We start from the raw sequence: 57,671 nt of genomic DNA, 5'->3' as shown, positions 1-57,671 counted from the left end.
AATACACATATAGTGCCAATGATGCAAGCATTGGTGATCTTGATGGTGATGGGGAATATGAAATTGTCTTAAAATGGGATCCTTCCAATTCAAAAGATAATTCAAAAGCCGGATATACAGGAAACGTTTTTATTGATGCGTATAAATTGGATGGTACCCGTTTATGGAGATTAGACTTAGGCAAAAACATTCGTGCTGGTGCTCATTATACTCAGTTTTTGGTATATGACTTTGACGGAAATGGCAAATCTGAGGTTGTAATGAAAACGGCTGATGGAACAAAAGATGGGAAAGGTACTGTCATTGGAGATCCTCATGCAGATTACCGAAATTCAGGTGGTTATGTCTTAAGTGGTCCTGAATATTTAACCGTTTTTGATGGAGAAACAGGAAAAGCTTTAACAACAATTGACTATGACCCACCTAGAGGAAATGTAAATGATTGGGGAGATGGGTACGGAAATCGAGTTGATCGTTTTCTTGCCGGAGTTGCTTATTTAGATGGAGAAACACCCAGCATAATTATGGCTCGTGGTTATTATACAAGAGCTGTATTAACAGCCTATAACTTTAAAAACGGTGAGCTGACAAAACGATGGAATTTTGATAGCAATACCTCCGGGAATGAAGATTACAGTGGTCAAGGTAATCATAGTATGAGTATTGCTGACGTTGACTTTGATGGTAAGGATGAAATAATCTATGGTGCTGCTGCAATCGATCATGATGGAACCGGTCTACATACAACAGGATGGGGACATGGTGATGCACAGCATGTCAGTGATTTAGATCCAACAAGGCCTGGACTGGAGATTTTCGGAGTACACGAAAGCTCAAATTCACCTTATGGACTATCTTTCCGTGATGGAGAGACAGGTGAAATCATCTGGGGTGTAAAAACAGGAAAAGATACAGGTAGAGGTTTATCAGCTGATGTGGACCCTCGTTATCCTGGTGCGGAAGCTTGGGCTATCGGAGGAGCATGGAATGATCGAACAGGTGGAATGTATACGGCAAAAGGTGAAAAAATTGGTACAAACATTCCGACATCAAACTTTGCAATTTGGTGGGATGGAGACTTACTTCGTGAATTGTTAGACCATAATTTTGATGAAACAGAGGGTAGTCCAACATACGGTCTGGGTGTTGCCAAAATTGATAAATGGAATCCAGAAACAAATAGCCTGGACAATCTAGTAACAGATAATGAAGTCACGTCTAATAACTGGACAAAAGGAACTCCTGCACTTCAAGCAGATCTCTTAGGAGATTGGAGAGAGGAAGCAATTTGGAGATTAAACGACAGCAGTGCACTTCGTGTTTATACAACAACAGATGTGACAGAGCACCGAATACCAACACTCATGCACGATTCACAATACAGGGTTGCAATCGCTTGGCAGAACGTAGGATACAATCAACCACCACATCCGAGTTACTTTTTAGGACATGATATGGACACAGCACCATTCCCGTCTATTCATACGGGTAAAGTAGAACAAGTAGGTGTTCAAATTAACCCTGAAGTTCTTAATGTGAAAAGCAAAGGTGGGAAAAACTCCGTTACGATAAAAGTTGACCTTCCTTCAAAGAATAAAGAAAACGTTAAAGTAGTCAAACTACATGTAAATGGGAAAACAATATTCGGCCAAGTAAATGGAAATGGTAAAAAGGCAACAATCAAAGTGGATCGTCAGGAAATCATAGCTGCTTTTGATAACATAAAAGGTGAGATTGAAGTTACCATAACAGGTTACCTTGAATCAGGTCTAACCTTTACTGGCAGTGATAAATTGACAGTTAAGTAGAATAAGAGAATTAGAGAGTGATAATGATAAACATTATCCCTCTTACTTTTTATAAATGATAACAACACTGTTATCCTGAGGAAATTAACGGTTTTTTATATGTTCATTAACTCACTCACTCCTTATAATGGGCATTAGTTTCTATTTTTTGAAAAGGCTTACAAATAAGTGTGCTACTAAATCTAAAAAAGGGAGGTACTGAACTTTCTAATAAGTCTTTTTTAATAGAGTAATAAGGAGAAAAAGTTACCTAAAGCAATAGGCGACCTACTATCATTCTATCAAATCTAGTTATTCATGTACTAATTGTTCCCCTCAAGCCTTAGTACACTTTTTCTTTGCCGAATAAAAATGCGAAAGGTGATGAAAGAAGCTTGAAAAAACATTCTTTAACAAAAAAATTATTATCCTTATCAATCGCAGCTCCACTATTAATGACAGGTTACCAGAGTAGTGCCATAGCATCTCCGCCAAAAGCAAATCACGGGAATGCAGTTCAACTAGAATATCTTGACAGAGGTCTAGTAGCGGCAAGCACATCGGAAGGAGTCTTTTTAAGCTGGAGGCTGCTCGCAAACGAAGTATCGGGATATTCTGATTCAGGATTAACCGGTGTGAATTTCCATGTTTACCGTGACGGTAAAAAGATTGGAACAGTTAAAGATAGCACAAACTTCTTAGATCAAAATGGGACAGAAAAATCAAAGTACTATGTTTCCACTGTTAAAGACGGAAAAGAAGTGGACCAAAGCAGTGAAGCATCACCTTGGAAAGATACATATTATGATTTGAAACTAAAAAAGCCGGCTGACGGGGTCACTCCAAGTGGTGAAACATATTCTTATAGAGCCAATGATATGAGTGTCGGTGATGTCGATGGTGACGGACAATACGAATTTTTTGTCAAATGGGATCCATCCAACTCAAAAGATGTCTCACAAAAAGGATACACAGGAAATACGTATATCGACTGTTACACTTTTGATGGCACACTGCTTTACAGAATTGATCTGGGAGTAAATATACGCTCCGGTGCTCATTATACACAATTTTTAGTGTATGACTTCGATGGTGACGGAAAAAGTGAATTAATGTTTAAGACAGCTCCAGGAACAAAGGTTATCAACTATGATGAAATTGGACAAGTAACGTCCGAAAAATATATTACCATGCTAAAAGAGGACAAAAAAGCAGGTTATAGTAATCAAGATGACTACCGGATGAGCAGCGAAGATTATTATAACCATGTAGTAGATATGTTTAAAAACTGGCATAAACATGAAGAAGTTATAAATGGAAATTGGCCGTCAACACTTGAAGAGTCCTTTGGAATAGAGAAACAGTATGATTATCCGCTATCAACAAAGGATGCAGAAGCATTGGCTGATTATTTCATTGATGAATATGCGCCAAGCAGAAGTTCCCGTAACGACCTAAGAGATTTTGAAGGATTTATTGTAAAAGGACCTGAGTACTTAACTGTTTTTGAAGGTGAAACAGGAAAAGAACTTGAAACAATACGTTATAAGTATGAGCGCCATGATGATGGCTTGATGTGGGGAGATTACGCAATGTCAAGAATCGAACCCGGCAATCGAGTTGACCGCTTTTTAGCTGGTGTCGCATATTTGGATGGTCAAAAACCTTCAGCTATTTTTTCAAGAGGCTATTATACAAGAGCTACAATGGTTGCTTATACATGGGATGGAAAGCATTTAAGAGAACAGTGGGATGTTGACAGTGGATGGACTCCTATGACAAATCCGTTCAATGACGGACCACATGGTAGATTAGGTACAAGTGAGGAGTATGGGACCCTTACAACTCAGGGTGCACATTCACTAAGTACAGCAGATGTGGATAGTGATGGCAAGCAGGAAATTATATACGGTTCTGCAACAATCGACCATGATGGTTCATTATTATACAGCTCTAGTGATGTGATGCCACCGGAAAGTGCAACTCCGGGTGTAACAGCAGGTTTAGGACATGGCGATGCCTTACATGTTGCGGACATTGATCCGGATCGGGAAGGCCTGGAAATCTTTATGGTTCATGAAGGAGGCGCATATGCTCCTTATGGGTATGCACTTCGTGATGCTGCGACAGGTGAAGTAATTTATGGCGGGTATACAGGAAAAGATACCGGTCGAGGCATGATAGGTGATGTTGACCCTGACCACAAGGGACTGGAAACTTGGGCAGTTGGTCTTTGGACAGCAAATGGAACGAAAATCAATACATCCGGTCCAGGAACAAATATGAATATTAAATGGTCGACTGATATGACCACTCAAATTGTAGACGGAGCAATTGATGCAACACCTACTATAGAAGATTGGAAAAAAGGAACTGTATTAACAGCTGAAAATACTAGAACAAATAACCATACAAAAGGGAATCCGTCCTTAGTTGCTGATATCTTCGGTGATTGGAGAGAAGAATTGCTTGTCCGAACGGAGGACAGTGAGGCTATACGTATCTACTTAAGCTCTGAGGTTACAGATCGGAAACTCTACACATTAATGCATGATGCACAATATCGAACAGGGATTGCATGGCAAAATGTGGGCTATAATCAGCCAGCATATACAAGTTACTATTTTGCTTCAGATACAGATTGGAGTAAAGTGCAAACTCCTAAATTACATATGCCTGGTGAAGTAACTGCACTAAGAAATACACTGGATATGTATGTTGAAAAAGGTGAGGTCAGAGGATCACTTGTACGAAAGCTGGAAAATTCGTTAATGCAGGCTCAGCATCATATTGACAAAGGTTCAAATAAGAAAGGCATTTCATTCTTAGAAAAGTTTATCAAAGAATTAAATGCCAAAAACTCAAAGAAGAATGTCTCTGATAAAGCTAAGTCTATTTTAAACAATCAAGCAGAAACATTAATCGAAAATCTAAAATAAAAAGGTGGGTCAAAGTATTAAGTTTAGTGCTTTGACCCTTTTGGCAGGGTCAATATTTGTCAAATGATAGATTTTTCACGAAAGTTGATAGATTCCCAAGAGCGGATTAATAAAAAAGAGGCAAATAGTCATGCAGGAAAATATTGAAGTATTTTCCTGCATGATTTATAATGAAGTAAAATGTTAACGTGTGCATTTTAATAAGTTCTATACATTTTAATAGGTTCATTATTTAGTATAGAAAAAAATGTTTACGTTTTCAAAATTGATTCAAAGGGGCTGAAGCAATTGAGTACGTTTATGGGAGAAAATTTTTTATTATCAAATGATGTAGCAATTGAACTATATCATCAATATGCAAAAGACTTGCCAATTATTGACTATCACTGTCATCTTAGTCCACAGGAAATTTACGAAGATAAAAAGTTTGCGAACATAACAGAAGCATGGCTATATGGTGACCATTATAAATGGAGAGCAATGAGAGCAAATGGAATTGAAGAGGAATATGTTACTGGTCAAGCAAGTGACTATGATAAATTCCTGGCTTGGGCAAAAACAGTCCCTATGACAATTGGAAACCCGCTATATAATTGGACACATTTAGAACTTCAACGTTTCTTTGGTGTTTATGAAATATTAAATGAAAAAACAGCTCCAATAATATGGGAAAAAGTAAATGAACAATTAAATAAGAAAGAGTTTTCTGTTAGAGAATTAATAAAAAAATCAGATGTTGAAGTTATCTGTACAACAGATGATCCGACTGATACCCTGGAATTCCATCAAAAGCTAAGAGACGATGAGAACTTTAACGTACAGGTTTTACCGAGCTTCCGTCCTGACAAAGGATTGGAGATAAATCGTGATAGCTATTGTGGATGGGTGAGTAAGTTGTCGGAAGTATCAGGTAAAAAGATTACAAGTTATGATGAGTTTTTAACGGCATTGGAAGAGAGAATAGAGTTCTTCCATTCACTTGGCGGCAGAGTTTCAGACCACGCGATTGATACAGCAATGTTTATGAATGCTGATAAGGAAGAAGTTGAAGCAATTTTTACAAAGGCTCTATCAGGAGAAAAAGTAACAATTGAAGAAGAAATGAAATATAAATCATACACACTTGTTTTCATAGGGAAAAAATATGCAAGCTTAGGTTGGGCTATGCAATTACATATTAATGCCCTGCGAAATAATAATACCCGAATGCTTGAGAAATTAGGACCTGATACAGGCTTTGACTGTATGAATGACGATCTTATTGCTAAGCCGTTAGTTCAGCTGCTTAATGCACTGGATAAGGAAGATGCATTACCTAAAACGATTCTATACTCTTTGAATCCTAGAGATAATCAGGTGCTTGCTAGTATTATCGGAAGCTTCCAAGGCGGAGGAATTAAAGGGAAAATTCAATTTGGTACAGCATGGTGGTTTAATGATCATAAGGAAGGAATGCTTGATCAAATGAAGGCGCTTGCCAATGTAGGGCTTTTCAGTCAGTTTATTGGGATGTTAACAGATTCAAGAAGCTTTTTATCTTATACAAGACATGAATATTTTAGAAGACTTGTCTGTATGTTGATCGGAGAATGGGTCGAAAGTGGAGAAGTACCACATGATCAGGAGTTACTTCGTCAAATTGTTCAAGGTATTTCCTATCATAATGCAAAAGAATACTTTCAGTTTGAGGAACTGATGGTACGAGGGTAATGTCTGTGATACCCTAATGGAAAAGGAACCTGAAAGTAGGTATAAAAGTGGGAGTTACAATCAAGGATATTGCAAAAATGGCAAATGTCTCACATACAACCGTGTCAAGAGCACTTAATAATAGTCCGCTAATCAAGGAAAAAACAAAGCAGAAAATCATTCAAATCGCTAATCAATTAAATTATTCGCCTGATGTTCATGCAAGAAGCTTGGTTTTACAAAAATCATATACCATTGGACTGTTTTTTACGAGCATATCAAATGGAACATCATCCAGTTTTCTGTCTGAAACAATTAAAGGTGTGAATACGGTCATTGATGAAAACTATAACTTATTTATAAAGGGAATCCAGGATATTAAGGACTATACAATGATCACCCGTAAACGGTTTGACGGCATTATATTAATGAGTCAAAGTGATATTGACAATGCGTTTATTTATCATGTGATAGAAAAGGAAATACCGCTGGTTGTGCTAAACAGACAAATCGAAGAGCGCTCTGTTGTGAATGTGCTATCAAATGACCAAGAAGGTGTGTATGAGGCAATTCAGTTATTCATCAAGCATGGACATCGTGATATTGCGATTATTGAAGGAACTCCACATTTTAAGTCTGCACAAGAACGAAAAGAAGGCTATTTAAAGGCTTTAATGGAAGAGCAGTTACCAATTCTACCTGAATACATGGTTAAGGGGAATTATAATATGGAAAGCGGTTATGAGGGAATGAAAAAATTATTATCCCTCGACAATTGCCCTACTGCTGTTTTTTGCTCAAATGATGATATGGCCATTGGTGCCATGAAAGCCATTAATGAATCCGGTCTAATGATTCCAGAAGATATATCCATTATAGGGTTTGATGATATTGGATTCTCCGAGTATACTGCACCGGCGCTTACAACTGTAAAAAGGCCGATTGAAGAAATTAGTATAACTGGGGCTGAAAAACTGTTACAAGTAATGGATACTGGTAACAAGGAGAATGGACCAATCTTTCTAACAACGAATGTGGTAAGAAGACATTCGGTTGCAGATGTAAAGTGTAATAGTTGAGCTCACGAAAGTAGCTCAGCTATTTTTCCTGAACACAATGTTAACGTGTGCATAAATTGGGAGGTAGGGAAATGGAGCAGTTATCGAAAAAAATGGATAGTGAGTATACAACATATCCTGAAAAAGTATTGCAGTTCGGGACAGGGAATTTTTTACGTGCATTTACTGATTGGCAAATAGATGTCATGAATAAGAAGGGGATGTTTAATGGCCAGATTGTTGTTGTCCAGTCAACCCCAAAAGGTGCAGTTGATACAATAAACAAACAAGAAGGTCTATATACATTATACTTACAGGGCATCAAAGAAAATCAGCCTGTCAGTGAACATGAAATCATTCGCAGCATAAGCAGAGGTATAAATATTACCAACGAATATGATGAGTATTTGAAGATAGCAGGAAATCCGGATTTACGATTTATTATTTCAAATACGACAGAGGCAGGTATTCAGTTTCATGAAGGAGATCTTTTGACAGATCGTCCCCAAAGCAGCTTTCCAGGCAAATTAACAGCTCTACTATATGAGCGGTATCAGGTCTTTCATGGTGAAAAAGATAAAGGATTTATTATCTTTCCATGTGAGCTAATCGAAGATAACGGAAAAGAACTAAAAAAAATTGTGTTAGCATATGCGGATGCTTGGAAGCTGGAATCCGGTTTCTATGATTGGGTTGAGGAGGCAAACACATTCTGTAATACATTAGTTGACCGCATCGTCCCCGGTTACCCAAAGGATTCGATACAAGATAAAACGGATGAGCTAGGCTATATTGATAAATTGATGGTAGTTGGAGAACAATTTCATCTTTTTGTTATTGAGGGACCGTCTTTCATCAAGGAAGAATTTCCAGCAGCTCAGGCAGGTTTGAATGTACATGTTGTAGATGATTTAAGCTCTTATAGGCTTAAGAAAGTCCGCATCTTAAACGGTGCCCATACTGCGATGACACCTGTTGCTTATTTATGTGGAGTAAATACAGTAAGTGAAGCAGTGACAAGCGATTTAACTAAGCAATTTGTTGAAAAAGTAATATATGATGAGATTATTCCAACCTTACCTTTTCCGAAAGAAGATCTTTCTCAATTTGCGGCTGATGTATTAAATCGATTTAAAAATCCATTTATTCACCACTATTTATCTAGTATTTCGTTAAACTCAGTTTCAAAGTTTAAAGCAAGAATTTTACCAACACTTTCTGAATATGTTGAAAGGTTTAGCCAGTTGCCTGAAGCGACTGTTTTCTCGTTAAGTGCACTGCTTTATTTTTATAAAGGAAAGCGGGGAGATGAGTCGATCACTCTTGTTGATGATGAATCTACACTACACTTATTTAATGATTGTTGGTCTTTATATACTGACAATATGGAAGAGCTTGTATCTACCACTCTCTCAAATGAAAAATTATGGGGTACTGATTTATCAAAAATTCCTCAGTTAACTGAATCAGTTGTCAACCAGTTAAAGAAGATAAATCAATATGGAATGAATGAGGCGTTAACACAATTCTTGCAAAAGACAGGTGAGAAAAATGAAAGCGTTTATTAAGATCAAAGAATCAGATAATGTGGCAGTCGCGATTCAGAAAATTGATCAAGATCAAGTTCTTGAGATTGATGGTGCGACGATCAAATTAAAAGAAACAGTTAATAAAGGCCATAAATTTGCACTAAAGGAAATCCCTCAAGGTGAAAATATTGTGAAGTACGGTTTTCCAATTGGGCATGCTACACAACAGATTGAACCAGGAGAATGGGTTCATACGCATAACACAAAAACAAACTTGTCAGGTGTCGAGGAATATGAATACAAGCCAAAGTTTCAATCAGGACACAAACTAAAAAACACAACAACATTTAAAGGTTTTAAAAGAAAGGATGGGAGGGTTGGAATTCGTAATGAGCTTTGGATTGTTCCGACTGTAGGATGTGTGAATGGAATCGCTGATCAAATGATTCGGGTATTTCAAGAAAAAGTCGGGGATATAGCTCCATTTGAACATATTCAAGTTCTTAAACATAATTACGGTTGTTCTCAGCTTGGTGATGATCATGTAAATACAAGAACCATTTTAGGTAATGCTGTTAAACATCCAAATGCAGGCGGCGTGCTAGTTTTAGGGTTAGGCTGTGAAAACAATGAGATCAATGAATTTAAAGAATCTTTAGGAGATTTTGATACTAATCGAGTAAAGTTTCTAAGTTCACAGGATGTCATGGATGAGGTAGAAGAAGGAGTTAAGCTATTACTTGAAATTTTTGAAAATACAAAAGATGATCGCCGGGAAGACCTTCCATTATCAGAATTAAAAATTGGACTAAAATGTGGTGGTTCAGATGGTTTTTCAGGTATTACTGCCAACCCATTACTAGGGCAGTTTTCAGATTATTTAGTTGCTCAAGGTGGAACAACAGTCTTAACTGAAGTACCGGAAATGTTTGGGGCAGAAGAGATATTAATGGAGAGAGCGAAAGATGAGGAAGTCTTTCAACAAATTGTTGACCTGATTAATGATTTTAAACGATATTTTGAACGTCATGATCAGCCGGTTTATGAAAATCCATCACCAGGAAACAAAGCGGGTGGTATCACAACACTTGAAGATAAATCACTAGGTTGTACACAAAAAGCAGGAACGTCTCAAGTTGTGGATGTATTAAAATATGGAGAAACACTAAAAACGAAGGGACTAAACCTGCTAAGTGCTCCAGGAAATGACTTGGTAGCTTCATCAACCCTAGCTGCAGCTGGTTGTCAATTAGTCCTGTTCACCACGGGAAGAGGAACACCTTTAGGAACATTTGTCCCAACGATTAAGATCTCAACAAACACACAAATATATGAAACTAAGCCACACTGGATTGACTTTAATGCAGGAACATTAATCGATGGTCAATCACAGGAAGAACTCCTAGAAGATTTTATTTCATATGTTATCAAGATCGCGAGTGGGGAAAAAGTGAATAATGAGAAAAATCACTTTAGAGAAATTGGTATTTTTAAAACAGGTGTAACCTTATAGCATAAACGCTTCAATCCTGGCTAGGATTGAAGCGTTTATTTGTATTTCTATTTACTTTTTGAAGATAACCATTCCATAAGAGTAATTGTCTTACCATCAATCGTTTTTTCCACATCATTGTTATAAACATAAATCCATGACCAGTGTCCATGATACTCGTATGGTGTGCCATCCTCTCGTTTGTATAATCCGGAAGTATCAATGACGTTATCAAATAAGGAGAGATGAACATCTTCTGCTCCCGCCTCGATTAACCGGTTATAGGTTGGAACAACAAATTGATTTGCAGGGACTACATCATCTGTTTTTGCATGAACAAACCAGATAGGCAGGTTTTTCATCGTATCAATATCCTCGTCTTTAATGAGCGAGTCATTTAGTGCCTCACAGGTTGGAAAAGCAGCGGCAAAATAATCAGTATAGTCTCGGATCATCAACATGGTCATATATCCACCGTTTGAATCTCCGCCGATGTAAATTCTGTCAGGATCTATGTCTTTGTTTTTCTCTACATACTCTTTGATTAATGACATTAAAGCATCTTGATATTTTGACGTACCATCGCCAAATCCTGTGAATCCATCCATCCAGAAAGTTGGTGTTTGAGGAGCTAAAACATAGGCTCCATCAAAATAGGATTGAATTTCATCTGAGGCAAAGTTAACGGCTTTGTTTCCGGAAATGGCAATTGTCGGGTCTGTCCCACCTTCACCTGCTCCATGTAACCATATAATTAATGGATTTTTTCCTTTATCTTTTGCTGGTGAGTAGTCAGCATAAGTTAGTGTAGTATCTTTATATGTAGCCTCACCGATTGAAAAATCATCGACTAATTCTCTAACGCCACCATTAAATGTATCCACAACTAAACCTGATATGGTTCCTGCCGGTGTTTCAATGGCCTCTTTTTGAGTAACTGTGTAGGTGTTCTCATTCCAGTCATTGTATCCTGAGCCAGCCCAATCGTAGTTAATCGCTGAACCTAAAGAAATCTCCGGACCAATTTGCATTTCCAATACGACATATTTTCCAGTCTTAACAACCGGGTTTCCGTTTTTATCGGCTACATAGGCTTTCGTAACATGACGATACCCCTCTTCTAAGAAAGGTTTTGCTAAACGTCTGTCACTTCTAGATACATGGACATTGAAAGTGTCTGTTGTTACTGAATCCTTCGGGATTGGCTTTCCAATATCAATCATAACCTTCGTAATAGCAGCACCCCAATCTTCAACTTCTGTTATGGTTTTGTAGGATGTTGGTTGGGTTTTCAATTCTTTTGCTTCTCCTTCCGACATAAAAAATAGTGTGGAACTAGCTACTAATGTACTTAACATTGCGGTTTTTGCATGCTTTTTCATAACGTTGAACAACTGAAAAACCTCCTTTGGTTAAGTGTTAAAACGCTTACATTAATAGTTTAATATATTTTCTTTTTGAAGACCTGTCTTTTTCTAGCTTAAACAAGGTCGATTCTTGATTCGATGCGTTGTGTTTTAGTTGTTTTACCCTGTATTCATTTTTCGATATTGACTTGGTGTCATATGATAAACAGACTTAAACACTCTTGTATAGGACTTTTCACTTGGAAAACCATGCTTCAGGGCAATATGAATGACTGGTAAATCAGTATTCATTAAATCCGGATAGGATTTCTCAAGGCGTATTGTCTGAATATAATTGAGTACAGTCATACCGATATGCTTGAAAAAAACCTTGAAAAGTACTCTGAAGATAAATTAAACTGTGCGGCTAGATGATCAATAGCTAGATTTTGATTATAATGTTTCTTTATGTAATTCGTTATCGATGTTAAACGTTCTAAATACTTGTTTGTTTTAATGGAAGGACTATTTTTTTCTCTTCTTTGAAGTCGTTTAGTAATTGATAGATTAATTGGTATGCTAATCCGGTTAAGTTAATGCGTGCAAGGGGGTCATGTTCTTTGTTCAAGTAATGTACAAGAATTTCATTTAATAAGGTTCGAAGCTTTTCAAATTTTTTTATTCTACCAGGATCTTGTTCATGAATAGAATTACAAGTAAGCACAATTTGATCATAATTTTCATAGATCGCTTTCAGGAATTCGTACTTAATAAAGATTGTGACAGCCTTTCGATTTTTCCCTGTTGTCACTGAAAAAGAATGAATAGAGTTTGAATTTATTACTACAATATCTCCTTCACTTGATTCATATTCTTTGCCATCTGCGTAAATTTGATCGATCTTTCCTGCAAGGACATAGGAAATTTCAATATCTTCATGCCAATGTCTTGGAATATATATTTCTTCATCAGAGGTATGAAGGATGACTTTAATAGGCAAATCATCATCGGTTTTTACCAACTCATATTTGTAGTCCATTTTAGAAATCCTCCTAATACGTTACGTTTTTTTTGCTTTGATCATATCCTAATCCTTATAGAAAGAAAAGATAAACATTAGAAGTTTATAAAATAAATGATATTGGATATAAGTCATGAAAGTGATAGGGAGAAGTCAGAATAATGCTAGAAATCAGTCAGTTTTGCAGTAGTAACAAATTTGAAAACGCTTTATAATCAAAATTGTAAGGAAGTATATACAAAAGATTGAAAGGGGAAGGATTAAGATGACTACATCGATTGGACTTAACTTATACTCGGTATTTAGAGAATTAAATGAAGATTATTTTGGAACGTTGGAAAAGGTCGCAGGAATGGGGTATAAAAATTTGGAACTTATTTCTGCAAATTTTTCAACCGGTGAAAGATTTGCAGATACATTTACTTTACAAGCAATAAAAAAGAAATTTGATGAGCTTGGATTACGTGCGTTTGCTGCACATGAAGGTGTGGCACCAGGTATGGCTTTGGTAGATGGAAACTGGGATAAGATAATTGAAGAAAATGCTGAACTAGGCTGTGAGTCAATTGTTATGCCGATGACATTCATTAGTACTCGCGATGAAGCCCTTAAAACAGCGGAGGAACTGAATATCATCGCTGAAAAATGTAAAACAGCCGGATTAGATTTTTACTACCATAACCATGCACATGAGTTTAGGCAAATTGGAGAAAAAACATTATTTGATATTTTAGTAGAAAACACAGATCCTAATGCTGTTAAATTTGAGCTGGATCTTGTTTGGGTAACGAGAGGCGGACAAGACCCTATGAGTGTTCTTGAAAGATTAGGGAATCGCTGTGATATGATTCATCAAAAAGATTTAGGAACTCATGTTAACGCTGTGAATGTATTCTCAGCAGTTAATCAGAATGAACAAAATGAAACAATGAAAATTTATCGTGAAGTTGTACAGCCGACTGATTTCGTTAATCTTGGAACTGGTATTGTCGATTTTGAGAATACATATCAAAAGATTCATGATTTGGGAACAATTCGATATGCGATTGTTGAAAATGAAGGTACAGTTGGTAATAAGTTTGAAAGTATAGCAAGTGATTTAAAGGTGATGGAGAAGTATGTTCAAGAGCTTACAAAAGCTGATTAATAAGGAGTGATTTACATGTCAAACGATACATTAAAAATCGGTATTATTGGTTGTGGTGGGATAGCCAATCAGAAGCATATGCCTGCATTAGCAAAACTAGGCCACCTAGGTGAAATGACAGCTTTCTGTGATGTAGTCGAAGAAAGAGCGATGAAAGCGGCAAAAGAATTTGGAACTGCCGATGCAAAGGTTTACAACGATTATAAAGAGTTGTTAAAGGATGAATCGATTGATGTCATTCATGTACTAACACCAAATCTGCAGCACTCCTTTATCACTGTGGCTGCTCTTGAAGCTGGCAAGCATGTAATGTGTGAAAAGCCGATGGCGATTAACTCCAAGGAAGCTTTAGAGATGGTTGAAGCAGCTAAACGAACAGGGAAAAAGCTGACGATTGGGTACCAAAACCGTTTCCGCGATGATTCACAAGTTCTTCATAAAGCTTCACGGGCAGGTGAGTTCGGCGAAATTTACTTTGCAAAAGCGCATGCGATTCGCAGGAGAGCTGTTCCAACTTGGGGAGTCTTTTTGGATGTGGAACAACAGGGCGGAGGGCCATTAATCGATATTGGGACACATGCTTTAGATTTAACACTTTGGTGCATGGACAACTATCAACCACAATCTGTTACAGGATCGGTCTTTCATAAATTAGCTGATAAACATGAGGGAAATGCATTTGGTCCATGGAATCCTGATACATTTGGTGTGGAGGATTCAGCATTTGGTTTTATTAAAATGCAAGATGGATCAACGATTATTCTTGAATGTTCCTGGGCTTTAAATACAACAGATGTAAGAGAAGCGATGACCTCCCTATGCGGTACAGAGGGTGGCGCTGAAATGAAAGGAAACCCTTCAACAGGTGGAGGAGAGCTTGTCTTTAACGGTACCAAGTATGGGAAGTTAGTCGAAACAAAACCTGCAACAGGTGGTGGCATCGCGTATTTTGATTCAAGCGCAGAAGACCCTGGTGTGATAGAAGCAAGACAGTGGTTAGAGTGTATTATTAACGATACAGAGCCTTTAGTAAAACCAGAACAGGCATTAGTTGTTACGCAAATTCTTGAAGCCATCTATACATCTGCAAGAACTGGGAAAACAGTGGAATTTAATCAAGATACAGTACAAGTACCATTATAATAAATAAAATACCCAAGGGAATTTGAGATCTTTTATAGGTCTCTTTTTTATATTTTTAAAGTGTAATATATTTTTGAACTATTTATTGTGCTTGAAATCTCATCTCTAAGTGTAAGTAATGATCAATCAAAACGTTGCACTAATTTAAAAAGGGAAAGCCCAGAATGAATAGGCTCTCCAGTCTTATGTTTAAATTATTCTTGTAACTTTGTGATAAACTTCAAAGCGTTATCCTTATTTTTAGAATCTACTCGAATAGCGGCAATCCTTTTACTTTCGTTTACCTCTAACCCATCAAATAGAGATTTATCATTGATCACGACCCCATAAATTTGTTCTGTTTCATCTGCTGGGGATTTTCCATACACAAGTTGATCTTCTACTACCTGATCTTTAATAGAAGGATCAATTGGCTGAAATATTTCCAACTGCATGAGCTGTTCGAAGTTTTCCTCGCCGACAATATACACATCTGATTGGTCTGACATGAGGGTGATCACACTCTTTTGTTGGTTCCCCGCATCCATCGTGTCGTTTATTTCTGTTGGTGCATAATTAGAGTTTGTTATGACTCTCTCCCATGAAGGAAAAATAGAAAGAACATTTTCTGAGACAGGGTTCACATCACTTCCAAGTAGAAAATAATCTCCGTAAAGCATAATGCCCAGGTCCTCAGGCGGAAGACTGGCTAACTCTTTTTTCTCTTGATGATTGCTGACAAGCGTTTGGATAATGGATCCAACTAAAATCAGTAAAATGATAGCTCCGGCAATGTGTAATTTATGATAATAAAGAAAGTGCTGCAGCTTATTCTTAAAAGATTTGTTTTCTTCTTCAGGATTGGAACCGTATACATTTACGTGTTTAATAGTATTGTAGGCGTCAGTTATTTGGGTCATATCGAAAGGTTTTTCAGTATTCGGTACACTTTGATATGATCGGTCCCTTTTAATCCAGGTCATATATTGCTTCTCAACCTCATCCATTGTCGAGTCTTCTGGAATTTCCAATAGTTTATAAGCTTCTTTTATATCCAAAACATACACCCCTCTTTTCATGCTCTCTACTATGTTGAAAGAAATGGTAGAAATGGTCGTTACTATAAAGATATCTTAAATTGAAGGTTTTTGCACTACTTACATGAAAAAAGTAGGGAGGAATATTAATAGGGAATCGTTTCATACAATTCTTTTTCAACATTACCCTAACAGTGGTTTATCATAGCAACCAACCTATAAACGATCTACGACCTTTGTCTGAGAAATGAATGGAAAAAATCATCCTTTTACATGAATGGAAATTTTCTCTTTTCATGTATAGTTAAAGATAAGGGGGGATCATATCATGATTAATGTTGCCATTATATCCGGCAATCAACATATTCAAAAAAGTATGAGCTTGCTGGTAAAAACAGATCCTGAACTTAATATAATTAAAACTCAAGAAATCGTTCTTGATAAGAAAGTAGTTTTGCTTGTTGATACAGAAATAGATGATTTGGAGGATTGCCTAAGAAGATTTTCTGAGCATGTTCCAATCATTTTATATAGTCATTCAAAAGATTTTTTAGATTTGAGCTATTTGCTCAATAAATACAAGGTGAACTTCTTTAATGTATATACAAAGCCTGAATGTATTCTTAACATTATTAAAGAACCATTTTGTTGATGGTTGCTATACCAACTTTAATTACTTGAAATAGAGCTTCAATCTCTTACGTTAAGAATGAAGTTTTTCTTTTGCTTCCAATCTTTTTACAAAAGGTGTAGGATGGATAGAAGAAATGGAATGATGAGAGGTGTAATACGCTTTATGCTACATAATCCAACAGGAAAAGAGCGGTTGGCATTAGCTTTTCTATTAAGTTCATTAGGAATATTAGGCCCGCTTAATATCGATATGTATTTGCCTAGTTTTCCGGATATTGCAAATGATCTGGGAGCTCGTGCTTCGCTTGTACAACTTAGTTTAACAACTTGTTTAATTGGTCTTGCCGTTGGTCAAGTAATCGTTGGTCCAATTAGTGATGCAACAGGGAGACGGAAGCCTTTAGTTATATCCCTTTCGTTATTTGCTCTAGCATCACTTTTTTGCGCATTGGCACCAAATATTATTGTATTGGTAATTGCTCGTTTCTTGCAGGGCCTTACAGCTTCTGCAGGTGTTGTTCTTTCACGTGCTGTTGTAAGAGATGTATTTAGTGGAAAAGAGTTAACAAAATTCTTTGCTTTATTAATGGTTATCAATGCAACGGCCCCAATGATGGCGCCAATCGCAGGTGGTGCTATTTTATTATTACCGTTTGCAAGCTGGCATACGATTTTCTATTTTTTAAGTTTACTTGGTATGATCATCGTGACAATCATTTCTTTAAGATTACCAGAAACATTACCAGCCGAGAAACGAATTCCCAGTACTGTAGGTCATTCAATACGTACGATGAAGGATTTAATTAGAGATCGTTCATTTATTGGATACGCCTTAACAGTGGGATTAATTCATGGTGGCAGCTTTGCTTATGTGTCAGGTACACCTTTTGTGTATCAGGGGATATATGGTGTTTCTCCACAGGCATTTAGTATCTTATTTGGGATAAACGGGTTAGCAATTATTTCCGGCAGCTTTATGATCGGACGATTAAGCGGGGTTTTTGATGAAAGACGGTTGCTTCGTGTCGCAGTCATCACCGCTGTAAGTGCAACAACTATACTGTTGACCATGACAATCATTAAAGGACCTCTCGCAACTCTTGTAATCCCGATTTTCATTTATATGACGTCAATGGGCATGATTTTGACAAGCTCCTTTACACTTGCGATGGAAAAACAGGGACATCGAGCGGGAAGTGCCAGTGCTTTGTTAGGCTTGCTGCCACTTTTACTGGGATCATTTGTATCACCTCTGGTAGGTATAAATGAAACAACCGCAGTACCAATGGGAGCGACTTTATTTCTTACCTCATTGATTGGAGGAATTGCGTTTTTTACATTAACAAAACAAAGAGATAAAGTATTAGATCTAAGAGCAGAATCGGGGACATAATGTCTCCGATTTTTTTGTCAAAGCAAGACTCCCTATACTCCTACCGATCCTGCCTGCTGTCATACAGCATCCTATATTCCGTAGGAGTCATTCCTTCCTGTTCTAAAAACCGCTTATTAAAATAGCTAATGCTTGGATACCCCGCTTTTAGGGCAATTTCTTTTATCGTCATTTCCTTTTTGTCCATCAGCCATTGTTTGCTCAATTGCAGGCGGCAAAGTGTGATAAATTGCATGGGTGTCATTTGGGTTGCACGTTTAAATAATCTGCAAAAATAATAGGTACTGACACCTGTTTGCTCGGCCCAGTAATCAAGTTCAAAGGGTTCGCATGCTTTTCTTTGCATACTAGGTAGTAAAGTTTGAATCCGATCATCTAATTCTGGTCGACGGTCGGACGATTTTGGCGATGCATTTGTAATGAATTCCATTAAAAATGTGTACGTAAGAGTGGAGAGCTGTAATAGATGCAAAAAGCTGTTCTGTTCAGCTTCACGTAATAACTGTTCATGCGCTTTTTCAAGAGGTGCTAGTTGTTTGATTGTCCATATTGAATGCTGATCAAATCCTTGTTCAGACAAAAAGGTATTTAAGATACTGCCATAAAAATGGGCCCATCGAATATTCCACGGATCCTCCTTGCTACTATAATATTTTTGCTCCTGCATAGGAAAATATAAAAATGCATCACCACGCTTAAGTGTAAATTGTTTTCCATCAATCTCTACAAACCCGGTTCCTGATAAAACAAAATGAATACTGAAGTTATTTAAGGTACCTACTTTTCGGTCAACCTCATGGTCAGGTTCCTCCCAGTACCAGCCAATTGATTCTGGCAGAATCATAAATTCGTGGTTTTGTAAGGTTGGAAGCAGATATTGTCTTGACATTTGTATCACTCTTTCATCGCAATATTGTTTTATATTGAGGGCAAAAAGTTTCTATTTTTATTTTATGTGTAGTTTCATATAATGACAATATAGTATTAAGCTTTCATGAAGGAGTGAAGAACGTGGAAAAAATACGTTGGGGAATTATTGGTAGTGCAAATATTGCGAAGGGTTCGGTTATTCCGGGGATCAAAGCATCAGAGACTGGTGAGGTTGCAGCCATTGCAAGTAGAGGGATAGAAAAGGCAGAGGAAACAGCTAAACAACTACATATACCGAAAGCGTATGGAAGCTATGAAGAGTTACTGGCAGATCCGGAAATTGAAGCCGTTTACATACCGCTTCCTAATCACTTACATAAAGAATGGACAATACGTGCAGCAGAAGCAGGCAAGCATGTGTTATGTGAAAAACCAGTGGCGATAAATGCAAACGAAGCAGAAGAAATGGCAGAAGCGTGTCAAAAAGCCGGTGTCGTATTTGCTGAAGCATTTATGTATCGTTATCATCCTCGTTATGATCTGATCCGTGATATCATCCAATCAGGTGAAATCGGTGAAGTACGCGGTATCCACGCTACATTTACATTTAATAATGCGAAGGATTCTGAAAATGTCCGTTACAAAAAAGAATGGGGAGGGGGATCCTTATACGATGTCGGTGTTTACCCAATTAGTGCGGCAAGAATGATATTAAATCAAGAGCCACAGGCTGCAACAGTTCACGGTCTCTTCTCTGAGCAGCATGATGATGTTGATATGATGGCTTCCGGACTTCTTGAATTTGAAAATGGTGTGGCATTAACATTTGATTGCGGCATGTGGGCAGCCTTTCGAAATGAACTAGAAATTGTTGGAACAGAGGGCCGTATTGAAGTTCCATCTGCGTTTGTTACAAAGCAAAATGAGCAGGATCATTTTGTTGTTCATACGAATGATGGAAAAAGAGAAGTAGAGGTTCCATACCTTAATCAATACGCTTTACAGGCAGATGCTTTAGGAAGAAGCATTCGAAATGGTGAGGAGTTACCATATCCGGCAACAGATGCTATTTTAAATATGAAAGTTCTTGATGCTTGTTTAACATCAGCAAAAGAGCGTCGTCGCGTTGAATTATAAAATCTAGGAGGGTTTACGGTGAAAACAATTACGATTCCAGGCTTAGAAAAGCAAGTTACTAACTTAATTCAAGGTTCAGATTATTTTAAACCTAGTGTTTATGAGAAAGTGTGTAAGGTTTTAGACCGTTATGTAGCGATCGGTGGAAATACGATTGATACAGCTCATATCTATTGTGGCGGAGAGAGCGAAGTAGCGATTGGTATGTGGTTGAAGGAACGAAACAATCGAGAGGATATGGTGATTCTTACAAAAGGCGCTCATCACGATCAGACAGGTCCTCGCGTTAATGCTGAAGCAATCTCCAAGGATTTATTTGAAAGCTTAGATCGATTACAAACGGATTATGTTGACTTGTATGCTCTACATCGTGATGATCCAACTGTGCCAGTAAGTGAAATAATAGAAATATTAAATGAGCACATTAAAGCCGGCCGAATTAAGGCTATTGGAGGTTCAAACTGGTCTGTACAGAGATTGCAGGAAGCTAATGAATACGCTGCTAATAATGGACTTGTTGGTTTTACCTTTAGCAGTCCAAACCTAAGTTTGGCAAAAGCTAATGAGCCATTCTGGGCAGGGTGTGTGTCAGCTGACTCGTCTGACCTTGCATGGCATAAGGAGCACCAATTTCCACTTATGTCATGGTCATCTCAAGCAAGAGGCTTCTTTACAGGACGTTTCTCACCAGAAGACAAAAGTGACAGTGACATTGTGCGGGTTTTCTATAGTGATGCCAATTGGGAACGCCTGCGTCGTGCAGAACAATTAGCTAATGATAAAGGTGTTACGACAATTCAAATCGCACTTGCATATGTTCTGAATCAACCGTTTCCTGCTTGCGCGTTGATTGGAGCGCAAAATGAACAGGAGTTACAATCTTGTTATGAAGGGTCATTAATTGAACTTACTGAAGAGGAACTAAATTGGTTAGAGAATGTATAAACAATAGTAGTATGTTGCTAGAAATATAAAATTTTATATTCCTTTGGCTTAAATCCTTTTGTATATAGGATTTAAGCCATTTTTTTGTTGGAAATAACTAGAGAAAAATAGCTTTCAAAGAAACACGTTATTGTACATCTTCTTATTTATCTTTAAAATAAAATCAATATGTGAAACCGCTTTTTTTACCTCTGGAGGAATAAACATGATATTGTCTAGTAAAATAAAACATTTCGTAAATAAATACATCCTTGAAAGCATGCAAAGAAAGCTAATGGCTACTCTGCTTCTTATTATGATGGTTCCTCTATTGATTTTTATGTTGGTCTCCACCCATATTTCCAGAGGTGCTGTTGAAACTTCTGAAATCACCTCAAACCTATCCCGAATGGATCTATCAAAAAGCTATATTGAAGAGCAGCTTATCATGTTTGATGATTTTTTGTTTTCGGCGCTAGTGGATGAAAAATTGGTACCTAGTATAACAACTGTTGATGATATTACAACAACAAAATCATTTAATATACAATCATATTTACAGGATAAATTATTTGCTCTGTATAATGCGAATGAAAACATTCTGTCTGTTGCATTAACTTCATATGAGGATAAACGCTTATACAGGGTTGAACAAAGGGAGTTTTTCATAACAAATATGATTGGAACAGCTCTGCAACGAACTGGAAAGGATTCCATGTTTTCCGTAGATTCATCTACAGGTACTTTTACCTTTAGTCGGAATATTTATCGTTTTGAAGATCAAAAACTAGTAGGAAGAATAGATTTAAACGTTTCGTTTGATTTTATTGCACATATTGCAGAAAACCTTCGAAGTAATGAGGAAGAATCGATTATGTTGGTCGATTCAAATGGAAACCTGCTTTTTGCCCTAGATGAAAATAATGTAGCTGCCCCAAAAGATCTTTCTGCTAATTTTAAGCAACAGCATGAAACAAATTATTTTTCTCTTAATCAAGATTACTATTTTTTTCAGAAAATGATGAACGAACAAATTGCGTTAGTAAAGGTTGTTCCAGAAGAGGTGATGCTGATTGGTTCTAAACATATTAGACAAACAGGATTATTGATTCTCATCATTTCAATTTGTGTAACAGTTATTTTATCTATTATCATTTCGAATCAAGTTGCAAAGCCAATTGTGTTGCTTTCTAAGAAAATGGAGCTTGTGGAAGAAACTAATTTTAACGTTAAAATTGATTCAAAACGTACAGATGAAATAGGGATTCTTCAACGAAAATTTAAGGAGATGATTGATCGAATCAGGGATTTAATTGAAAAAGATTATAAACGTGAGATGGAAAATCGAGACGCTCAATTTCTTGCATTACAGTCACAAATAAATCCCCACTTTCTATATAATACTCTTCAAGTAATTTCAGGAATGGCTTTAAAAAAGGGTGCTAGAGAAATATATGAAATGATTCAAAGATTAGGTGGTATGTTCCGGTATATAACGAATAAACGAGGAGATCTTGTTTTTGTATGGGAAGAAGTTCAACATTTACAAAACTATTTGTATATCCAAAAAGTTCGTTTTGGTGAAAATATAACAATCGAATTATTTGTTGATGAGCAAGTAAAGGACGCAATTATTCCTCTATTATCTCTACAGCCAATTATTGAAAATTCTTTTAAACATGGTTTTGAGTCTCAAATTGAAAAAGGGATTTTAAAGATTGAAATACAAAAAGTGTTTGATGAAATTGAAATAATGATTGAGGACAACGGCATGGGGATGTCGGAAGAAGTACTACTACAAGTCAGAAATAAATTATCAACCGATAGTTATTTATATAATCGCAGCATTGGATTGAAAAATGTAGATACCAGAATAAAGCTGTATTTCGGACATGAATATGGAGTTGAAATTTCGAGCCAAAAATCTAAATTTACAAAGGTATTGATAAGATTGCCATTTCAAGAAGGAAGTGACTTTAAAAAATGACGACATTATTAATAGTTGATGACGAAACTTGGACAAGGGAAACGGTCAAAGCATTAATTGATATGACCTCATTGGGAATAACAAAATTAATCGAAGCAACAAATGGAGAAGAAGCTATTAAACAAATTGTCTCGGAGAACCCTGACTTTATTATGACTGATATGAGAATGCCTGGTATAGATGGTATTAGATTGTTAGAAGTTATTGAAAAAGAGTATGCTGACATCCCTACCATTGTTTTAAGCGGTTATCAGGATTTTGTTTATACAAGACAGGCAATTAAGTCAGGAGTAATTGAATATTTGCCTAAGCCGGTAGATGAAAAAGAATTGAACGAAGCGCTGAAAAAAGCTGTATTGGAAAAACAGAGAAAAGAGCAAACGCGGTATCAATTTTTTACAGCAAAACAACCTGAGTTACTAGAAATGATTGAATCCTTCCGACAAACAGTATCATTTTCATTAAAAGAGTTAAATGCAAAACAATTATCAACTTGTTTTCAAGAGTTTCTTGGTAATATTCAGGGTGAATTAATACATGACCCATCGTTTATTATGTACCTTCATCAGGTCTTTCTTGTATTACTTGAAGAAACATTAAAAGCCCACAAAATAAAATTGGAAGAAATAGGGTTGAAGTGGAATGATATTGAGTATAGGGAAAATCAATCATTAGAGAATGAACTTATGACCCAATTGAAAATTGGTGAACTGCTTATTTGTAAAGTAGAAGAAATAAAAAAACAAAAGACTAAAATTAACTTAGAAGAAATTAAGCTATATGTGGACGGAAATTCTATATCACAAAACATATCACTTGAAGTGATTGCCGAGAGATTTTATGTAAGCAAGGAATATTTAACCACTGCTTTTAAAAAGAAATATGGATGCAATGTAACAGAATATATTATTGCTTCTCGTATGGAAAAGGCTAGAGAACTAGTCATGACGACTACATTACAGTACAAAACAATTGCAGAAATGGTCGGATATGAAGATGTTTCATATTTCTACCGAGTGTTCAAAAAATATTATGGATGTTCTCCCGGGACAATTCGGAAAAGTTAAAATAGTCCAAATGTAAGCGTTAATATTTTCGATTTTTATCGTTTACAAAACAGATTATGATAGAAGCAAGAAAGGGGAGTTGAAAATGAAAAGAGCGCTTACAACGATAATCGCAACAGTCTTATTTTTAGGAATTCTAGCTGGTTGTAATGCCGGTGAAAGCAGTTCTTCCGGTGAAGGAGGAAGCTCAGAAAAAGTAGAACTAAAAGTATTTATTGGACAGCCGAGATTTAAAGAACAATATGAAACTTATATCGATCAATTTATTGCGAAACAGAAAGAAGAAAAAGGGCGAGAGGTAACAGTTAAATTAGAGCTTCCAAGTGTAAATGAAGCACCTCAATTATTAAAAACTAGACTTGCTTCTGGAGATAGTCCCGACGTTTTCGGAATTCATGCGATTAATGATCTCCCAGTCTATGATAAAGCAGGTTATTTAGAAGATCTTTCAGGAGAGCCTTTTGTTGAGAAATTATATGATACTGTTAAACCAATGGTATCTAGAGAAGATCGAGTATTGGCAGTACCTTTAGAGACACTACAATGGGGATTTATTTACAATAAGGATATCTTTGAGGAAAATGGTTTAGAAGTTCCTACAACGTTAACAGAAATGAAAGCGGTTATAAAAACTCTTGAGGATAAAGAAATCACACCATTTATTAGAGCTTACAAAGATTCATATATTCCGCAATTATTCCTACCTTTAACAGTAGGTGCACTTGAAAGTACAAGTAATAAAGGATTTTTAGATTCAATGAATGCTGGAGAAGGATCATTTGCAGAATTAAAGGGTATGTTTGACATTATGGACCTGGTACATGCACATGGAACAGATCGTCCATTTGAGGTAGGACAAGATCAAGGAGCAGCTGCATTTGCTAGCGGCCAAGCTGCAATGTGGGTTCAAGGACCTTGGATGGCTGAGTCAATGTTAGCAACGAACGAAAACTTTAACTTTGGTGTTGCTCCTTTACCAATTAATGATGACGAAAGTGCAACACTAATCAACTTAGGTGCTTCTACATCATTAGCGGTTTCTAAAGAAAGTAAAGTGAAGGATGTAGCAAAAGAATTCATTAACTATATCCTTGATGATCAAGATTCCAGTGCTTTCTATGAGAGCTTAGGATTTAATCCACTTTCAACAGTTCACACATTTGAAACATATCCATGGTTGGAAGATTCATCTAAGTATGTTGAGGAAGGGAAAGTATATCAAGATCCAACAATCCCATCTGCTGTAAAATCAGCATCAGAAAAATTATTCCAAAGCTATTATGCTGATGATGCGTCACAAGAGGATGTCATCTCAGGACTTGATCGTGCATGGGAAGAGTATAACAAGGTGAATAAAGAATAGTGCTAAATAAGTGAAAGACAGTTTAATAAAACTGTCTTTCACTTTATAAAAATGATTGGTAGTAAGAGGGAAGTCTTCACGAAAATGTCCCCTAATCATTATCTTCTAACAGAATCCTAGAGTGAAAGGAATGAGTAATGTGGCAGTAACTGAACTGAAAAGTCCGGTAACGGAAGTAACATCTACTAAGAAAAAAGCCAAAAAAGAAAACAGTCACTTACGATTAATCTTGTTTGTTTTACCTGCATTTATCTTTTATATCCTATTTCTTTTGATTCCTACAGTAGGTGCCGGTATTTATAGTTTCACAGATTGGAATGGATTAAATAAGGCTTATAATTTTGTGGGTTTTAGTAACTATATTGAAGCATTTAGAGATGATTCTGCATTCAGACATTCCTTTTGGTTCACATTAAAGTATACGGTTTTTGTGTTTGTCATTCAAAATATTGTCGCATTAGGATTAGCGTTATTAATCGAAACAAGAATGAAATCAAAAGGGTTTTTTAGAACAATCTTCTTTATGCCAAACATGATCAGTCTAATTATCAGTTCATTAATGTTTTCGTTCATCTTTACGAATGTATTCCCGGAATTATCAAAGAAAGCTATTTTTTCTATTTTAGACCAATCGTGGATTGGTGATCCAAATGTTTCATTTTACTCCATCTTAATCGTTTCCTTATGGCAAGGAATTGGCTATATGATGGTCATTTACATGGCAGCACTTCAGGGAGTACCTAAGCAATTGAAAGAAGCCTCAATGATTGATGGTGCAAATGTATTCCAACGTCTCAGACATGTTGTGATACCAATGATTATGCATGCGATTACAATTTGTTGTTTCTTAACACTAAATGGAGCATTTAAAGTATTTGATGTTGTATATGCACTAACACAAGGCGGACCAGGTACATCTACACAGGTAATGGCACTAAATATCTATGAGGAAGCATTCTCGAATAATTTTCGATTTGGATATGCCAATGCAAAAGCAATGATTCTATTTTTAGTAATCTTGCTCATTACACTAATTCAAGTGAGTATCTTAAAGCGCAAGGAGGTTGAAGCATGAGGAAAAATCTTACTTCATCCATTATGGTCAATTTAATCTTAACGGTCTTTGCGATTATCTCATTTTTCCCCATTTACATGGCGTTCATAAATTCTTTTAAAACGCAGGGAGAGATCTTTAATTCAGTCTTATCATTCCCAACATCATTTTCGTTAGAAAATTATATTGGGGTATTTACAGAGTTGGATCTATTAGGTAGTTCTTTTAACACACTTATTGTTACAGTTATTGGTTTAGCTGGAATTGTAATTTGTGGTTCACTTGCCGGCTATAAGTTAGCCAGAACATCTGGAAAATTAAGTGCGCTTATATTCACTCTCTTTATTGCATCAATGCTGGTTCCGTTTCATTCCATTATGATTACACTAAGTCAAATGGCGAAAGGTTTAGGATTACAAGGATCCTTATCAGGTCTTGGATTAATTTATATAGGCCTTGGGGTGAATATGGCTGTCTTCCTTTATCATGGGTTTGTGAAATCGATACCAAGAGAGTTGGAAGAGGCGGCTAAAATAGATGGTTGTAATGATTTTCAAATCTTTGTTCGGATCATTTTCCCATTGTTAAAACCAATTACAGCTACAATCTTAGTATTAAATGTTTTATGGTTGTGGAATGACTTCTTATTACCACTAATCATGTTAACAGATGTAAACAACTATACACTTATGCTTTCGATCAATATGTTATTTGGTCAATATGTGGCAGATTGGCCAAAAATTTTAGCAGCATTAGTTTTAACTGCTTTACCGGTCGTCGTGTTCTATGCATTTTTCCAAAAATATATCCTCGAGGGTATTGCTGATGGAGCTATTAAGTAAAGTGGGAAGGATGTTACGAAAGAGATGAATAAATTATTATACGGAGTTGCTTATTACGATGAATACATGCCGTATGAACGGCTAGAAATAGATATTCAAATGATGAAAGAAGCAGGAATAAATGTTGTCAGAATTGCAGAATCAACATGGAGTACACATGAGCCCCAGAATGGTGTGTTTGATTTTACCTCTGTTAACCGGGTGTTGGATGCAATGCATAAAGCAGGTATTCATGTTATCGTTGGAACCCCGACTTATGCGGTTCCAACTTGGATGGTGAAAGAACATCCGGATGTATTGGCTGTTACGAAAAATGGACAAGGTAAATATGGTTCAAGACAAATCATGGATATTACAAATCCAACTTATTTGTTTTACGCTGAACGTATTATTCGAAAGCTAATGGAAAATGTAAAAGATCATCCGGCGATCATAGGGTACCAGATTGATAATGAAACGAAGCACTATGATACAAGCGGGCCGAATGTACAGCAGAGATTTATAAAATATTTAAAAGATAAGTTTGAAACAACAGATGCTCTGAATAAAGAATTTGGTTTAGCTTACTGGAGTAATGATGTACATGCTTGGGAGGATATGCCATCATCAGTTGGAACAATAAATGGCAGTTTTGGTGCCGAATTTTCAAAGTTTCAACGAGAGCTGGTCGATGAATTTCTTGCATGGCAAGTTGACATCGTAAAGGAATATCGAAAAGAGGGTCAGTTTATTACACAGAATTTTGACTTTGAATGGAGAGGCTATTCATTTGGAGTACAGCCAAATGTAAACCATTTCACTGCATCCGAACCATTCGATATCACAGGTGTTGATATTTACCACCCGACTCAAGAGGATTTAACAGGAATTGAAATATCCTTCGGAGGAGATGTTGCAAGATCAACAAAGCAGCAGAACTATTATGTTCTTGAAACAGAAGCACAAGCCTTCTCCTATTGGACACCTTTTCCTGGGCAATTAAGGTTACAAGCATTTAGTCATGTAGCATCTGGTGCAAACATGGTCGCATATTGGCATTGGCATTCTATTCATAATTCCTTTGAGACATATTGGAAGGGACTTTTAAGTCACGATCTTCAACCAAATCCTGTATACAATGAAGCCAAAACAATTGGAGCAGATTTTAGCCGTCTCTCTTCAAAAATTATGAACTTAAAGAAGAAGAATAAAACAGCCATTCTTGTAAGCAATGAATCGCTGACAGGTTTAAATTGGTTTAAGTTTAAATACGATAGTGAGTTGAACTATAACGATATTGTCCGACTTATCTATGACGAATTATATAAATTAAATGTGGAAGTAGATATCCTTCACCCGGGATCTGAAAATTTTGATGATTATTCCCTCATTGTGGTTCCGTCCTTGTATGTTGCGCCAGACGAACTATTAGATAGATTAAATCAGTATGTTGAAAATGGTGGACACGCAATTTTTACGTTTAAATCGGGGTTTACAAATGATCACATTAAGGTTAGAACAACCAGCCAACCTGGGATCATTGAAAAAGCATGTGGTGTAAACTATCAAATGTTTGTTGAACCGAAGAATATGAAGCTGGCAGGTAACCCTTATGAAGTAGAAGAGGATAAAAATCGTGTCCATTCATGGATGGAGCTATTAACTCCAACAACAGCGGAAACTCTAGCAACATATGATCACCCTGCGTGGGGAGAATATGCAGCGGTTACAGGAAATGAGTATGGAAAAGGCTATGCAACCTATATTGGATGTATTGTTTCAAGTGAGATAATGTCGGGAATTCTTACCCAGGCATTAAAACGTGCAGCAATATGGGGAGTGGAGCAAGATGTGAAATTCCCTCTTGTTATTAAAAGTGGTATCAATGATGAAGGTAAAACGATTAAATATGTTTTTAACTACTCTTTTGAGCAACAAGAAATAGAGTCTCCATTTTCAGAAAGTACGGATTTATTATCAGACTCAACATATCAAACAGGTGAAACTCTTACAATTAAACCATGGGATTTTAAAATATTAGAAATGAAATAGGGAGGACATGATGAGCTTTACTTGGATATCCACAACAAGGAGTGAGTACTGGCAGGAAAATGCTGCAAGTACTATATTATATGAAGATAAGAAACCAAACCTAGTAATTACTGATGAAAAGAAACGAGTCATTGACGGCTTTGGCGGCTGTTTTAATGAACTAGGTTATGAAGCTCTTACTCTTTTATCAGAGGAAGATCGTAACAGTGTGCTTGATTCTTTGTTTTTACCAGAAGGTGAATGTCAATTCAGTATTTGCCGTCTACCAATTGGTGCAAGTGACTATGCACTTGAATGGTACAGTCATAATGAAACACCGGGTGACTATGAAATGAAGTATTTCTCGATTGAGCGCGATAAAAAATATTTAATTCCTTATATAAAAGAAGCATTAAAACGAAACCCAAACATAAAACTATTTGCTTCACCATGGAGTCCTCCAACTTGGATGAAGTTTCCGAAAGCGTATAACTATGGCACGCTTCGCTGGGAGCCTGAAGTGTTAAAGGCATATGCACTATATTTCGTGAGGTTTGTCCAGGCCTATGAAAAAGAAGGGATTACAATTCACCAAATTCATGTTCAAAATGAAGTGGTAGCCGATCAAAAATTTCCTTCCTGCAAATGGACAGGTGAGCAATTACAAGAATTCATCGGTTCTTATTTAGGGCCGACTTTTGAAGAACACGGAATAAAAGCGGAAATTTGGCTTGGAACGATCAATGCACCAGAACCTTGGGAAGAGCTCATGCATGGGACAACAACAGATTATGATGTGTATGCGCAAACCGTTCTCAGTGATCCCAATGCCTACCAATATGTTAAAGGTGTAGGATATCAATGGGCAGGTAAATATGCAATTCAACGAACAGTTCAAAGCTATCCAGAGCTAAAATATATGCAAACAGAAAACGAGTGTGGAAATGGTAAAAACACATGGGAATACGCACTGTATGTTCATAATTTATATCGTCATTATTTTGTAAATGGTGCGAATGCTTATATTTATTGGAATATGGTCCTGCAACCAAATGGGAGAAGTACATGGGGATGGGAACAGAACTCAATGATGACAGTTGACCCGGATTCAAAGAGAGTAATCAATAATCCTGAATATTATGTAATGAAGCATTTCTCGCATTATGTAAAGCCGGGTGCAGTCCGACTTGAAACGTCAGGACCTTGGACAGGAAACACAACAGCATTTCAAAATCCGGATGGAAGCAAGGTTGTTGTCATATTGAATTCGTTTAAAATAGATCGAGAATTAGTGCTAGAGATAAACGGTGAAAACCAATGCATTACATTAGAGGCTGAATCATTTAATACGATAGTCCTATAACTGAAAATTAACTAAAAAGCTTCATTCCGGACAGGATTGAAGTTTTTTGTTTTCTAAAAAAGAAAGAGAAAAGATGCGACAAATGAAATACGAAATAATTGCACCAGTCCACCCTATGTTAAAATAGCATAAAGAATTGCTCTTTTCTTTATCAATAGGGAGTTTCCATAAATTCCCTGTTCATAAGGTTGGGACAATATTTTTTTTGAGCAATTTTCTAGTCGTTCTATTGTAGGTAGTAAAAGAATTTTTGTCAGTAAAATTATGTTGTTGCTATGAGGCGACATTGTTAAATAAAACAAGAGAGTCGAGTACTAAGATAATTTCTTAAGGTGAGGTAATGACTTGGAAACAAAATATAATATTGTAAAGCAAGCAATAAAATCGAAAATATTAGATGGTTCATTTCAACCACATCAAAAAATAAGTTCTGAAAGTGAATTGATGAAACAATTTGGAGTTAGTCGTCATACTGTTCGTCTTGCTTTAGGTGATTTAGTAAATGATGGGCTGTTATATAGAGAGCAAGGGGCAGGAACGTTTTGTGCAGACAGGACTAAGACTGAAAGATCTTCTGCAACTAAAACAAAAAATATTGGGATTATCACTACTTATATATCCGATTATATATTTCCTTCAATTATAAGAGGGGCAGAATCGTATCTAAGTAAACAGGGGTATAATGTAACATTATTTAGTACTAATAATGATCATGGAAATGAAAAACGAATTCTAGAAAATATCTTAACTCAACCTCTTGATGGAGTCATTATAGAGCCAACTAAAAGTGCTATTGCAAATCCCAATATAAACTATTATCTAAATTTAGAAAGGAAGAAAATACCCTACATAATGTTGAATGCTTTTTACGATGAACTAGAGCCTCTAAGCCTTACCATAGATGATGAAAAAGGCGGCTATCTGCAAACTGAACATCTTATTAAATTAGGACACAGGAATATAGTAGGTTTTTTTAAAAATGATGATATTCAAGGAATAAAAAGGATGAAAGGGTACATTAAGGCTCATAGAAATCATGGGGTTTTAATAAATCCAAATTATATTATAAATTATAAAACAATTCAGAAAACTTCAAAGCCAATTGAAGCTTTAAGTCAGCTCTTATCAATAGATAATGTGGATAGGCCAACTGGAATTGTTTGTTACAATGATGAGTTAGCGGTTCTCTTATTGGATGTTATTCGAGGTAAAAACTTAACTGTACCAAATGATCTATCCATTGTAGGTTTTGATGACTCGTTTATGGCGAAAGTTTCAGAAGTGAAATTAACCACAATTCAACATCCAAAAAGTATAATGGGAGAGAGGGCAGCAAGTATTATATTAAACATGGTACATGAAGCAAATTATCATTTAAAAGGAGCTAGTGAGACGAAAGAGTCTATTGTGTTTGAACCAAAATTAATTTTAAGGAATTCGACAAAAGCTCTTTAGGTAGAAAAAAGAGACTCAAACATGCACCTAAATCAATTTACATGAAAAAACATGCAGTGTAAACCTACTATTTTCGCTGCATGTTTTTTTATGTAAACCGCGAAAAATATCATAAATGGTCGATAAAAATTTAGAAAAAGGAATTGAAAAGTTGTAACAACCTATATATAATAAAAACCATCAAACTTATACGTACAAATATAAAATATACACACTGATAAACTTAGAGAGTTTTTCTTGAAGTTTATCGGATTGTTGATAATATTAAAATGATATAATAATAGAATCTATATATACTTATACGTATATGATGATGTATGTGTTAAAAAGTTATAATGATAAGTGAAGGATTGGTTATTGGTATTTAATCGTTTTCTTAATAAGAAGTCAATCATATTTTATAAAAGAACAAAATGTATGCGTATACATGTCAGAAAATTTAATTTTTGGAGAGGGTCGGAAGGAGTGATGAAAAATGTAGAATTAAGCCAGATATTGCTGATCAGGTTTATCTGTGTAACTTTGCTTATTTCAAATGAGTAATACTTGAAACGTACAAAAACTGATATGTAATCAATTGTACACGTAACAGTGTGATTGCTAAGGAGGATTGTTTTATGTTTCCAACGGCAAAGAGAACAAACCAAGAGCTTGCAACTGTCAAAAGTCCAAATCGTCTTGCGAAAATACTAAACTCACAAAAAGTTGTACCTTATATTTTTATCTCACCTTTTGTCCTTTCACTATTCATATTCACCATTTATCCAACTATAAAGGCTATTATTATGAGTTTTCAAAGCGTACTACCGGGTCAGGTAACATATATAGGCTTAGAAAATTACTCGAGAGTCTTTAATCCAGTATTTTTTAAAGCGCTAAGTAATACAACCATTTATGTTATCCTAACTGTTACGATTCTAACGATAATTCCAATTATTTTAGCTGTATTATTAGACTCAAAACTTGTAAAGTTTAAGACTTTTTTAGGGCTTCGTTATTCGTTCCTGCCTTAACCTCTACTATTGTTGCAGGTATGGTATTCAGGTTAATGTTTGGAGAAACTGATAACGCTGCTGCCAACCAGATCCTTAATTGGATAGGATTTGAATCTGTTGAGTGGCAATATAATGCTTGGTCAGGTATGTTCCTAATGGTCTTACTGTGTTCATGGCGTTGGATGGGAGTAAACATCCTATATTTCCTCGCAGGTCTGCAAAATGTTCCAAAAGAATTATATGAATCTGCTGAGATAGATGGTGCAAATATGCTGGAAAAATTCAGATATGTTACACTTCCTTTCTTAAAACCCGTTACCATTTTTGTTGTCACGATTTCAATCATTGCCGGATTTAGAATGTTTGAAGAGAGCTATGTATTTTGGCCAGCTGGATCACCGGGAGATATTGGTTTAAGTGTTGCAGGATATATTTATCAACAGGGAATCTCTCAGAATAATTTAGGATTTGGTGCGGCTATCGGTGTTATTTTAATGATCATTATCTTTGCTGTTAGTATTGTTCAATTGTTACTAACGGGTGCATTTAAAAGGGGTGATGAATAAATGAATCTTAAGAAGAAAGTTTTACTGAAATTGATTATTAATCTTTGTTTATTGGTTATATCTTTAGTTGCTTTATTTCCGCTTATTAGTCTACTACTAGCTTCATTCAGACCTTCAACTCAGTTAATGCGAAATGGAATTAGTCTTACTTTCGATTTAAGTGAACTGAATTTAAATAACTATACTTATATTTTCTCTCAAGCAGGACAATATTGGACTTGGTATGGTAATAGCTTAACCATAACAGTCATTACAATTGTTCTATCATTATTTTTTTCATCATTAGTCGGTTATGCATTAGCAGTATATGATTTTAACGGGAAAAATCTATTTTTCACCTGTGTATTGTTTATTTTAATGATCCCGTTTGAAATTTTGATGCTTCCACTTTTTCAACTAATGATAGATACTGCTTTAGTGGATACTTATATGGCTGTTATCCTTCCATCGGTTGTTGCTCCAATAGCTGTATTTTTCTTTAGACAATATGCTCTTGGCTTACCAAAAGAATTAATGGACGCTGCGAGAATGGATGGATCTACGGAATATGGAATCTTTTTTAAAATTATGTTGCCGCTTATGACACCTTCTTTAGCAGCGATGGCAATCTTACAAGGATTAGGTGCATGGAATAATTTCTTGTGGCCATTAATTGTTTTACGATCAAATACCTTATTTACATTACCATTAGGGCTTTCGACATTATTAACGCCGTATGGAAATAACTATGATGTCTTAATAGCTGGATCTGTTATGACAATTGTACCGATTATCATATTGTTTATTTTCTTCCAACGCTACTTTGTGGCCGGACTTACTGTGGGTGGAGTGAAAGGGTAATCTTGGAGATGATAAGAAGAGGTGATTTGTAGTTGAATCCAAAACAATTTGTCTCAATAATAGATTTAATCCTTCATTGGGTAACTAGTTTAGCGTTAATCAATGTGCTGTGGTTCTTATTTACACTACGTGGGTTGATAATAGGAGGGGTATTTCCTGCTACTACCGCTGTGTTAGGTGTATCGAGGAAAATGATTTTGAAAGGGACAGACGTTAATATATGGAATACATTTAAACGAGTGTATCGAGAGGAGTATCTTCAGTCAAATATTCTTGGTTGGTTTTTATCCGGCATTGGAGGCTTGCTTTATATAAATTATCAAATCATAGCAAACTCTGCAGGTGAAATTGCTATTATCACTCTATTTGCTTTTTATCTAGTTATATTCTTTTATAGCATTATTGTGCTATGGTCTTTTCCGTTGCTAGCACACTACAAATCAACTTGGATTCAACATCTGAAGAATGCATTCATTATTGGTTTTACAAAAGTTCATTATACAATTGCGATTGGATTAATGGCATTTACAGTTATGTATTTCTCTTTTGAATATCCTGGATTAGTTCCGTTTTTCTCAATAAGTATGATTGCAATGGGGGGGATGTGGTTTTCATTGCAGATTTTTACAAAGATAGACCAAGATGCTAGATAATTAGTGGGTGAAGAAAGCTGTAGCTGTCATGGAGATTTGTAAGTGTTATTATTTATGGTTTGAATAACAGCCAATTTTTTGGGAGGTGATTCTCAAAAAAATAGAGGAAAACCCGGGATATGCATATTTAAACTTAAATTAAGGGGGATGCTGGATGAAGAAGAAATCACTACTATCATTTCTTTGTGGGGTAATGGCACTGTTATTGGTTGCATGTAGTGGCGGTCAATCAAGCTCAGGGGGAGCGGAAGAAACGAAGGTTATTGGTGATGATGTAGAAAATGCAACAGAACTTACATTTTGGTCATTTAACGAGTTGCATTTGGCTTTTTTTGAGGATGCTGTACCTCGTTGGAATGAGGCAAACCCAGATAAGCCTATTAAATTAAAAGCAGAAGTGTATCCGTTTGATAATATGCATACAAATCTATTAATGGCGTTACAATCTGGTAAGGGCGCACCTGATATAGCTGATATTGAAATTGGTAAGTTTCCAAACTTTTTAAAAGGTGAACCACAGATATTACCAATGAATGATTATATAGAGCCGGAATTTGATAATTTTGTAACATCACGTTTTGAGATTTATTCAAAAGATGGAAATTATTACGGTTTACCAACACATGTTGGTGCATCTGTTATGTATTACAATAAAGAAATTATGGATGCAGCAGGAGTAGATATCGATTCTATCAAAACATGGGAGGACTTTAGGGAAGCTGGTAAACAAGTTGTTGCTAAAACTGATGCAATTATGACATCTGTTTCAACAGAGGATTATATTCCTTATTGGTCCATGATATCCCAACGTGATTCTGATTTCTTTAACAAGGATGGAGAACTTACGATTTATAATAAAGAAAATGTGGATACCCTTCAATACTTACATGACATCGTATACGAAGATAAGATTGCTGAAGTAATGCCTGGAGCAGCTCCTCATGCAGAAGAATTTTATCAATTTATGAATGATGGTGGTCAAGCTGCTATTGGTATGCCAATGTGGTACATGGGAAGATTTCTTGATTACATGCCTGATCTAAAAGGTAAGATAGTCGTTCGTCCAATGCCAGCTTGGGAAGAAGGGGGTAAACGCTCAGCGGGTATGGGTGGTACAGGTACTGTTGTAACAAATCAATCAGAAAATCCTGAATTAGCTCAAGAATTCTTAGCGTTTGCAAAACTTTCTAAAGAAGCAAATATTAAACTTTGGACTGTTCTGGGATTTGATCCTCCGCGCCATGATGTATGGGAAAGTGAAGAAGTCTTAGCAGATAACAAATATTATGAATACTTTGGTCATGATTTATTTGAGACACTAAATGACATCAAGGATGAAATCAATGCTGTTAATATTACAGAATATACACCAGATGTTGGAACTGAAATAAATACAAATGTATTTAATAATGTTTTAAGGCAACAATCAGAGACAGCTGACGAGGCATTAAAAAAGGCACAAGAGACGGTTGAAAGTAAAATGAAGTAGGAAATAAAAGGATTGAGGGGCTGCCCTCAATCCTTTTATTATGACTCTGGCGTATTAAGAGGTATAACTTCTATAATGAAGTCTTGAGTTTCTTGGTTTTTGTCAATCTAAAAGACTTCTGATATGTATTTTTTCAATTAATTTTATATACTAATATCATCATTTACATTGAAGAACAAATTGTTATTCCAGGAGGAATCCACTTGCTTATTTCAGAACGACATAAACTCATATTAGATTTATTAAAAGAAAAGGAAAATGTCAAACTTCAAGAACTTGTTGATTTAACATCAACTTCTGAATCAACGCTAAGACGTGATCTTGATCAGTTAGAAAAGCAAAACTATTTAAAACGTGTACATGGCGGTGCGTCCTTGCTGCAACGAAAACGATCTGAACTAAGTGTCTCCGAGAAGACAACGAAAAATCTGGCTGAAAAAGAAAGTATAGCAAAGTATGCAGCACAATTAGTCCTGGACGGAGAATGCATCTATCTTGATGCTGGTACAACAACCTTTCAAATGATCCAATTTTTAACACAGAAGGATTTAGTGGTTGTCACAAACGGGACTGACCATCTAAATGCATTACTTGAAAAAGATATAACGACCTATTTAATTGGCGGGTTTGTAAAAAAAGTAACCAAGGCGACTATTGGTCGTGCTGCATATGAAAGCATTAAAAACTACCGCTTTGATAAGTGCTTTATTGGAACAAATGCTATTCATTATGAACTTGGATTAACCACTCCAGATCCTGATGAAGCCCAAATTAAAGAAAGAGCTATTTCATTAGCGAGAGAGAGTTATATTTTAGCTGATCACACAAAGTTTGGTGAAGTATCATTTTCAAAGTTTGCAGAGTTGGATCAGGTAAAAGTTATAACAAATGAAAATGATACAATTGAATTAGACCGTTATCAAAGCATAACTGAAATGTTGAAGGTATAAGTGAAGAACTGCGTAAAGAATGCTTCCTTTTATGAGGGAAGCATTTTTTATTAGGTACTTTCATGAATGAGAGGACATTCCACTTATGAAATTCGTACTAAAAGTACTTTATAACTTGGATGAAAGACAATTGACCTATAAAATCCATAATAAAAGTTCTTCATAAACTTGATAAAGGACAAATGACGTTTGGAACCCTCATCAAAAGTTCTTTATTCCCCTTATGAAGGACTTCTAGCCCGAAAAGCCACTCACAGTGTGTCTTTCAGCACTTTCCTAGTACTGTTCTACTATTGTTTCTTCGTATACACAATGAACAAAGATCAATATAATGCACCTTTTTAGTCAATACAGTTGATCGAACCTTTGGTGAAAACGCTTTATAATCAAAAGCAAGCGATTACAAAAGTACTAGGTGGTGTTGATAAACATGAGTGCCAAAATAAATACTAATACCCTGGCGACAAAAGAAACACATGTGAAAGAAGAAATAAAAACAAACAAAAGCCCAAAGTTGAAAAAGGCTCTAGGGTACGCAGCGTTTGTGGGTCCGGCGATTTTATTTTTTGTTCTTATTCAAATTATTCCATTTTTTATGGGGGTCTATTATTCGTTCACGTCATGGAACGGAGTTAGTTCAGCAGTTGAATGGGTTGGATTAGAAAACTATATAAAAATCTTCACAGATGATCAAAAGTTCTTTAATTCATTTATCTTTACAACAAAATTTATGTTTGCTGCCGTTTTAATAAGTAACATTATAGGTTTTAGCTTTGCTTTATTACTGAATGCAGCATTAAAAACAAAGAATATATTACGAACTGTATTTTTCATTCCGAATGTAATTGGTGGTTTATTACTAGGATTTATATGGCAGTTTATCTTTGTTAAAGGGTTTGCGTCAATTGGAAACATGACTGACATCGGATTCTTTAAGTTACCTTGGCTTGGTGATGAAGCTACAGCTTTCTGGGGAATTGTAATTGTGTTTGCATGGCAAATTAGCGGCTATATGATGGTCATTTATATTGCAGCACTACAAGGGGTGGATACTTCCTTATTAGAAGCAGCAAAAATGGATGGTGCAACAAATTGGTCATTATTAACGAAGATCATTATCCCATTAATCTTACCTGCTTTTACGATTTGTTTCTTCCTGACAATTTCGATGGCATTTAAAATCTTTGATTTGAATCTTTCTTTAACAGGTGGGGGGCCATTTAATTCAACAGAATCAGTTGCTATTAATATATATCAGGAAGCCTTCATGAATAATAGATATGGACTTGGGACAGCAAAATCGATTCTATTCTTTATTGTAGTAGCCGTGTTTACAACACTTCAAGTAACATTCACGAAGAAAAAGGAGGTTGAAGCATAATGAATAAAGGCTATACAAAGCGAACATTTTTACTAGAGATCATTGCCATTATGCTTGCCTTAATCTTTTTAGTACCATTTTACTTTGTATTAATTAATTCTGTAAAAGGATTTTCGGAAATATTAATTGATGCAGCTGCACTACCGAAAGAAATTCTATTTAGTAACTATACAAAAGTTTGGGATATTCTAAGCTTCCAGGATGCATTTCTAAACTCTCTCATTATTACTGTATTTAGTATTGCCGGCATTGTTGTCATTAGTTCGATGGCGGCTTGGAAAATGGTGAGAACACCTGGAAAGCTAAGTAAAATATTGTTTATCTTCTTTGTGTCAGCAATGGTGATCCCCTTCCAGACAGTTATGATACCACTAATGAAATTAGGTGGAACACTTGGAATTATGAATAGTATACCTGGTATTGTCATTATGTATTTTGGGTTTGGGGTTTCTCTATCACTGTTCTTATACCATGGTTTTGTTAAAACAATTCCTATGGAAATCGAGGAGTCTGCTAGAGTAGATGGATGTACACAATTTGGTGTGTTTTGGAGAATTGTTTTCCCATTATTAAAGCCGATAACTGTAACCGTTATCATCTTAAACACATTATGGATTTGGAATGATTATCTGCTGCCATTACTTGTGTTGCAGGATGCTGAATTAAGAACAATCCCGTTAGCGACAAGTTCTTTCTTTGCTCAATATACAAAACAATGGGATATGGGATTAGCAGCTTTAGTTTTAGGTATAGCTCCAGTTATCGTGTTCTTCTTATTCCTGCAGAAGCACATTATAAAAGGAATTGCTGCAGGATCTATTAAGTAGTATATAATCTTATGGCTAGATGCCTAGCCATGCAGATTCATATAAAATAAAAAAAGATAAGATTGGGGAGGTCATTTTATCATGAAAAAGCTTTTGCTATTAGGTATGTCTTTCTTATTAGTATTAGGTATTTTAGCGGGGTGTAATTCAAGTAACAAGGAAAGCTCATCTGAAGGGAACAATGATTCAGGATCTGGTGATGGTGAAGTAGTTACATTGAATTTATTCCAGTTTAAAGTTGAGATTGCTGATCAGCTTCAAGAAATGATTAAAGAATTCGAAGCAGAGCACCCAAATATTAAAGTGAAACTTGAAACTGTTGGTGGTGGTGCTGACTACGGTGCTGCTTTAAAAGCAAAATTTGCATCAGGTGAAGAGCCGGATATCTTCAATAACGGTGGATTTAAAGAATTAGAACTTTGGAAAGAGCATTTAGCTGATCTTTCTAACGAGCCATGGGCGGAGCATGTACTTCCTATCGGTAAAGTTCCAACGACAGACGCAGACGGAAAGCTTTACGGTATGCCAGTAAACCTTGAAGGATATGGATTCATTTATAACAAGGATTTATTTGAAAAAGCAGGTATTACAGAACCTCCAAAAACTCTTTCTGAATTACAAGATGCTGTAAAGAAACTTGATGCAGCTGGAATCAAAGCATTTTCTGCCGGTTATGGCGAGTGGTGGGTAATTGGTCAACACTTAATGAATATTCCATTTGCACAACAAGATGATCCAGAAAGCTTTATTGCAGGCTTAAACGACGGTTCTGCAAAATTTGCTGGTAATGAGAAATTCAAACAATTCAAAGATATTGTTGATTTAGAAGTGAAAAATGCAGTAGGTAACCCAATTACAACTGATTACAATACTCAAGTAACATTATTTGCATCAGGTGAAGCAGCAATGCTGCAACAAGGTAACTGGACTGAAAATATGATTACTGAAATCAATCCTGAAATCAATATGGGCTTCTTACCAATCCCATTAAATGATGAAGAGAATGCTGATAGATTACCAGTAGGAGTACCTAATAACTGGGTATTAAACAAAAACTCTGAACATTTAGAAGAAGCGAAAACATTCTTAAACTGGATGGTATCTTCTGAAACTGGTAAACGTTATATCACAGAAGAATTCGCGTTTATTCCAGCATTCGATAATATCGAAGCTTCTGGTTTAGGTGACTTAGGTCAATCAATCTTAGAATACTCTAAAGAAGAAAAACAATTTCTTGGAACTGGTTCAGGTGGCCGGATGGAGCAAACAAAGAATTTGCTGCTACCATCCAAGAATATGCAGCAGGTAAGATTACGTTCGATGAAGCATTAGAAAAATTCCAAGCAACATGGGATAATATGAAATAAAAAGGTTTGACAAAAGCATGTCTATCATAGGCATGCTTTTTCACCTATAATAGTTGGTACATCCCTTAAGATTGGAGGTTCCCCAGTGAAAAAAACAAGCATACGCAATAAGCTGATCGTACTGTTATTATTAATTACCATTGTTCCATTTGGAACTTCAATTGTTATCACTTACTTTTATACGAAAGAGTCATTAAAGGATGAATTCGTAGCGGAAAACGTCAATCTCCTTTATCAAGGAAAGTTAAACATTGAGGGGTATATCGGGGAACTGAAAAATCTAACGTTATCATTTTATAATAATATTGATTTTATGAGATATATGAAGAATAATCCTGATTTTGATAAGGATTATCTCGCAAAGGAAAGCTTTAAAAATGTGATATTAACGATCCTTTATGCTGAGGAAAACATCAATCGAGTGAATATTGCATTGATGGATGATCACCATACTATTTCTGTATCCAAAAAGTCGGCTGTCGTCTTTTCACGGTTAAATCAAAACCTGAATCAAGGTATGTATGATAAAGCGTTAAACAATCCTTATCGTATTTATATTGAGCCGATGGAGGTTTTACAGGAAGAGAATATAAGTGAGAATTCTAAAAGGAGAAATGACATGTTTACTTTGCATCGTGCGTTAATCGATGTGCCGTCAGATGATCTATTAGGATATATTTCGCTGGAAATAAACTCAGAGCATCTCCTTGGAATCGCCGAAAAGCTATATGTGAAAGATAAAGAGGAATTTTATCTATTAAGTCCTGAAGGAGAGTTGATTTTTCGTTCCAACAATGATGTGGATGAGAACCAACAATGGATTACGAGCCTTATAAAGAGTAACAAACCAAATGGAATGATGGAATGGAAAAAGGATTCCTTTCACGGTTTAATGATTTATGAAACCCTTGATGAATCATCCGGCGGTTGGATCATGGTAAAAAGAATTCCTTATACATCCGTTTTTGAAAGTGCATTAAGTGTAGCTAAAATCAATATCCTATTTGGCGTAATCGGGTTAATCCTTGTCATTATGGCAACTTTATTTGTTTCATTTAAAATCACCTCGCCCATACGGATACTATTACAAAATATAAAACAGGTTGAAAACGGGAATATGAACGTTCAATTTGATTCTCTAGGTAATGATGAAATAGGTACACTTGGTGAGCGTTTTAAAGAGATGATTGCAAAGATAAATCATCTTATTAATCGAGAATATAAACTGGAGATTGAAAATAAAACAAATCAATTAAAGGCATTGCAATCTCAGTTAAATCCGCATTTTTTATACAATGCTCTGCAGTCCATCGGTACTTTGGCATTAAAAAACAATGTACCACAAGTCTATACTTTGGTTACTCACCTGTCGAAGATCATGAGGTATGGGATGAATATTGATGAAGATCTAGTTCCTTTAACAAAGGAAATTGATTACACAAAGGCCTTTTTATTACTTCAAAAAGAAAGATTTGGCGACCAATTTGAGTATGCATTGACTTTTGATAAAGAAGATTCTTTTATTACAGTTCCGAAGATGATTCTTCAGCCAATCATTGAAAACTATTTTAAGCATGGTTTTGATCGAAGTAATGATAAAATCGGTCATTTAAAGATTATTGTAAGAAGAGATCAAGGTCAATTGGTGATGACAGTTCAAGATAATGGAAACGGAATAACAGAAACAAGGCTTAACGAGATATATCAAACACTAAACGAAGATCAACAAAGTAAGCTTGGGGGTGCAAATATAGGTTTGAGAAATGTTTACTTACGTTTGAAGCTCTATTTTGGTGAAAAAGCATCATTATTAATAGAGAATGATGAAGACGGAGGTACTTTTGTTACGATAAAGCTTCCGGTAGAAACGGGAGGTTCAGGAAATGAAAGCAATCATAATTGACGATGAAACACATGTTAGAGAAGGGCTGCTTTTATTAGCAGAATGGAAGAGATTTGGTATTCAAAAAGTATTCGAGGCAAAGGATGGAGAAGAGGCGCAAAACCTGATTATTCAGAATCAGCCGGAGATCATCTTCACAGATATGAATATGCCCAAATTTGATGGAATTGAACTTTTAAAATGGCTAAATAAAAATGAAATAAAAAGTAAAATCATTGTGATCAGCGGTTATGATGATTTTCATTATATGAGAAACGCCATTACGTATGGAAGCTATGATTACCTATTAAAACCAATTGACCCCGGATTGCTTAATGAAACTTTAGAAAGAGCGGTATCAGATTGGAAAAAGGAAGCACTTCAAAGGGAGTCTACAAACGAAACGAATAGAGTCATTAATGAGGTAAAACCTCTTTATTGGGATTATCTTTTTTCTAATGTTATATCGAATCAAGTTATATCGGATGAAACCGTTCAAAAAATCAAGAAGGAATTTGGGGTTCACGTTAATGAAATTGAGTGTACAATCTCTCTAGTATTTATTAGTCCTAAGATGATCGAAAAGTTTAATTATGATAAAGATTTAGCCTTTTTTACCTTATTAAATATAAGCAATGAAATTGTTCGCTCGAAACAAAGTGGTTTTTGCTTTCGGAATATAAACAAAGAATATGAGATTGTCGTTCTTTTGTGGAATAGTAAAAATGAAATAGAGATCCTAAAAAAAATACAAACGGAAATTTATAAGTTTAGTGGCATGAATGTCCTGTTTTTTGTTGGAAAATCATTGTCTTTAATTAAGGAGGCCTACCATACTGCACGAAAAACTTTACTGAAGCATAATATGATGGAATGTGCTAAGAGAAATAATATCGTAAGGTACGAAAACATTACTACAGTCCCTAACCTGCATTTATTCGATTTCGCCGAAGATATTAAATGGGCTATTCAAAGCAGCAGTATAGAGCAAATGGATGAGATTATGCAAAAAATCTTTTATGCCCTTGAATCTAAGCATGTACTCTCGTACGAGCAAGTAAGTATTTGGGAAGAGCAGTTTGAGATTTTGAGAAAAAATTGGTTAAAAGAATATAATACGAATGAAGACTTGGATTTTTATAAGGGGATGAATTATTGGGATGATAAAGGAATTTTCTCATTTAATAAATTCAAAGAAGAAAAACGGAAGGAATTTTATGAATTAATTCATCTATTAAATGATGTGAGATATAAAAGAGAAACGAACAGTATTCAAGAGATTGAAGCTTTCTTACGAAAGAACTATGAGAAGGATATTACATTACAGGAAATTGCGGAACGATTTTTTTTAAGTCGTGAATATATTTCCCGAAAGTTCAAGCAAGAATATCATGAAACATTAACAAACTATTTAACGAAAATTAGAATTGAAAAAGCAAAAGAGCTTTTAGAAAATCCGCATCTTAAAGTATATGAAATTTCATATAAGGTTGGATATCCCAATGAAAAATATTTCAGTAAAGTGTTTAAAAAACTAGTTGGATTAACTCCTAATGAATATCGGGTACACGTGATGTCAAAATAGATAGATGTGAGGGTACCCATGTTTTTTAGTTACAAGTTTATACAACACTTGCTTATTTAATGCTACTATATGTTTATTAATCGCTCGGAGGACATATATGCGTATATTTAGAATATTAAACAACAATGCAGTGGTTGTAATTGATGGGCCACAAGAGAAAATTGTAATGGGACCTGGAATTGCGTTTCAGAAGCAAAGAAATGATATTGTGCCAAAAGGTAAAATAGAAAAAATCTTTGTTTTACGTGATGCTTCATCAGAAAAGTTCCAACAATTACTATCTACATTACCAGAGTCACATATTGAATTAGCAGAAAGTATCATAAGTTATGCTGAAGGTCATTTATTGGCTCCTTTAAGTGATCATATTCATGTGGCCTTAACAGACCATCTATCTTTTGCTTTGGAGAGGATTGAACAAGGAATTCCTATTAAAAACAAGCTAGTGAACGAAATAAAAATGCTCTACAAAAAAGAATATGAAATAGGAATGTGGGCAAAGAAGGAGATTAAGAAAAAGCTAGGGATCGACATACCAGAGGATGAAGTAGCTCACATAGCTCTTCATATTCACACAGCGAAAATGGATGCTCCTTCTATGAGTGAATCTTTAAAACATGCCTCCATTTTAAGTGAATTTGTCCAACAAGTTGAAACATGTATTGGTGAAAAGATAGAAGAATCTTCAATCAATTATCAAAGGTTAATCACACATCTTCGCTTTGCCTTAAATCGTATCCAACAGGGAGAGCAGTTTGAACCTATTGATCAAGATATGCTGGGGCTTATACAAGACAAGTATAAAAAGGCTTATGAATATTCACAGAAAATATTAGATTATTTATGTGAAGAATATGAGATTTCTTTTCCATCATCTGAAATCGCCTATATTGCGATCCATATTCAAAGGCTAATAAAATAGTAAGTGTCGAAATTTGAATTTTATTGTTGACGTTTCCATATGTCTGGTATAAAATTTACTCAATCAAACAATTTCATATGTAGGATTGTGACTGATAATGCAGGCAAGACCTAGAATATATAAGATGACATGGGTAGATCATTTTTCTCTTTGCTACCTATCTTTCCTTATATATTTTGGGTCTTTTTGTTGTTTATCGGAAAAATCCTATATGCTATATAAGGAGGAAATGAACATGAATCATCGTGAAGTTGCAGAAGAGCTTGTTACAAAGCTCGGAGGTAAAAACAATGTCATTAGTGCAGCTCATTGTGCAACTCGTCTTCGTCTTGTAATTGAAGATGAAAGTCAAATAGACAAAAATGCTATAGAAGATTTAGATGGCGTAAAAGGGGCTTTCTCAAGCTCAGGACAGTTTCAAATCATTTTTGGTACGGGAACAGTGAATAAGGTATATCAACATTTCGCTCCAATAGTTGGTGTTTCAATGGAAGAAAACACTTCAAATAAAAGTGAATCACATGGGGATGCTGCAAAACGTAAGATGAATCCGTTTGCCCGATTTGCTCGAACACTGTCAAATATTTTTGTGCCGATTATTCCTGCCATTGTGGCAGCAGGTATGTTAATGGGTCTTTTAGGATTAGTGAAAACATATAACTGGGTCGACCCTGAAAGCGGATTATTTGTCATGCTTGATATGTTTTCATCTGCAGCCTTTATTATTTTACCTATATTAATCGGATTTAGTGCAGCTAAGGAATTTGGTGCAAATGGTTTTCTTGGTGCCGTAATAGGGGGAATTATGATACACCCTAACTTATTAAATCCATGGGGTCTATCTAATGCAGAGCCTACTACACTTGATTTCTTTGGCTTTGGAGTTGAAATGTTAGGGTATCAAGGGACAGTCATTCCCGTTCTTTTAACAGTTTATATTATGGCGCAGATTGAAAAAGGCTTACGAAAAGTCATTCCAAATGTTATTGATTTACTTGTAACACCATTTTTAACAGTGATTTTTACAGGGTTCTTTGCATTGCTAGTAATCGGTCCATTAGGAAGAATGCTAGGCAACGGAATTACAACGGTATTAGATGTTGTGTATAATTCAGCAGGACCTATTGCAGGGCTTTTGTTTGGAGGTTTATATTCAACTATCGTATTAACAGGTGTTCATCATAGCTTCCATGCGATAGAGGCTGAATTACTAAATGTTGGTGGAAACTACTTACTTCCGATCTGGGCGATGGCAAACGTGGCTCAAGGTGGGGCTACTCTTGCTGTTTTCTTTAAAACAAAAAATAGCAAAACGAAGGAGATTGCACTTCCGGCGGCCGTTTCTACGTTTCTTGGAATAACGGAGCCGGCTATTTTCGGAGTAAACTTAAAATATCGCCGTCCATTTATTGGAGCAGCAATCGGTGGAGCTTTGGGTGGGGCATATGTTGTTTTCACTCAAGTCATGGCCAATGGAATTGGATTAACAGGAATTCCCCAGTTTGCAATCGTTCAAGATCCTATTAACTATGGAATTGGATTTGTGATTGCAGTGGCGGGTGCCTTCATTTCTACCTTATTATTAGGGTGGAAAGAAGAGTCTAAATAAATAAAAATGGGTTGGCTTTGGTGTCAGAGTCAACCCTTTAGTTTTAAAAGTATTGGTAAGTAGGTGAAAGAATCATGACAAAAGATGAACAATTACGACAAGAAGCATTTGAAGAGATTGAAAAACATAGGAATCTTGTAGAACTGGATCCATATAGATTAACCTATCATTTAATGCCGCCAGTGGGATTATTAAATGATCCAAATGGATTTATTCAAGTAAATGGAGTCTATCATCTCTATTATCAGTGGATGCCATTCAAGACAGATCATGGAGCAAAGTTTTGGGGGCATTATTCATCAGAAGATTTAGTGAACTGGAGGCATGAGAGCATTGCGTTAACACCTTCAGAGTGGTATGAAAAAAATGGTTGTTATTCAGGAAGTGCGATTGAGTACGAAGGAAAAATATATGTCTTTTACACAGGCAATGTAAAAGACGAACAAGGCAATCGTGAAACATACCAATGTTTAGCTATTTCAGAGGATGGTATATATTTTAAGAAGAAGGGTCCACTTATTTATCTGCCAGAAGGCTTCACCGCTCATTTTCGTGATCCTAAGGTTTGGAAGCAAGAAGAAACCTATTTCTTGGTAATCGGAGCTCAGACTGAAGATTTAAAAGGTGCAATTGTTCTATATCAGTCAAAAGATTTATTAAATTGGACGTATCGTGGGATTTTAGTTGGTGGTGGAAAAGGGGAACTTCATGAATTTGGCTATATGTTTGAATGTCCGGATTTATTTCATCTTGATGGAAAAGATATTCTAGTTTTTTCACCGCAAGGCTTAGAAGCACAAGGTATGAATTATCAAAATGTGTATCAGTGCAGGCTATGTTATTGGAGATTTTGATCCAAAGACTGGTGAATATATGCATAAAGAGTTTGAGGAGCTTGATCGTGGCTTTGATTTTTATGCTCCACAAACAACGATAGATAATAAGGGGAGAAGACTCCTATTTGGCTGGATGAGTGTACCTGACCAAAATGAACAAGATCACCCTACAATAGAATATAAATGGGTTCACAATATGACATTGCCGCGAGAAATGAAATTGGTGAATGGTAAAGTATATCAAGTTCCTGTTGACGAGCTGGACCAGCTAAGATGCAGTGAGGCTGTGTCACATTCCGTTAAGTTTACAAATGAATCGAAGGGACTAAATGGCATACACGGCAAATCTGTGGAATTGAACATTCGTGATATTGAGATAAACGAGGGTTGGATAGAGATTTCAATAAGTGATGGAGGAAGAATAATCTACTCTGCGGATGATAAAGTGATGTCGTTTGAAAGAAAGAGCTATGTGGATGGTACGACCGAGAAACGCCAATGTCTACTTTATGATTTAAAAAACTTGCGTATATTTATTGATACGTCTTCTGTCGAAATATTTATTAATGATGGGCAAGAAACATTTACTTCTAGAATTTATCCATCTCCTAAGAACGACACGATCACATTTGGAGCATCAAAGGATGCTAGCTTTACTGTTTTAAAATGGGATCTAAATGTGAAAAATGTAAATATATAAACACTAAAAATCACTTTCTCAAAGTTTGAGAAAGTGATTTTTAGTTAAACTCAACTTTTCGATATAAAAGGAGAAAGAATTTATCTGAAAGTACCTAATAGGGTATAATGTTAAATAAATAAAAAGATACTAAGGAGGGCGAACAATGGAATACGATACTCAAATAAAAAACCGAGTTAAACGTATCGAAGGACAATTAAGAGGAATACTCCGAATGATGGAGGAAAAGCAGGATTGCAAAGATATAATTACCCAGTTATCTGCTAGTAGAACAGCTATTGATCGGACAATAGGTGTGATCGTAAGCTCGAATTTAATTGAATGTGTTCGGATTGCAGAAGAAAAAGGCGAAAATACGGAAGATTTAGTTAAAGAAGCTGTTAATTTACTTGTGAAAAGTAGATAAAGATTATATTTTAAAACCGCATGAATTAAAATTCATGCGGTTTTTTGATGTTATTTTTGAAGCACTGCAAAATAATTACCTTCACTGTCTGAAAAGTTAAATACCCGACCATTTGGCATATCGACTATATCACCTACTGTAACATCCTTATTCTGAAGTCCGTTGTACAATTCATCGAGATTGTCTGAGAAAAATAACAAGGAAGGTGTTCCAAGATTAAGCTCAGGTTCCATTTTTGCAATAAGCTCCTTATTATGAAGGATTATGCTAGTTTCAGACTCTTTTGTAGGAGATAGTTCAATCCACCTCATTCCTTCACCGTTATCCTCTTCTGCAACTACATGAAACCCTACTTTTTCCGTCCAAAAATTCACTGCTTCATCTTGGTTGTTAACATAAAGCATGATTTGGCCTACTTTGTTAATCATATTTTTCACTCCATTTCTAATGAAATAATGAGTATGTATTTTCTAGTGAGTTATTTAAATTATACGAGTATGTTCTAAATAAAGTAAATGCGAAAATCAAATTATTATTGTTTGAAAAGATTTAGTTGAAGTTATTATTTTTGAAATTTAGATAACTAATACAAAGGAAACAGTGAATTTTTCTACATCCTACAATGACAAATAAATTGAAAACATATATATTGTTAATAAATGTAACATATAATGTTATAAAACATTACATTAACTTTAGGAGGGGTAGTATGGAAAGTGAAAAAAGCGGAATAAAGATTTTCTCCTTAGGGCTGCAACATGTTCTGGCTATGTATGCGGGAGCTATATTGGTTCCGCTCATTGTAGGAAGAGCGTTGAATTTAACGTCTGAGCAATTGGCTTATCTAGTTGCAATAGATCTTCTTACATGTGGAATTGCGACCCTTTTACAAGCGTGGAAAACAAACTACTTTGGAATTGGATTGCCTGTTGTGTTAGGAAGTTCGTTTGTGGCGGTCACTCCTATGATTGCGATTGGAAGTCAATATGGAGTCTCGGCCATTTATGGAGCGATTATCGTTGGAGGTCTATTTGTTCTGTTTTTTGCTTCATTCTTCGGAAAAATCATAAAGCTTTTTCCTCCGGTTGTAACTGGATCGGTTGTAACCATTATCGGCTTATCTTTAGTACCTACGGGGATACGTAATATGGCAGGAGGGGCTGGTAGTGAAGATTTTGGAAGCGTGGAAAATTTACTTCTTTCATTTGGAGTGTTAGTCGCAATTATCGTGATGAATCGGTTTTTTAAAGGGTTTGCTCAGGCTTTATCAGTGTTAATTGGTATTATAGCCGGCACAATTGTTGCGACCATTATGGGGAAGGTTAATGTTTCTGATGTTTATGAAGCTTCGTGGTTTCATTTACCTGAGTTATTTTATTTTGGAGTTCCGACCTTTGAAATTGGACCGATTCTGACGATGATTATTGTTTGTCTTGTCATCATGATTGAATCAACAGGTGTGTTTTTAGCTTTGAGTAAAATTTGTGATCAAAAGTTAGAGGAAAAAGATTTTGTTAGGGGATATCGGGCAGAAGGATTAGCGATTGTGTTGGGTGGTTTGTTTAATGCATTTCCTTATAATACATTTGCGCAAAATGTTGGCCTTGTTCAGCTTTCAAAAGTGAAAACGAAAAATGTCGTTGTTGCTGCAGGTTTTATATTAGTTGTTTTAGGACTTGTTCCAAAAATTGCAGCTTTCGCCACGATCATTCCGCCGGCAGTATTAGGTGGTGCGACAGTTGTTATGTTTGGAATGGTGATATCTTCAGGAATCAAAATGCTGGGATCTGTTGATTTTGGTGATCAACAAAATTTGTTGGTGATTGCTTGTTCGATATCATTGGGCTTAGGTGCAACCGTTGTTCCGGATCTTTTTGCGGGTTTACCACAATCTTTTAAAATCATTGTCAGTGACGGAATTATTACAGGTAGCTTAACCGCAATTTTATTAAATTTATTTTTTATGATTCGTAAAAAATCAAAACCGGTTTCGATAAAGGAAGATCAATCGGTTGCTTAAAAAGCTGAGAGAAGGTGAGTGTACTGATTTCGATAAGTGAATTAAATGGCATAAATCAAAGCAAGTTTATTGAAGTACTGAAAGATATATTTGAGCACTCACCATGGGTTGCTGAAAAAGTATGGACATATCGTCCGTTTGCCTCGTTAACAGATCTTCATGAAAAAATGGTGTTTATCGTGAAGGATGCAACTTATGAAGAAAAATTAGCGTTAATTCAAGCGCATCCTAACTTGGGAACCCGCCTTGAAATGAGTAATGCCTCCGTAAAAGAGCAGGCTGGAGTTGGTTTAAATCAATTAACATCAGAGGAGTTTGATCAATTTTCGTCTTTGAATAAACTGTATATGGAGAAGTTTGGTTTTCCGTTTATTATGGCAGTGAAAGGTCAGACAAAGACTGTTATCTATGAATCTATGCATCGAAGAAGTAATCATCATGAGACAGAAGAATTTGAAACAGCTTTAAAAGAGATTGAAAAGATTGCCTACTTTCGTTTAGAAAAACTAATCAAAAAAAGGAGTGTTCTCATGTTGAAGAAACATACTGTCTCATATGGTAAAGGTGATGTTTTTGCTTATCGAACTTTTTTGTCTCCATTAACAGGAGTGAAACAAATTCCTGAATCTGATTTTACCGGAAGAAGCAATACGGTATTTGGAGTGAATGTAAAAATTGAAGTAGGAGGTCAAAAACTGCTTCCTTCATTTACTGAAGGAGATAACAGTCTTGTTGTTGCAACAGATTCAATGAAAAACTTTGTACAAAGACATTTAGGTAGCTATGAAGGGGCTACGATTGAAGGGTTTGTCCAATATGTTGCAGAAGAGTTTTTAAAGAAATATGACCATATTGATACGATTAAAATAATTGGTGAAGAGGTTCCGTTTGAAGAGACGACAACAGCTTCGGCAAATGGGTTAATGCAAAGTGATTTAGTATTTAAACATTCACGAAATGAAAAATCGGTAGCAACAATTGAGATGGTTCGTGGTGAGGGGACGATCGATATTGTTCAACAAAGTAGCGGGGTCCTGGATTTACAGTTAATTAAAGTCAGAGGGAATTCATTTGTCGGTTTTATTCGGGATGAATATACAACTCTTCCGGAAGACAGCAACCGCCCTCTGTTTATCTATCTAAATATCGGTTGGGAATACGAAGATATGGAGGATTCGACGGGATCCGCGCCATATAGCTATGTGTGTGCAGAGCAAGTTCGAGATATTGCAACATCCATCTTCCATGAGCTTGAAACGCCTTCCATTCAATATTTAATCTATCTTATTGGTTGTCGAGTTCTGGAAAGATTTCCACAGCTCCGCGAAGTTAGTTTTCAATCTCAAAATCATACGTGGGATCCGGTCGTGGAGGAAATTCCAAACTCGGAAGGCAAGGTGTACACTGAACCCCGTCCTCCTTACGGTTTTCAGTATTTTACCGTTACAAAAGAAGATCTTGTAAATAGTAAAGAGCTGTCAGGAGAAATAAATATTTCAAAATAAGGGTTGATGGTTATGACAGGTTTGACAACACATATATTGGATTTAACGCATGGTATACCTGCTGCTGATGTTCTTGTGCAGTTATTGAGATTAGAAGGTAAGAGAGCTTCTCTAATCAAATCAGTTAGAACAAATGGTGATGGAAGGATAGATTTGCCGCTTCTCTCTGCAGAAGAGATGCGGATAGGTGAATATGAGTTGTTGTTTTATATTGGTGATTATTTTCGTGGGAAAGAATTACCTCTTCCGGATCCAGCTTTTTTAGATAAAGTATCTATTCGTTTTGGTGTTGCGGATGTAAATGCTCACTACCATGTGCCGTTATTGGTATCACCGTGGGGGTACCAAGTTTATAGAGGGAGCTAATTTGAATTCTGGGAGATTTGCAAAAAATTGATAATACCTGCAAAAATAACGTAGTTTTTGCAAAAATAATAGATTATTTACAAGATTACACGAGATTTTGCAAGAATATCTATAAAACTGCAAAATTATTTAGAATCGAAGAGCCTCCACTGTGTATTTATTGGTGGAGGCTTTCGTTTTATCTAGAAATCTAAGTAATTTTATATCTAATATTTTAATTACTATCCCTGTATTAATGTCTTTATGCGAAATGCCAGTCTTAATCTGAGTGTTTCATCAGGTTCTTTTAAACTTCTGCCAATAATCTCCTCGCATTTTTCAAGTCGGTAAATGACTGTGTTGCGGTGAACATATAGACGTTTCGCGGTTTCTGATAACTGACAATGAGTTTCAAGAAAAACGGATAATGTGTGCAATAAAACTTGGTGGTCTTTTTTTGTATCATCTGTAAATGACTGAAATGTATCATCATAGAATTTTTTTAATTGCTCGTATGGAATCATCCTGAGAATTTCGGGGACTTTTTTCGGCTGATATAGTTCGATAAACTGTTTTTTACCTGACATGTTTCCATGATACAGAGCATCTTTTGCTTCTTTATATGACACTGTTACATTTGTAAGCTCTTCAGCATACACGCTAATTCCGAATGAAAGATCTTTTTGGTAGTGGGTGGAAACTTTCGTTTGTATTCTTTTTAATAGACTTATAAAAGGTTGTTCAATATCCTTCCACCCTGACTGAAGTTCCAATAATAAGATAAATGTTTGATCCATTGTAAAAAGGTGGACTATTGCTTCGTTATTTTGGACTTCGAATTCGATTGTGTCATAAATAAAATCGGTTTCTGTTTGATATTGTAGATAGGACTGTTTTTTATCTTCTTCACTAATCTCTCCAACTGCACATAAATAACGTTGACCGCTTTTTAGGCCAAATTCTTTTCCACGGCTAATAATCTCATCTGAAGTTGAAAATGTACCATTGACAAAGTTTGTGAAAAATTCATTCTGAATTCGTTTTTTATTTTGTTTTAAGGCATTTTCCTTCATTAATTCAAATGCAATGACATTTGATGCTTGTTTTATCGTCAAAATGGTCGTCCGATCTGTTAAAGGGATAAATCCTAAAATACAAAGATAGTGATATTGTTTATGTGTATAGACAGGGAACAATGTTACAGTGAGCTGTTCTTCACCTATCAGAGTAAATGTTGACAAAGATTTTGTTGATAAATGAAAGGAATATCCTTTATAGAGAAGGGATTCCAATTGTGAAAATAAGGTAGAATGATCAATGGTGCTCGTGGGCATTAAATGATCATTTAATAAGTAAACGGGCAATTGGGTAAGGGAAGAAACATTATCAATAATTTCTTGGATTCCCTTCCCATTCATTATTTGATCTGTAAATTGCTGATGAATTTCCATCGCTTGGTGGAGTTCGTTAGTTCGAATATCAAGTATAAAACTAAGGGATTTATTCACAATATCTCCTAAAGATGTCTCAACAGGGAGTTCTAATAAAGGTAAATTCAGTTTATTTGCCAGGTTGATAGCTTCTATGGGTATTTCTTGTAAGAACCGTTTCGTTTTAATGCCTAAGCCGGAGCAATTTTGTTTTACCATCGCTTCTATTAATGCAAGTAAAGACTTAAGGTCTTCTTTAAAATGAAAAGCGGTAGTAACGAGTAATTCGTTTTGTTTTAGAAAGTGAATAATATCAGGAGCATCCATCATGTTCACCGTATTCACTTCTCGATTTAATCCTTGTGCTCCTGCAACTAATCTAGTTCCGGAAAAAATAGGTAAGTTCATTAATTCACTTAATTTCATGAAATTCATCCTTTGTTAGATAATTTACAATTTTAATAGAGAACAGGATAAAAATTTAGTTAAAATAACCAAAAGATTTAGAGTCTGTTCTACATTTATGTACATGATTTTAAGGTATGATTGTTTTAAAATAAAAATGTATTACTATCATGTAAATAAATATAACATTAAATGTGAGAAAATAGAATAGGGGGGAATGAATTGGTTGAAAATGTTGAAAAATCATCTGCCTTATTCGAGCAAATTGAACAAATGGTCGAGTGGTTAGCTTGTTTTGGTAGAAGTGAACGTAATGGTGTAACAAGGTTGCTATATTCAAAGGAATGGCAACAAGCTCAACAAGGTGTTGAGGGGTATATGAAAGGGATAGGTCTGTGCACATACTATGATGATGTAGGAAATTTATACGGCAGGCTTAATGGAACAAATCAGAACTCAAATGTAATTCTTACAGGTTCACATATAGATACAGTGAGAGAAGGCGGTAAGTATGATGGTGCATATGGAATTATTGCTGGTATTATTGCTACTAAGTTTCTTTTTAAACAATACGGATCACCGAAGAAAACGATTGAAGTTGTGTCTTTATGTGAGGAAGAGGGCAGTCGCTTTCCGGTGACATACTGGGGATCGAGTAATATCACTGGGGTGAAAAAGCTGGCCGATATCAATGATATCGAAGACTCGGAAGGAATAAGTTTTGTAAAAGCCATGAATGATGCGGGATTTGGTCATGGTCGCCACTGTCCTCCTAAACGGAATGATCTTGAATGTTTTATTGAAATGCATATTGAACAGGGAATCGTATTAGAAAAGGAAGCGAAAACAATTGGTATTGTTAGTCACATTGTTGGTCAACGAAGATATACGATTACGGTTGAAGGGGAAAGTAATCATGCCGGGACGACACCTATGGGATTGCGGAAGGATGCTATGTATGCGGCAGCGGAAATGATTCAAATCCTCATTGAAAAAGGTAAAAATACCTCACCTGAACTTGTTGTGACTGTTGGGCAAATAATCGTAGAGCCGAATGTGTCTAATGTTATCCCAAGAAAGGCGATTTTTAGTCTTGATATAAGGCATAGTGAAGAGGAAGTGTTAAACTTGTTTTGTCATGAAACCTTCCAAGAGCTTGAATTAATATCTTTGAAACATCAAACATGTATATCCATCAATAATTGGATGGATGAAACTCCTGTAAAAATGTGTGAAAAATTAAATGAATTATCGGAAACGATCTTAGTGAAAGATCATATTCCGTATAAAAAAATGACAAGTGGTGCTGGGCATGATTCTCAAATTTTTGGTCAGTCTATCCCGACGTTGCTTTTGTTTGTACCTAGTCAAAATGGAATCAGTCACTCGCCTTTAGAATTTACAAGAACGGAAGATTTAGAGGAAGGTATAAAAACGTTAATAAAAGTTTTATATGAACTAGCTTATTAGGAGGGAGAAAGAGGATGGTTTACCAAGAAATAAATGCACCGTTAAGAACAATTATGACACCAGGACCGGTTGAGGTTGACCCGAGGGTGCTTCGTGTAATGAGTACACCAATACTTGGACAATTTGATCCGGCTTTTACAGAGATAATGAATGAAACAATGGAAATGCTCCGGGAGATTTTTCAGACGAAAAACAATTGGGCATTTCCGATTGATGGAACATCACGATCTGGAATTGAAGCGGTGTTAAGTAGTGTGATTGAGCCTGGAGATAAAGTGCTTATTCCGATCTTTGGGAGGTTTGGACATTTGCTAACTGAAATTGCTGAGCGAAATGGAGCCGAAATCCATACAATGCGTTGCGAATGGGGGAAGGTCTTTAATCAGCAAGAGATCATACAAGAAATGAAAAGACTGAAGCCTAAGGTTTTGGCAATTGTCCACGGAGAAACATCTACAGGGTGTATGCAGCCTCTTGATCAAATTGGGCCTGCTTGTCGTGAGTTGGATGTGCTGTGTATTGTTGATGCTGTTGCGACAATTGGAGGAACGGAAGTGAAGGTTGACGAATGGAAGCTTGATGCGGTGATAGGAGGAACACAAAAATGCTTATCTGTCCCTTCTGGAATGGCCCCAATCACATATAATGATCGAATTGAAAAGATCCTATTCTTGAGAAAAAAGTGGAAAAAGGTATCGCGACAGCTGAAGATCATGAAAGTATAAGACAACCTATTAGGAGTAATTATTTTGATTTAAGCCAGCTGCAGGATTACTGGGGACCTAGAAGATTAAATCATCATACAGAAGCAACCTCTATGTTATATGCATTGCGAGAAGGAGTGAGAATTGTCCTGCAGGAAGGGTTGACAGTCCGTTTTCAACGCCACAGGCTTCATGAAAAAGCCCTTATGGAAGGGATTAAAGCGATGGGGCTAGAATTGTTCAATGATACAGAATGGAAACTTCCGATGGTAACATGTGTTCAAATTCCAGCAGGAGTAGATGGTGAGGCTGTTAGAAATATGCTCCTTGAGCAATTTGGTATTGAAATTGCGAGTTCATTTGGACCACTCCATGGAAAGATATGGAGAATTGGAACAATGGGATACAGCTGTCGAAAAGAAAATGTATTATTTGTGTTATCCGCTCTAGAAGGTGTTTTAATTCGTCATGGAGCACAGTTGAACCTTGGAAAAGGACTGCAAGCTGCTATGGATGTCT

The 57,671-nt window shown here is 35.9% G+C and carries 42 protein-coding genes and 4 pseudogenes (2 of these 46 running past the window's edge); 39 read left to right on the top strand and 7 right to left on the bottom strand.

Going from position 1 to position 57,671, the window contains the following annotated elements; genetic code table 11:
- The 6 genes from AC0L8O_RS15795 to AC0L8O_RS15770 form a co-directional block, all read left to right on the top strand.
- Nucleotides 1-1,808, top strand: the 3' portion of a protein-coding gene (locus AC0L8O_RS15795) for a rhamnogalacturonan lyase family protein (protein WP_473448942.1). Its footprint begins 1,357 nt before the window's first position; the window shows 1,808 of its 3,165 coding nt (coding positions 1,358-3,165); the start codon falls outside the window, past its left edge; it ends in the stop codon at nucleotides 1,806-1,808.
- 434 nt (nucleotides 1,809-2,242) lie between these two features.
- The gene (locus AC0L8O_RS15790) at nucleotides 2,243-4,726 is read left to right on the top strand and encodes a rhamnogalacturonan lyase (RefSeq protein WP_473448939.1); all 2,484 of its coding nucleotides are present in this window, start codon (nucleotides 2,243-2,245) and stop codon (nucleotides 4,724-4,726) included.
- A 300-nt stretch (nucleotides 4,727-5,026) separates the two neighbouring features.
- Complete coding sequence (gene uxaC, locus AC0L8O_RS15785; RefSeq protein ID WP_473448936.1) at nucleotides 5,027-6,436, top strand: glucuronate isomerase; 1,410 nt, start codon at nucleotides 5,027-5,029, stop codon at nucleotides 6,434-6,436.
- A 77-nt stretch (nucleotides 6,437-6,513) separates the two neighbouring features.
- Nucleotides 6,514-7,494 (top strand): LacI family DNA-binding transcriptional regulator, encoded by a 981-nt coding sequence (locus tag AC0L8O_RS15780; protein ID WP_473448933.1) that lies wholly within the window; start codon nucleotides 6,514-6,516, stop codon nucleotides 7,492-7,494.
- Between the two features lie 71 nt (nucleotides 7,495-7,565).
- Nucleotides 7,566-9,041: a tagaturonate reductase gene (locus AC0L8O_RS15775; RefSeq protein WP_473443626.1), complete on the top strand. Its 1,476-nt coding sequence runs from the start codon at nucleotides 7,566-7,568 to the stop codon at nucleotides 9,039-9,041.
- Nucleotides 9,025-10,515, top strand: coding sequence for a UxaA family hydrolase (locus AC0L8O_RS15770; RefSeq protein ID WP_473443624.1), 1,491 nt, complete (start codon nucleotides 9,025-9,027; stop codon nucleotides 10,513-10,515). The genes AC0L8O_RS15775 and AC0L8O_RS15770 overlap by 17 nt, the downstream gene beginning before the upstream one ends.
- A 47-nt stretch (nucleotides 10,516-10,562) precedes the next feature.
- Here AC0L8O_RS15770 and AC0L8O_RS15765 read toward each other — a convergent pair whose 3' ends face one another.
- The 3 genes from AC0L8O_RS15765 to AC0L8O_RS15755 form a co-directional block, all read right to left on the bottom strand.
- The gene (locus tag AC0L8O_RS15765) at nucleotides 10,563-11,888 is read right to left on the bottom strand and encodes a prolyl oligopeptidase family serine peptidase (RefSeq protein ID WP_473443622.1); all 1,326 of its coding nucleotides are present in this window, start codon (nucleotides 11,886-11,888) and stop codon (nucleotides 10,563-10,565) included.
- A 132-nt stretch (nucleotides 11,889-12,020) separates the two neighbouring features.
- A complete protein-coding gene (locus tag AC0L8O_RS15760; protein ID WP_473443620.1) occupies nucleotides 12,021-12,209 on the bottom strand; it encodes a helix-turn-helix transcriptional regulator in 189 nt (62 codons plus the stop codon).
- A 127-nt stretch (nucleotides 12,210-12,336) separates the two neighbouring features.
- The gene (locus AC0L8O_RS15755; RefSeq protein WP_473443618.1) at nucleotides 12,337-12,879 is read right to left on the bottom strand and encodes a cupin domain-containing protein; all 543 of its coding nucleotides are present in this window, start codon (nucleotides 12,877-12,879) and stop codon (nucleotides 12,337-12,339) included.
- Between the two features lie 247 nt (nucleotides 12,880-13,126).
- Between AC0L8O_RS15755 and AC0L8O_RS15750 the strand changes: the two genes are divergently transcribed.
- Both AC0L8O_RS15750 and AC0L8O_RS15745 read left to right on the top strand, forming a co-directional pair.
- Nucleotides 13,127-14,008, top strand: a complete 882-nt coding sequence (locus tag AC0L8O_RS15750) for a sugar phosphate isomerase/epimerase family protein (protein WP_473443616.1) — start codon at nucleotides 13,127-13,129, stop codon at nucleotides 14,006-14,008.
- A 15-nt stretch (nucleotides 14,009-14,023) separates the two neighbouring features.
- The gene (locus AC0L8O_RS15745) at nucleotides 14,024-15,151 is read left to right on the top strand and encodes a Gfo/Idh/MocA family protein (RefSeq protein ID WP_473443614.1); all 1,128 of its coding nucleotides are present in this window, start codon (nucleotides 14,024-14,026) and stop codon (nucleotides 15,149-15,151) included.
- Between the two features lie 194 nt (nucleotides 15,152-15,345).
- Here AC0L8O_RS15745 and AC0L8O_RS15740 read toward each other — a convergent pair whose 3' ends face one another.
- Nucleotides 15,346-16,188, bottom strand: coding sequence for a hypothetical protein (locus AC0L8O_RS15740; RefSeq protein WP_473443612.1), 843 nt, complete (start codon nucleotides 16,186-16,188; stop codon nucleotides 15,346-15,348).
- 307 nt (nucleotides 16,189-16,495) lie between these two features.
- Between AC0L8O_RS15740 and AC0L8O_RS15735 the strand changes: the two genes are divergently transcribed.
- Nucleotides 16,496-16,819 carry a hypothetical protein gene (locus AC0L8O_RS15735; RefSeq protein ID WP_473443610.1) on the top strand — a complete coding sequence of 108 codons (324 nt, stop codon included), beginning with the start codon at nucleotides 16,496-16,498 and terminating at the stop codon, nucleotides 16,817-16,819.
- Nucleotides 16,820-16,963: 144 nt separating this feature from the next.
- The gene (locus AC0L8O_RS15730; RefSeq protein WP_473448930.1) at nucleotides 16,964-18,193 is read left to right on the top strand and encodes a Bcr/CflA family efflux MFS transporter; all 1,230 of its coding nucleotides are present in this window, start codon (nucleotides 16,964-16,966) and stop codon (nucleotides 18,191-18,193) included.
- Between the two features lie 40 nt (nucleotides 18,194-18,233).
- Here AC0L8O_RS15730 and AC0L8O_RS15725 read toward each other — a convergent pair whose 3' ends face one another.
- On the bottom strand, nucleotides 18,234-19,082 hold the full coding sequence (locus AC0L8O_RS15725; RefSeq protein ID WP_473443608.1) for an AraC family transcriptional regulator: 849 nt from the start codon (nucleotides 19,080-19,082) through the stop codon (nucleotides 18,234-18,236).
- Nucleotides 19,083-19,204: 122 nt separating this feature from the next.
- Between AC0L8O_RS15725 and AC0L8O_RS15720 the strand changes: the two genes are divergently transcribed.
- The 24 genes and pseudogenes from AC0L8O_RS15720 (at nucleotide 19,205) to AC0L8O_RS15605 (ending at nucleotide 49,273) form a co-directional block, all read left to right on the top strand.
- The gene (locus AC0L8O_RS15720) at nucleotides 19,205-20,200 is read left to right on the top strand and encodes a Gfo/Idh/MocA family protein (RefSeq protein ID WP_473443606.1); all 996 of its coding nucleotides are present in this window, start codon (nucleotides 19,205-19,207) and stop codon (nucleotides 20,198-20,200) included.
- A gap of 18 nt (nucleotides 20,201-20,218) precedes the next feature.
- Nucleotides 20,219-21,145, top strand: coding sequence for an aldo/keto reductase (locus AC0L8O_RS15715; protein ID WP_473443604.1), 927 nt, complete (start codon nucleotides 20,219-20,221; stop codon nucleotides 21,143-21,145).
- A gap of 205 nt (nucleotides 21,146-21,350) precedes the next feature.
- Complete coding sequence (locus AC0L8O_RS15710; protein ID WP_473443602.1) at nucleotides 21,351-23,111, top strand: cache domain-containing sensor histidine kinase; 1,761 nt, start codon at nucleotides 21,351-21,353, stop codon at nucleotides 23,109-23,111.
- Nucleotides 23,108-24,178: a response regulator gene (locus AC0L8O_RS15705; RefSeq protein ID WP_473443600.1), complete on the top strand. Its 1,071-nt coding sequence runs from the start codon at nucleotides 23,108-23,110 to the stop codon at nucleotides 24,176-24,178. Before AC0L8O_RS15710 ends, AC0L8O_RS15705 begins: the two co-directional genes overlap by 4 nt.
- Nucleotides 24,179-24,263: 85 nt before the next feature.
- On the top strand, nucleotides 24,264-25,541 hold the full coding sequence (locus AC0L8O_RS15700) for an ABC transporter substrate-binding protein (protein ID WP_473443598.1): 1,278 nt from the start codon (nucleotides 24,264-24,266) through the stop codon (nucleotides 25,539-25,541).
- A 130-nt stretch (nucleotides 25,542-25,671) separates the two neighbouring features.
- On the top strand, nucleotides 25,672-26,616 hold the full coding sequence (locus tag AC0L8O_RS15695) for a carbohydrate ABC transporter permease (protein ID WP_473443596.1): 945 nt from the start codon (nucleotides 25,672-25,674) through the stop codon (nucleotides 26,614-26,616).
- Nucleotides 26,613-27,437, top strand: a complete 825-nt coding sequence (locus tag AC0L8O_RS15690; protein WP_473443594.1) for a carbohydrate ABC transporter permease — start codon at nucleotides 26,613-26,615, stop codon at nucleotides 27,435-27,437. Before AC0L8O_RS15695 ends, AC0L8O_RS15690 begins: the two co-directional genes overlap by 4 nt.
- A gap of 24 nt (nucleotides 27,438-27,461) precedes the next feature.
- A complete protein-coding gene (locus tag AC0L8O_RS15685) occupies nucleotides 27,462-29,468 on the top strand; it encodes a beta-galactosidase (protein ID WP_473443592.1) in 2,007 nt (668 codons plus the stop codon).
- A 10-nt stretch (nucleotides 29,469-29,478) separates the two neighbouring features.
- Complete coding sequence (locus AC0L8O_RS15680) at nucleotides 29,479-30,810, top strand: glycoside hydrolase family 30 protein (protein ID WP_473448926.1); 1,332 nt, start codon at nucleotides 29,479-29,481, stop codon at nucleotides 30,808-30,810.
- A gap of 345 nt (nucleotides 30,811-31,155) precedes the next feature.
- Nucleotides 31,156-32,265, top strand: a complete 1,110-nt coding sequence (locus AC0L8O_RS15675; RefSeq protein WP_473443590.1) for a substrate-binding domain-containing protein — start codon at nucleotides 31,156-31,158, stop codon at nucleotides 32,263-32,265.
- A gap of 617 nt (nucleotides 32,266-32,882) precedes the next feature.
- Nucleotides 32,883-33,826, top strand: a pseudogene (locus AC0L8O_RS15670) (carbohydrate ABC transporter permease).
- Nucleotides 33,827-34,666, top strand: coding sequence for a carbohydrate ABC transporter permease (locus AC0L8O_RS15665; protein WP_473443588.1), 840 nt, complete (start codon nucleotides 33,827-33,829; stop codon nucleotides 34,664-34,666).
- Nucleotides 34,667-34,698: 32 nt separating this feature from the next.
- Nucleotides 34,699-35,319, top strand: coding sequence for a YesL family protein (locus AC0L8O_RS15660; RefSeq protein WP_473443586.1), 621 nt, complete (start codon nucleotides 34,699-34,701; stop codon nucleotides 35,317-35,319).
- Nucleotides 35,320-35,473: 154 nt separating this feature from the next.
- Nucleotides 35,474-36,808 carry an ABC transporter substrate-binding protein gene (locus tag AC0L8O_RS15655; RefSeq protein WP_026559514.1) on the top strand — a complete coding sequence of 445 codons (1,335 nt, stop codon included), beginning with the start codon at nucleotides 35,474-35,476 and terminating at the stop codon, nucleotides 36,806-36,808.
- A 203-nt stretch (nucleotides 36,809-37,011) separates the two neighbouring features.
- Complete coding sequence (locus tag AC0L8O_RS15650; protein ID WP_473443583.1) at nucleotides 37,012-37,758, top strand: DeoR/GlpR family DNA-binding transcription regulator; 747 nt, start codon at nucleotides 37,012-37,014, stop codon at nucleotides 37,756-37,758.
- A gap of 430 nt (nucleotides 37,759-38,188) precedes the next feature.
- Nucleotides 38,189-39,139: a carbohydrate ABC transporter permease gene (locus AC0L8O_RS15645; protein ID WP_051475438.1), complete on the top strand. Its 951-nt coding sequence runs from the start codon at nucleotides 38,189-38,191 to the stop codon at nucleotides 39,137-39,139.
- A complete protein-coding gene (locus AC0L8O_RS15640; RefSeq protein ID WP_026559517.1) occupies nucleotides 39,139-39,966 on the top strand; it encodes a carbohydrate ABC transporter permease in 828 nt (275 codons plus the stop codon). The genes AC0L8O_RS15645 and AC0L8O_RS15640 overlap by 1 nt, the downstream gene beginning before the upstream one ends.
- Nucleotides 39,967-40,047: 81 nt before the next feature.
- A pseudogene (locus AC0L8O_RS15635) lies at nucleotides 40,048-41,333 on the top strand (ABC transporter substrate-binding protein).
- A gap of 85 nt (nucleotides 41,334-41,418) precedes the next feature.
- A complete protein-coding gene (locus AC0L8O_RS15630; RefSeq protein ID WP_473443581.1) occupies nucleotides 41,419-43,236 on the top strand; it encodes a sensor histidine kinase in 1,818 nt (605 codons plus the stop codon).
- Nucleotides 43,217-44,800, top strand: coding sequence for a response regulator transcription factor (locus tag AC0L8O_RS15625; RefSeq protein ID WP_473443579.1), 1,584 nt, complete (start codon nucleotides 43,217-43,219; stop codon nucleotides 44,798-44,800). The genes AC0L8O_RS15630 and AC0L8O_RS15625 overlap by 20 nt, the downstream gene beginning before the upstream one ends.
- Nucleotides 44,801-44,897: 97 nt before the next feature.
- Complete coding sequence (locus tag AC0L8O_RS15620) at nucleotides 44,898-45,722, top strand: PRD domain-containing protein (RefSeq protein WP_026559521.1); 825 nt, start codon at nucleotides 44,898-44,900, stop codon at nucleotides 45,720-45,722.
- Between the two features lie 235 nt (nucleotides 45,723-45,957).
- A complete protein-coding gene (locus AC0L8O_RS15615; RefSeq protein ID WP_473443577.1) occupies nucleotides 45,958-47,331 on the top strand; it encodes a sucrose-specific PTS transporter subunit IIBC in 1,374 nt (457 codons plus the stop codon).
- A gap of 74 nt (nucleotides 47,332-47,405) precedes the next feature.
- Nucleotides 47,406-48,867: pseudogene (locus AC0L8O_RS15610) on the top strand (glycoside hydrolase family 32 protein).
- Between the two features lie 145 nt (nucleotides 48,868-49,012).
- Entirely contained in the window at nucleotides 49,013-49,273 is a 261-nt protein-coding gene (locus tag AC0L8O_RS15605; protein ID WP_473443575.1) for a metal-sensitive transcriptional regulator, read from the top strand.
- A 50-nt stretch (nucleotides 49,274-49,323) separates the two neighbouring features.
- On the opposite strand, the gene AC0L8O_RS15600 is transcribed toward AC0L8O_RS15605, so the two are convergent.
- Entirely contained in the window at nucleotides 49,324-49,701 is a 378-nt protein-coding gene (locus AC0L8O_RS15600) for a VOC family protein (protein ID WP_473443573.1), read from the bottom strand.
- A 281-nt stretch (nucleotides 49,702-49,982) separates the two neighbouring features.
- Between AC0L8O_RS15600 and AC0L8O_RS15595 the strand changes: the two genes are divergently transcribed.
- Genes AC0L8O_RS15595 through uraH form a run of 3 tightly spaced genes read left to right on the top strand, consistent with a single transcriptional unit; the run spans nucleotide 49,983 to nucleotide 53,164 of the window.
- Nucleotides 49,983-51,293: a nucleobase:cation symporter-2 family protein gene (locus AC0L8O_RS15595; RefSeq protein ID WP_473443571.1), complete on the top strand. Its 1,311-nt coding sequence runs from the start codon at nucleotides 49,983-49,985 to the stop codon at nucleotides 51,291-51,293.
- 23 nt (nucleotides 51,294-51,316) lie between these two features.
- The gene (pucL, locus tag AC0L8O_RS15590) at nucleotides 51,317-52,798 is read left to right on the top strand and encodes a factor-independent urate hydroxylase (protein ID WP_473448923.1); all 1,482 of its coding nucleotides are present in this window, start codon (nucleotides 51,317-51,319) and stop codon (nucleotides 52,796-52,798) included.
- Nucleotides 52,799-52,810: 12 nt separating this feature from the next.
- Nucleotides 52,811-53,164, top strand: a complete 354-nt coding sequence (uraH, locus tag AC0L8O_RS15585; protein ID WP_473443569.1) for a hydroxyisourate hydrolase — start codon at nucleotides 52,811-52,813, stop codon at nucleotides 53,162-53,164.
- Nucleotides 53,165-53,385: 221 nt separating this feature from the next.
- Here uraH and AC0L8O_RS15580 read toward each other — a convergent pair whose 3' ends face one another.
- Complete coding sequence (locus tag AC0L8O_RS15580; RefSeq protein ID WP_473443567.1) at nucleotides 53,386-54,999, bottom strand: PucR family transcriptional regulator; 1,614 nt, start codon at nucleotides 54,997-54,999, stop codon at nucleotides 53,386-53,388.
- A gap of 201 nt (nucleotides 55,000-55,200) precedes the next feature.
- Here AC0L8O_RS15580 and allC point away from each other — a divergent pair, with 201 nt between their 5' ends.
- Together allC and AC0L8O_RS15570 are read left to right on the top strand one after the other, a co-directional pair.
- Nucleotides 55,201-56,448: an allantoate deiminase gene (allC, locus tag AC0L8O_RS15575; RefSeq protein ID WP_473443565.1), complete on the top strand. Its 1,248-nt coding sequence runs from the start codon at nucleotides 55,201-55,203 to the stop codon at nucleotides 56,446-56,448.
- A 14-nt stretch (nucleotides 56,449-56,462) separates the two neighbouring features.
- Nucleotides 56,463-57,671: pseudogene (locus AC0L8O_RS15570) on the top strand (pyridoxal-phosphate-dependent aminotransferase family protein); it runs 29 nt beyond the window's last position.

It is taken from the genome of Metabacillus sp. KJ11-3, assembly GCF_055808295.1.
This window is presented reverse-complemented; position numbering and strand designations above follow the sequence as displayed.

Bases quoted from the DNA above. Each gene is read 5' to 3' on its own strand.
- uxaC (WP_473448936.1), top strand. From the start codon at position 5,027: ATGGGAGAAAATTTTTTATTATCAAATGATGTAGCAATTGAACTATAT.
- AC0L8O_RS15705 (WP_473443600.1), top strand. From the start codon at position 23,108: ATGACGACATTATTAATAGTTGATGACGAAACTTGGACAAGGGAAACG.
- AC0L8O_RS15615 (WP_473443577.1), top strand. From the start codon at position 45,958: ATGAATCATCGTGAAGTTGCAGAAGAGCTTGTTACAAAGCTCGGAGGT.
- AC0L8O_RS15600 (WP_473443573.1), bottom strand. From the start codon at position 49,701: ATGATTAACAAAGTAGGCCAAATCATGCTTTATGTTAACAACCAAGAT.
- AC0L8O_RS15685 (WP_473443592.1), top strand. From the start codon at position 27,462: ATGAATAAATTATTATACGGAGTTGCTTATTACGATGAATACATGCCG.
- AC0L8O_RS15680 (WP_473448926.1), top strand. From the start codon at position 29,479: ATGAGCTTTACTTGGATATCCACAACAAGGAGTGAGTACTGGCAGGAA.
- AC0L8O_RS15760 (WP_473443620.1), bottom strand. From the start codon at position 12,209: ATGACTGTACTCAATTATATTCAGACAATACGCCTTGAGAAATCCTAT.
- AC0L8O_RS15620 (WP_026559521.1), top strand. From the start codon at position 44,898: ATGCGTATATTTAGAATATTAAACAACAATGCAGTGGTTGTAATTGAT.
- AC0L8O_RS15640 (WP_026559517.1), top strand. From the start codon at position 39,139: ATGAATAAAGGCTATACAAAGCGAACATTTTTACTAGAGATCATTGCC.
- AC0L8O_RS15580 (WP_473443567.1), bottom strand. From the start codon at position 54,999: ATGAAATTAAGTGAATTAATGAACTTACCTATTTTTTCCGGAACTAGA.
- AC0L8O_RS15750 (WP_473443616.1), top strand. From the start codon at position 13,127: ATGACTACATCGATTGGACTTAACTTATACTCGGTATTTAGAGAATTA.
- AC0L8O_RS15700 (WP_473443598.1), top strand. From the start codon at position 24,264: ATGAAAAGAGCGCTTACAACGATAATCGCAACAGTCTTATTTTTAGGA.
- AC0L8O_RS15735 (WP_473443610.1), top strand. From the start codon at position 16,496: ATGATTAATGTTGCCATTATATCCGGCAATCAACATATTCAAAAAAGT.
- AC0L8O_RS15725 (WP_473443608.1), bottom strand. From the start codon at position 19,082: ATGTCAAGACAATATCTGCTTCCAACCTTACAAAACCACGAATTTATG.
- AC0L8O_RS15595 (WP_473443571.1), top strand. From the start codon at position 49,983: ATGGAAAGTGAAAAAAGCGGAATAAAGATTTTCTCCTTAGGGCTGCAA.
- AC0L8O_RS15690 (WP_473443594.1), top strand. From the start codon at position 26,613: ATGAGGAAAAATCTTACTTCATCCATTATGGTCAATTTAATCTTAACG.
- AC0L8O_RS15625 (WP_473443579.1), top strand. From the start codon at position 43,217: ATGAAAGCAATCATAATTGACGATGAAACACATGTTAGAGAAGGGCTG.
- AC0L8O_RS15745 (WP_473443614.1), top strand. From the start codon at position 14,024: ATGTCAAACGATACATTAAAAATCGGTATTATTGGTTGTGGTGGGATA.
- AC0L8O_RS15655 (WP_026559514.1), top strand. From the start codon at position 35,474: ATGAAGAAGAAATCACTACTATCATTTCTTTGTGGGGTAATGGCACTG.
- AC0L8O_RS15645 (WP_051475438.1), top strand. From the start codon at position 38,189: ATGAGTGCCAAAATAAATACTAATACCCTGGCGACAAAAGAAACACAT.
- AC0L8O_RS15605 (WP_473443575.1), top strand. From the start codon at position 49,013: ATGGAATACGATACTCAAATAAAAAACCGAGTTAAACGTATCGAAGGA.
- AC0L8O_RS15665 (WP_473443588.1), top strand. From the start codon at position 33,827: ATGAATCTTAAGAAGAAAGTTTTACTGAAATTGATTATTAATCTTTGT.
- AC0L8O_RS15780 (WP_473448933.1), top strand. From the start codon at position 6,514: ATGGCAAATGTCTCACATACAACCGTGTCAAGAGCACTTAATAATAGT.
- AC0L8O_RS15755 (WP_473443618.1), bottom strand. From the start codon at position 12,879: ATGGACTACAAATATGAGTTGGTAAAAACCGATGATGATTTGCCTATT.
- AC0L8O_RS15695 (WP_473443596.1), top strand. From the start codon at position 25,672: ATGAGTAATGTGGCAGTAACTGAACTGAAAAGTCCGGTAACGGAAGTA.
- AC0L8O_RS15770 (WP_473443624.1), top strand. From the start codon at position 9,025: ATGAAAGCGTTTATTAAGATCAAAGAATCAGATAATGTGGCAGTCGCG.
- AC0L8O_RS15775 (WP_473443626.1), top strand. From the start codon at position 7,566: ATGGAGCAGTTATCGAAAAAAATGGATAGTGAGTATACAACATATCCT.
- AC0L8O_RS15710 (WP_473443602.1), top strand. From the start codon at position 21,351: ATGATATTGTCTAGTAAAATAAAACATTTCGTAAATAAATACATCCTT.
- AC0L8O_RS15730 (WP_473448930.1), top strand. From the start codon at position 16,964: ATGCTACATAATCCAACAGGAAAAGAGCGGTTGGCATTAGCTTTTCTA.
- AC0L8O_RS15790 (WP_473448939.1), top strand. From the start codon at position 2,243: ATGACAGGTTACCAGAGTAGTGCCATAGCATCTCCGCCAAAAGCAAAT.
- uraH (WP_473443569.1), top strand. From the start codon at position 52,811: ATGACAGGTTTGACAACACATATATTGGATTTAACGCATGGTATACCT.